We start from the raw sequence: 52690 nt of genomic DNA, 5'->3' as shown, positions 1-52690 counted from the left end.
TTGCCTTCGGCTATATCCTTCCCACTACCGGGCGGATTCGGGACTTTAACCCGTTAGAAACGTGCGCCGCTAGGCGCACTCACAAAAAGACCGTTTCCAAATGGAATCCATTTGGAAACGGTCTTTTAAGCTTTCGCATATAAAATCTTATTGATCGATTTAAAAAAATTATCTTCTTCTCAGGAAATCCGGAATCTGAATGTCTCTTTCCTGTACATTACTGGAAGGTGTGCGCAGTTTTCCGTTTGACGGAGCTGTGCCCGCCTGTCTGCCGGCCTGTGTAGCACTTCCGATCGTTCTCTGGAAAAGACTGGACTGTGGCTGTTCATTGCGGCTGTCCTGTGATACTTTTCTGCTGTTTACTGTCGGCTGTGTTGCGGTAGAAGAATCCAGACCGGTAGCAATCACGGTGATGCTTGCTTCGTCTGTGTAAGTATCATCATACATAGCACCAAAGATAATGTTTGCATCATCACCGGCAAGCTCCTGTACATAGCTTGCTGCATCGTTTGCATCCATAAGAGAAATATCTCCTGAAATATTGATGATAACGTGGGATGCACCTTCGATCGTAGTCTCCAGAAGCGGGCTGGCCACTGCCTGTTTGACTGCTTCGAGTGCTTTGTCGTCTCCTTTTGCATGTCCGATACCGATATGTGCGATACCCTTGTCTGTCATAACCGTCTGTACATCGGCAAAATCCAGATTAATCAGTGCCGGAAGGTTGATCAGGTCGGTAATACCCTGTACTGCCTGCTGCAGAACCTCGTCTGCTTTCTTGAGAGCTTCCGGCATCGTGGTACGGCGGTCTACGATTTCAAGCAGCTTGTCATTTGGAATTACGATCAGTGTATCTACATTTTTCTTGAGGTTTTCAATACCTGCAAGTGCGTTATTCATGCGGGTTCTTGCTTCAAAACGGAAAGGTTTTGTCACAACGCCGACAGTCAGGATGCCCATCTCTTTTGCAATACCTGCAACTACCGGGGAAGCACCTGTTCCGGTACCGCCGCCCATACCACAGGTAACGAATACCATGTCTGCACCCTGCATAGCCTGTCTGAGCTCTTCGGAGCTTTCTTCGGCTGCCTGACGGCCAACCTCCGGCTGTGCACCTGCACCAAGTCCTTTTGTTACTTTTTCACCGATCTGAATTGTGTTCGGTGCTTTGCAAAGCTGCAGTGCCTGCTTATCGGTATTGACACCAATAAATTCTACACCTGCGATCGCTTCATCAACCATTCTATTCACAGCGTTATTGCCTGCACCGCCCACACCGATTACGATGATCTTAGCCGCAGACTCAGCTTCGTTTGTCATAATTTCTAACAAGGGTATTTCCTCCTTCGCATATGCATCTCTATTCTTCTATAATATAGTTATTTGCCCAAATAATCAAGACAATTTTAAAATTTCTTATTAAAAAGCTAGTTTCGCCCATCGAACCACGGCCGGAACTGTGCAATATTCCCATCATCCGTGTCACTAATTGATGTAAGAACCTGTATATGGATCAATATAGCCGTATCCATCGGTAATAATATTGCCATTTTCATCGGTATAATTATACTCATCACACTGCGTCGTCGTTACTCCGGCAGCATCGGTATAGGTCTTGTTTCCATCGGCATCGGTCGAAAAAGTACCGTCTGTTTTTGAGTACATTCTGCCTCCGCCTTCCTGTGTTTCCTGCGTGGAAGTTTCAGACTCGCTGCTTCCGTCAGTCGAGGCCAGATCTTCCGTACCGCCGCTCTCGTTTTTAAAGGTCACCTGTCCGCTGTTTTCACTGTAGGATTCCATGTACAGTGTTCCATGTCTGCCGTCAAGCTGTGCGTATATGGAGTTGAGTGCCGACATCTTGTCCTCCAGATCCGTATCATCTCCAAGGTTGACCTTGATATCCTCGAACACCAGTGTGATCGTATCTCTTGTATTAAAACGGATCTCATTTGGTACCAGACCGTCTTTGTTCAGTGTCTTGGTCAGAGTTACGATCGTATTGTACATTCCTTCATCCTTCACCGGAAGTTTTTCATATAGTTCTGCTTTTTCAACATCCAGCCCGGTGATCAGTGGAACATCTTCGCTTGGCTGATCCGAGATCTCCACGATCATGCCGTCTTTATCGAAATAAATATAGCTTCCCTGATTCAGGAGATATCCGATCTGCTGTTTTTCTTTTACGGTCACCTGCACTTCAAATGGTGTTCTCAGCTTTGCCTCTGCTCCGTTCAGGAACGGAATGGACTCCTTTACTTTTGCCTGATCGCTGAATTTCCAGAGCAGATAAAGTGAATTCTTGCAGAGACCATCCTGCATGATGGCCTCCTGTATCTCCTCCGCTTTATATTGCTTATTTCCTGAAATTACCAGTTTCCGCACCCGAAACAGCCCAAAAATCACCACCAGACCAAGCACCAGCACGGCCAGCAGAATCAAGATCACTTTTCTTCTTTGCTTTCTTCTGTTCTTCTTTTTGTTCTTCACAGTTTCACCTTTCTGCTTTTTTCTTCGAAATAACCGCTCCAAGCTTTCTTAAATCTCCTGCCAGATCTTCATATCCGCGTTCGATAAAAGCACTTCCGTATACGCGGGTGATCCCCTGTGCCATCAGAGCAGCGATCACAAGTGCCGCACCGCCTCGCAGCTCTTGGGCTTTCACCATCTGTCCGGACAGATGTGCCTTTCCTTCGATCACAGCTTCCCTGCCGTCTGTGGTCACATCCGCCCCCATCCGGTTCAGCCACGGTGCAATTCGGAAGCGTTCTTCAAAAATACACTCCCGAATCACGCTTCTGCCCCTGGCCACGCAGAGCGTTGCAAGCAGCTGGGACTGCAGATCCGTCGGAAAACCGGGATACGTCTCTGTACAGACCACAGGAAGCGGATTTATCGCTTTTCTTCCATCCAGGTAAAATCCATCTTCCCTGTTCTCATACACTGCACCCATCCTGCCAAGCACATCCAGGACGGACTCCATATCGGATGGACGCATCCCTTCCAGACAAATCTCGCCTCTGGTCGCTGCCGCTGCAAACAGATAGGTGCCTGCCACGATCCGATCCGGCATCAGCGTGTAGGTGCTGTCCCTCAGATGGCTGACTCCTTCTACCAGGATACAGGAAGTTCCCTCTCCTTCGATCTTTGCACCTTTTTCACGCAGAAATCTGCAAAGTTCTGCAATTTCCGGTTCTTTTGCACAGTTTTCAATCCGGGTACGCCCTCTGGCATAAACAGCCGCAAGAATGACATTTTCCGTGGCACCGACACTTGGAAAACGAAGATGAATCCTGGTCCCGCAAAGGCCGTCTGTCTCTGCACAGAGCATGCCGTCTGTCTCTTCAAAGACAGCTCCCATCTTTCCAAGGGAGGTGATATGGATGTCGATCGGCCGCATCCCGATGATACAGCCTCCCGGAAACGGCATTTTCGCCCTCCCGGCTCTTCCAAGCATCGATCCGAGCAGAATGATCGTGGAACGCATCCGCTCGCCGAGCGATGCTGCGACCTCAAAATGTTCTGCTTTTGCAGCATCTATGATCAGCGTCCCTTTGTCTTTCTGTACCGTACAGCCGATATTCTCCAGTATTTCAATCATCACATCAACATCACGAATCGCCGGAACATGATGCAGCGTCGTCCTGCCCGGATGCAGAATGGATGCCGCCATCAAAGGCAGGGCCGCATTTTTGGAACCCTGAAGTGTGATACTTCCGTGCAGAGGTGTTCCACCTGTTATTTCAAAGTATTCCACCCAAACCCCTCCGCTTACTCAATCTGGAAATTGCTTCTATAAAATTATCATATGCACTTTTTCTCGCTTTGCCACCGGCTGACTGCCAAAACCAGCCCCATCTCCGAGAGCAGAAACAAAACGGAAGTACCTCCATAACTGATAAACGGAAGTGTGATCCCGGTATTCGGAATCGTGTTTGTCACAACGGCTACATTTAAAATCACCTGGATCGCGATGTGCCCCATGGCTCCCGCCGCGATCAGTGACCCGAAAAGATCCGGTGCATGTACAGCAATCACCATAAACCTCCAGATCAGCACCAGAAAAACAAGCATCAGGATCGTGGCACCGACAAATCCAAGTTCTTCGCAGATGATTGAAAAGATCATATCATTCTGTGCCTCCGGCACGAATCCGAGCTTCTGGATGCTCTCGCCGAATCCTCTGCCGAACAGTCCGCCGGAACCGATCGCATAAAGTCCCTGGATTGTCTGATAGCCCTTTTCGTAAGCCTCCGGATTCTTCCAGATGGCGATCCTCTCCAGGCGGTAAGACTCCATCCCAAGGAACAACGCCATCATACCTGCTCCGGCCGCCGCGATCCACACAAACTGCATATATCTTTTGTCCGATACAAACACTACGATCACTGCGATGCCGAGAATGATGATCGCCGTACTTAAGTTGTTCGTCCCTACCAGTGCCACGATCGGCAGTACCAGAGCAATCACAAACACCAGGTTCAGAAAACTGTTCCTTTTTTTCTTCTGTCTTCCGACCATTCTTGCCAGAAACAGAATCACGGCAAGTTTGGCAAACTCGGACGGCTGAAAGGAAAGAGGACCAAGTGAGAGCCATCTTCTGGAACCGTTGTAAGCATTGCCCGCAAATAATACCAGGGTGGATAATGCAAGGGAGATCAGATAGGCTGCGATGGCATATTTTTCAAAAATATGGTAATCCATACAGCTGATCAGGTACATGGCAAGCATCCCGAGTGCCGCTGCAAAAAACTGCTTTTTCATATAATAAAAAGCATCTCCGAAGCGGACACTCCCATTGTAGGAACCGGTGCTGTATAACACTGCCAGCCCAAAAACAACAAGAAACAGCACCATGCATACCAGCAGTACATCTCCTCTGCCGGATTTTGTTCTCATTGCATCACTCCCTGCATTCCCGTATTATAAATTTCTTACTAATTCTTTGAATCTTCTCCCGCGGACTTCATAGCTTGGGAACATATCCCAGCTCGCACATGCCGGTGAAAGAAGTACGGCATCGCCGCTTTCTGCATTTTCTGCACAAACTTTGACGGCTTCTTCTAGGTTTTCTGTCATGATGATGTTATCAAATCCACACTTACGTGCTGTTTCTGCAATTTTTTCTTTTGTAACACCGAGCAGTACCAGATATTTTACTTTGCCGTCAAAAGACTGAATCCATTCCGTGTAATCGGAGCCTTTGTCATATCCGCCTCCGATCAGCAGAGTCGGGCGTGACATCGCCTGGATGCCTTTGATCGCCGCATCCGGATTGGTTCCTTTGGAATCGTTGTAATAAACAACACCGTTTTTCTCTGTCACAAACTCAATGCGGTGTTCTACTGCCTGGAATGCTTTTACTGCTTCCTGGATCTTTTCAAGCGGAACGCCGTAAGATAATGCCATGCCGGCTGCTGCCATTACGTTTTCGTAGTTATGTTTGCCGACGATATTTAAATCCTGTGTTTTGCAGATTGCAAGTTTCTGACTCTCATCTGCATACCAGATCGTCTCATCTTCCAGATAAAGTCCCTGTTTCAGTTTACGCTCACTGCTGAAAAATAATACCCTGATCTGAAGATTTTCTCCAAATGCACGCAGGATTGGATCTTCGTAGTTGAGGACACAGGTATCTTCGGATGTCTGATTTTTGGTGATGAGCTCTTTGACTCTTATGTACTCTTCCATGGTATGATGGCGGTTCAGATGATCCGGTGTGATATTTAAGATCGCACTTACCTTGGGATGGAACTGATCGATCGTCTCCAGCTGAAAACTGCTGATCTCCGCAACGGTCACACTTTCTTCTGTCATCTTCGGAGCTGCCTGCGTATAAGGATTTCCAATGTTTCCAACGACATAAACGCTCTCTTTCCAGCATTTCATGATCTCACCTAAAAGGCTGGTTGTTGTCGTCTTTCCGTTCGTGCCGGTGATCGCCAGAACATCGCCTTTTGCGTTTTCATATGCCAGCTCTACTTCACCCCAGATGCGGATGCCGGCTGCTTTCATTTTTTCTACCACCGGCAGATCTGTCGGTACACCAGGACTTAATACCACAAGATCCAGCTCTTTTAACTGCTCATCACTGATCTGCCCGATCAGGATCTGTGCCTTGCTTGCGGAAGGCAGTTTCATGCGGATTGCTTCCTCGTGAAGCTTTTCATTGCCATCAAACAAAATCACAGTTGCACCGCTTTTTTCCAGAAGCTCACAGGCTCCGATGCCGCTGATGCCGCTTCCGAATACCAGGACCTTTTTATCTTTAAAATCCATCTTCTATTCTCCTCCTCGATGTTCGTATCTTATACTATGCTGTCAGAATTAAAAACCTGAAGCTATGATGTCTTGCTATGGCTTAATACTCCACCTTGATATCTGTTTATGATACCAGAACGAGTCCCAGCAAGCACAACAGTGCTGTCACAACGGTAAAGACTGCCACAACTCTGGTCTCAGACCAGCCACAAAGCTCAAAATGATGATGAATCGGGGCCATCTTAAAGAATCGTTTTCCGCCGGTCTTCTTAAAGTAGGTGACCTGGATCATAACAGAGAGTACCTCCACCAGATAGATCAGTCCGACAACCAGGATGATCCACGGCATTTTCAGCACATAGGCTGCACCTGCCACAAATCCTCCAAGTGCCAGAGATCCGGTATCTCCCATAAATACCTGTGCCGGATAGACGTTAAATAACAGAAATCCGAGCAGTGCACCGGTAACCGCTGCCGTGATTGGCTCAATGCCGCCGCCAAGCCCGATGGATACAGCAGTAAAGAATACAGCGACCATTGTCGTAACGCCTGTTGCCAGTCCGTCAAGTCCATCGGTAAAGTTGACTCCGTTGACTGTTCCGATCACTGCCAGATAAACCAGCGGAACCGTGATCCATTTGCAGTCAAAATACTGATCGCTGAACGGGATCCTCATCGTCAGGAAACTTTTGTCCACGATCAGGATATACGCCAGAAAAATGGTCGTAACAATGATCTGTCCGAGCATTTTCTGCTTCGGAAGCAGACCGTCGGATCTTCGAAGCACAACTTTCAGATAATCATCCAGAAATCCGATGATACCAAAACCCAGTGTCAGAAACAGAACCGGGATGATGTTCGGATATCTGCGGACAAAGAAAAGAGAGGTGACCAGCACACTGATCAGAATGATCAGTCCTCCCATAGTCGGCGTGCCTGCTTTTTCAAGATGGGACTGTACACCTTCGGTTCGTTCCGTCTGACCGATCTTCAGTCTTTTCAGGAATGGGATAATGATCGGACTCAAGACGACACTGATTGCAAAGGATGCCAGCAATGCAATGATTACTTCTGTACTTATTTTCATATTTACCTCCTGCTGCCGCATAACGGCGGCCTCGTTTTCTGGTTGTCAGGCCGCTTGTCTGCGACGCATAACTCTATGCTAGTATAAAACTTTTCCTCTTTTTTCGCAACTGTTTTATCTTAGTCGGAAAAGACTCCCCTTCTGTTTTATTCAGCAGACAGCAAATATTCGACTTGATCCATTGTTCTGACCGCATCCGTTTCCTGTGCAGCTTCTTTTTCGATTCCGAGATAAGGCAGAATATTTTCAAAAACCGTCCGCATGACCGGGGCACAGATCGTTCCTCCATAATATACGCCCTGCGGATTGTTTATAATACAGATTCCAAGGATCCTGGGATCTTCTGCCGGAACAAATCCAAGAAAAGAGGAAATGTATTTATTTGCACTTCGCGGCAGTGTCTCGGAAGTCGCTGTCTTTCCTCCTATATGATATCCTTCGATATAGGCCTTTTTGCCGCCTCCTTCGGAAACGACTTTTTCGAGAATCGTCCTCATTGTCTTGGAAACCTGCTCCGATACGATCTGTTTTCCTTCCTTATAAGAAAGTGTTTCCAGCAAAGTACCGTCATCTTCCCGCACTTCCACCCCAAAATGCGGCGTGATCTGATGGCCGCCATTGATCAGGGAACACACCGTTGCCGCCAGACGGATCGGCGTGATCTGAAAGGACTGTCCGAACGAGATCGTTGCCAGTTCCACCGGCCCGATATCCTTTTTCTGATGCATGATCGTCCCTGCCTCTCCCGGAAGATCAATCCCAGTCTTTTCGAGCAGACCGAACTGCTGAAAATACCTGTAAAAAGCATCTGTCCCCAGCCGCTGTCCCACTTCAATAAAAACCGGATTGCAGGAATTCATGACCCCCTGCACAAACGTCTCACTTCCATGACCGGTCGTTTTATGGCAGCGTATCCTCCTGTCATCGACAATCCGAAATCCGGGACAGCTGAAAGTATCTTCCGGTGTTACAACGCCCTCTTCCAGAGCTGCCGATGCCGTTATGATCTTAAATGTCGAACCCGGCTCATACGTGTCGTTGATGCAGCCATTTCGCCACATTTTGTTTCTTTCATCCTGAATTTCCTGCTGTGACATGCCATTCGTACTTTTTTTCAGGTTAAACGGATCATTCAGATCGTATTCCGGTACATTTACCATCGCCAGGATCTCCCCGTTCCCGGGCCGCATCAGAATAATGGAGACGCTGTCTGCCTGTTTCTGTTCCAGTGCCTGGTAAGCCGCCTGCTGTGCATACTCCTGCAGGTTTGCATCCAGGCTTAAGATTAGATTTTTCCCGGAAACCGGCTCTTTTCTTCCTTCTCCGGTGTCGGATAATTCCACACCTCTAGCATCCGTCATGGTCAGAATCTGCCCGTCTGTTCCTTTTAAGATGCTCTCATATTTGACTTCCAGTCCCACGATCCCCTGATTGTCACTTCCGGTAAATCCAAGCACTTTGGAAGCCAGATTTCCATATGGATAATTTCTCTTATAGTCTTCATCCACTTTCACGCCAGTTAGATCGTATTCTCTTATTTTATCCCCGGTCTGTTTATCCACATTCGTTTTGATCCGCTCAATGGAACTGTTCTTTTCCACGCGTTTCTTGACCTGGTCACGCTCCAGCCCCAGTTCTTCTGTCAGCACATCGATCACTTTTTCCGGCTCTTTGATCTGACTGTGGATCACAGAAATCGTACATACCGTCTTATTATCTGCCAGCACTTTTCCGTTGCAGTCCAGAATTTTTCCGCGGGCCGCTTTGATACTTCGCTCCCTCTCATGGAGATCCTGTGCTTTTTCGCTGTAATAATCTGCCCGAAGCAGCATCAGATACCCCAGCCGCCCAATCAGAAAAAGCATCGCCGCCATGCACAGTGCAAAAACAGCCACGATCTTTTTGCGGTGAAATGTTTTGATCTTTACAAACAATACAAAAAACCTCACAAAAGCTTTCTATTATTATATCGCTGCTTCTGTGAGGTTAAAACTGCAAATTCTTTATATGATGCCAGGGTCAAAAGGTCTAAATCCACATGAGCTTGCTCATAAGTGGATGAAAGACCTTGGGACCCGCCCAGATATGAGCATAAAAGTGGGATGATAATCCCACGATATGCGAATACTGGAGAGGATTGTGGGAGTGCAACGCACGGAACAATCCGTAGGCATCATAGTTGAGGACTTTTGACACCCACATCTTTATATCTTAACCAAATCAAGGAAGTCCCCTGCTTCAATTGCGAATATCCATTTGACTAATAACTGTTATTATTTTCATCAATACCAAGCTTTTCGTTGGTGATCCAGTCCTGCGTACTCACGCCGTCACCACTGTCCTGTGACTGGAGCGGAGCCGGTATATTTGAATTAAACGCCGATCCCTCATCGTCCGTCGTACCCTGCGTCGTGGAATCGCTGCCACTGATCACATTTCCATAAGCATCCGTCTGTGATGTCTGAGCATCGGTTGTGCCTGTCGCAGAGGATGTACTGCCGGATGTCGTTCCAGAGGAAATGACATTTCCGTACTCGTCCGTTTCAGCGGTCGTACCGGAAGAGATGACATTTCCGTACTCGTCCGTCTCAGCGGTCGTTCCGGAAGAGATGACATTTCCGTATTCATCTGTCTCCGTTGTCTCTGATTTTTCTTTGATCAGAGCTGCGTTTCTTCCGTTTTCCACATCTTCTCTGGTCAGTTCCAGCTCCTGAAGCAACTCATCTGTGATCTCTTCCGTCTGTGGAATGTTCAGATACGGAAGCACTTCCATCATGATCTTTCTGGAAATGATCATAGAGTAACCACCAGTTTCCTGATTTTCAACGTTTGGCTCATCGACAACAACATACACTGTAAGCTGCGGATCATCCACCGGTGCACATCCGATGAAAGATACCAGATATTTTCCTTCCCAACGTGTTCCGGTCTCCGGATTGATCTTCTCTGCAGTACCTGTTTTACCTGCCACACGGTAGCCCGGCACTCTTGCTTTTTTTCCGGTACCATCCAGAACAGTCTGCTCCATGGCACTTAACACAAAATCTGCATTTTTCGTGGATACCGGCTGACGCAGAAGGACCGGATTGATATTCTTTACCACTCCGCTGTTATCATCCAGGATCTGCTTTACCATATGCGGCTCATAATAATATCCGCCGTTTACCACTGCATTAAATGCCGCATATTCCTGGATCATCGTGCTGGTAAAAGTCTGACCGAAGGTATTGGTCGCCAGCTCTACCTCGTGCATGCTGTCCCTGTCATACAGTACACCGGTACTTTCGTTCGGAAGGTCGATCCCTGTCCGGCTTCCGAAATTAAACAGTCTCTGGTATTTCAGGAATGGTGTGATCTGCATTTTCATTCCGATCTGCATCATCGCATCGTTACAGGAATTTTTGATAACATCACTTAACGTCTCATCTCCATGACCGTAAATATTATCACATTTGATTTCTGTATCGGTGACAAATTCTCCACCGTCACAGACGTAGGTAGCATCTGTCGTGATCGCACCCATCTCCAGTGCCGATGCTACCACGATCGGTTTAAACGTAGAGCCAGGCTCAAAACTTTCGGATACGCAGTAATTGTACCATTTCTCATTCAGAGCATCTGATTTTTCTTCCTCTGTCATGGATTTCAGCTCTGCGTCCGTATACTTGTCGCTTAAATCGTCCGGATCCGTGAGGTCAAATCCGTGGTTGCTCGCCATCGCATAAATCTCGCCGTTCTGCGGATTTCCGACGATGACACCGATGTTTTTCGCACCTTTGCCGTCCTCGGCATCTTTGCCGTACTCTGCATCAAATTCAGCGATGTACTTTTCCACAACCTGCTGGATGTTGATATCCAGGGTGGAAACGATTGTATTTCCATTGGTCGGTTCAACGATCGTCCTCTGCAGGTCGGAGTTCTCATCCAGATAACCGAACTCTCTGCCGTCTGTCCCGCTCAAGACATCTGTGTAGTAAGATTCCAGCCCGCTTGCACCGCCGGAATTGCTTCCGACTCCGATCACATTGCTCGCAAGTGTTTTCAGCGGATAATCCCGGACGTAATCTTCTTCAAACCAGACACCCTGAACACACCGCCGCCTTGCAAGGTCTGTCTTGGTGTACTCCTTTTCAGAATCGATCTCCGTATAGTCCTCAAATGTCTGCTTTTCTTCCAGAGAAATGCCCTTTTTCAGAACCTGATAACGACTACCGGATGTTGCCGGATCAGTGATCAGTGAACGAAGCTCTGCTTCATCCAGACCTAATGTTTTCACAAGTGCATCGATCGTCGGTTCAATGTAATCAATTTCCTGCTCTTTCAGCTTTGCCTGTTCTTCTTCATCACCACCGTTTACCGCTACACAGTCGAGAATGACATTATAGACCTTTTCACTTTTTGCAAACACATTTCCATTGCGATCCTGGATCTCTCCGCGTTTGTATGGGATCGTTCTGCTGTCATACTGTTTCTGTGACAGCACCTGTTTTGCATAGTTATCGCCGTTTTTGGCTGTAATATATACAATTCTTAAATTTAATCCCAGTAACACAAACAAAACTAATGCAAAACTTCCCACCAGTTTTTTCTGCATTAGTTTTGAAAAGTGCTTTCTTTTTTTTCTTTTCTTTTCTGCCACTTTATACCACCTGTCTGATTACTCACTCTGTCGGAACATCACTGTACTGTCTTACATAGTCGCTGCTCTTGTCATCGTAAGTTTTCACCTGTTCTTCTCCGGCATAAACCATACCCAGTTTGTTGATGGCAATATTGCGGATCGTCTCCAGATCTACGGACTTCAGTGCACTTTCATAGGCAGCATCATTGCGTTCTTTGAGATCTGCAAGCTTGGCCTCCTGTGTCGCCACCTGATTACGATAGGATGTATTCAATGCCTGTTTCTGAAGAAAGTTGATGCATGAAACAACCACGATCATTCCTGCAATTCCAAGAAAGATAACGTCACGCAGATGCATCTGCAGTGCACGTGCACGGTTGCGTCTTGTTTTGGCACTCGTCCGTTTTCTGCGTCGCGGCTGTTCCTGTCTTCTCTCGGTTTCTCTCTTTTCCGGTACAGGGCGAGTCTGTAATTTGCGAACGGTACTGCCATCAATATAAGCATATCGACCTGTCTGTCTTATGTTATCATCTCTGCGATAATTTCTCTCTGCCATATCGACCCTCCTGTCTCTTACATTTGTCTCTGTTTACCTGTTTCATGACTCCTCTTCCTCCCGTCTTCTTTCGAAAACACGAAGTTTGGAGCTTTTTGCTCGTTTATTATATGTCAGTTCTTCCTCACCCGGTATAATCGGCTTTCTGGTGACCACAAAGCCCTTGGATTTCCTGCCGCATACGCAGACAGGAAACTCCCTTGGACATATACACGGATTTTCATTTTTTCTGAAGTTGTTTTTTACGATTCGATCTTCCAGCGAATGGAATGTGATCACACAGATCCTTCCTCCGTCATTCAAAAAATCGATCATGCTGTCCAGCGAATCCCTTAAAACTTCCAGTTCTCTGTTCAGTTCGATTCGAATTGCCTGAAAGGTCTTTTTGGCCGGGTGTCCGCCTACTGCTCGGACTTTCATAGGTATGGCTGCTTTTATGATTTGAATTAACTCCCCAGTTGTTTCAATTTCTTTCTGCTGCCTTGCATTTACAATGTGCTTCGCGATGTTTTTTGCGAACTTCTCTTCGCCGTAATCGCGGATGATACGGTACAGCTCCATCTCGCTGTATCCATTCACAATATCTTTTGCGGTCATATCCTGACGCTGATCCATCCTCATGTCAAGCGGTGCGTCTTCGCGGTATGTAAATCCCCGCTCAGCCGTATCCAACTGGTAGGAGGATACCCCGAGATCCAAAATAATCCCATCTGCCGATGAAATGCCAATGCTTTTCAGTTCCTTTACCATATTGCAGTAATTGCTGCGAATAATAGTAACTTTATCTCCAAACTCCCCTAATCGCTCCTTTGCCGCTTCGATCGCAGCTGCATCCTGATCAATGCCGATCAGCCTTCCTTTATCCGAAAGATGTCTGCATATTTCATAAGAATGCCCTCCGCCACCTAACGTGCCGTCCACGTATATGCCGTCCGGTTTGATCTGCAAAGCTTCAATGCTTTCCTTCAGTAGTACAGATTTGTGTTTAAATTCCATATTGTCCTCCCCAGGCTATATGCAAAGTCCCAAATCCGACATCTGCTCTGCAATATCGTCCATGTTATCGCAGGAATTATTTTCCATCCATTTGGTTTTGCTCCATATTTCAATCCTGTTTAACATACCGGCAAGCACTACATCTTTCTCAAGACCTGCAAATTCTCTCAGCGGTAACGGTAAGAGAATTCTCCCCTGCCTGTCCAGTTCACATGGTGTAGCTCCCGCCACAAAAAACCGGGAGAACTGCCGTGCATTTTTGTTTGTAAGCGGTAATGCTTTTAATTTTTCTTCAAAGATCTGCCATTCATTTCCCGGAAATACAAATAAACATCCATCCAAACCTTTCGTAACGATAAACTCATTTTTCAGTTCTTCTCTGAATCTGGAAGGGATGATCAGTCTGCCTTTGGCATCAACTGTATGATTGTATTCGCCCATGAACATACGGCACACCCTCTTTCGTGCTGTGGCTGTGGTTTTCACTCCATTTTTTACCACTATGCACCATTCTTTACCACTTATGTGTTAATAATATCCCAAAGCACATAAAAAGGCAAGTGTTTCTTGGCGTTATTTTTTATTTTTTTCTGTACATTTCCGCTTTTTTTCACCGTTGTTTGTCACAGATATGTCACCAATCGTAAAAGAATACCGCCGTATTCTTTTGCGAATTACGACGGTATTCTTTTTCGGCTTTCGGAAAAGCAGTCGTCATTTTCTTTCTGCCGTTCTGAAAATATTTCTCAGTTTATTATTTTATCTTTGCTGCTTTTATTTTTACTGCTTTTGTTGTCTTTGCAGGACTGTAGGTTTTCTTTTTCACTGTCACGATACGGTAATAATATTTCATTCCTTTTTTCAGTCCTTTTTTGTCGGTGTATGTGCATTTCGTTCCTTTTTTCAGCACTGCGATCCTCTGATAGCTGCCATTTTTCTTTGTGGAACGATATACCAGATAACCGGTTGCACCCTTCACTTTCTTCCAGCTCAGAACTACGGTTTTGTCCGTTTTGGCTTTTGCCGTCACTTTTGTGGTCGCTTTTGGAAGTGTAATCTTCTTTGCACTGCCCTCTTTGCCGGTCAGACTGCCTTTGATGGCTTTTGCATAGTAGGAAGACGTTCCGCTTACCGGATTCTGATCCAGGAATACGGTTCCGGATGTCTGACCGATCATCGTCACTTTGCTTCCCTTTTTGCGGTAGATCTGATAGCCGGTTGCACCCTGTACTGCCTCAACGGTGATCTGCACTGCCGTCATCTTTTTCTTGGCAATGCTTTTAACGCTTACGATCTGCGGAGCATGAATGGTTTCTGAAGGTGTCGGCTTCGAATCCGGGGTCGGATCTGGCTTTGGCTCCGGCTTTGGTTCTGGCTTTGGATCAATGTCCGGAAGTGGATCCGGGGTTGGTGTTTCGTTCTTCTCCCATTTTGCACAGAGTGTAATATCTGTGCTAACCGGTGTTTCAAAATCATATTTCTGATCTTCCAGATACCATCCAAGGAAGGTATAGCCTTCTTTCTGCGGTGCTTCTTTTTCGCTTGCTTTCTCTCCTTCTTTTACGGAAACGCTCTCTTTTTCTCCGTCCACATCAAAGGTAACGGTATAATATTTTTCCGGTTTTGGTGTCTCACCGCTGCCCCATGCTCCGTCTGCCAGGCTTCTCGGATATTTCTCCGTTGCAGCAGTGGCATCGTCTTTGTAGCTGACTACCTCAAAGTCTGCGGTATTGTTGTTCGTATCTGCAAATCCGATACGGCGGATCGCTTTCTGCTTGCTGATCGTACCGTCCGAAAGTGCACTTCCTTCTACATTTCCTTCGTTTACGGAAACGGCATCTTCGACTTTATTCCCTTTATAAAGCGTTATCTGATATCTCTTATTGTCAATCGTCTGCGTCCATTCCTGATCAAATTTGCTTACCGTAAACTTGATCAAATCCGGTGTGGATGTATCCTGCTGTTCACATCGGATCAGATAGGACGTATGGGACGGTACGCTTCCGAAAAGTGCAAGTTTTACTTCCTGCGGTGTATTACTCTTGCCGTTTGAAAGATATCCGATGCTGTAACCTTCCAGTGAGATTGCATTGTCCGTCGGATTGTAAAGTTCGATAAAGCTGTGGCTTACCGGTGTGCTGTCATTGGCACCGCCGCCGTATACCTGATTGATGATCAGATGATCGTTTTTCAGTTCTTCTTTGATCACGGCATCGGTCGGTGCACTGACAAGGCTTCCTGTTTCTATGGAGCTTGTCACTGCAACGGTGATCACTTTTCCGATTTCCGCCTCTGTCAGTGTATAGTTCTCTCCGTTTGCACCCTCGATTGCTTTTCCGTCTGCCATCCACTGGTAAGACAGTGTTCCGCTGTTATTGGAATCCTGTACGCCAGCACTTAAAACGGCACCGACCTTTGCTTCTCCGCTGACCGTAACCTTTCCGGTCAGTTTTTCTGCGGCGATCGCCTTTGTGAAATCAACATAATTGCTCAAAGATCCGCCGGAAAGCAGATTGCCGGAGGCATCCATGCCTCGTACCTGTACGGTGTTCAGTCCGCCCTCTGTCCTGGTCAGAAGATCATCGGATACTTCAAAAACAGCTTTGCCATTTTCTACGGTCACGGTTGCACCAAGCACACCATTTACATAGAAGCCGACTTTTTTGATGCTGTTATTGTTTTTAACCTCTGCCGTCAGAAGTACTTTTCCTGCTGCTGAAGTTGTCTCTGTCACAGAGATTGCAGAAGATGCCCTGTACTTTCCAAGAGAAGCAAGCAGCGTATCTACACTGGTGAACTGCTGATCCATCCAGTCCAGACGGTTCTTCAGGAAGGTGCGAAGCCGTTCCACTTCACTCTCAAATGTAGAGCGATGCATCAGATAGCCCGCCTGATAATTGGCATTTCCGGATTCCAGCAGATATTCTTTCTGCTGATCCAGGATACCGCCTGTCTTTACAATGTCCTTAAAATTCTGACGGTTTTCTTTGTAACATTCGTAAAGTTTCGTTACAAAATACGGATCTCCGATCAGCGTCTTATACCAGGAATTTGCCTGTGCTTCTGCCGACCTTGTCACGACCATCCATGCCCGGTAATTGCTGGTCTCTCCGGCACTGATCTGGCTGTTGGAGGTCCAGTCCATATCCCATACTGGTCCGATAAAGAGCTTTCCGCCGAGGTCTTTGTACATGTAGGTACTCTTTTTCATGGTTTCCGTGTTCCAGTAAAATTCATTTAACATCAGATAACGGACCAGAGAATCCAGATCCACCAGATCGGTGTAGTGCTTCTTCTCTCCATTGTAGGTCGTATAATAATCCTCGGAATTGATACTGTCCTCGACAGCCTGTACATAGTTCTGCGCCGCTGTAAACAGCTCGGTGTTCGTATTGGCAAACTCCGGATTTTTGAACATGATCGGCTGATTTTTCTTTGTATGGAATTTTGAGACTTCGTCATAATATGCATCCAGCTCAAACAGATATCCGCCGGATACGTCTGTCTTTCCGCTGGAATCTTTCGGAAGATCTGTGTAGTAATCTTCAATCTGATAAGTTTTTCCATTATAACTGAGGCTTCCGCTGGTGATCCATTCCAGATGTTCAGTCATATAATCTTCCAGTGCATCCTTTGCGTCACCCTTGATGCCTTCTTTTTTGGCGATCGCCTTTGCCGCATCACTTGCCACATCTTCCCAGTTGTGGATATTCACTCTGGATTTATCAATCCTTACGTTTCCTACCAGCTGATAATTTCCGGCGTAGACACCGTTCAGGATCACTTCTACATTGGTGGATTTCAGATAGACCATACCCATCTTTCCGGACAGGTCGTAGGATGTCTTGTTACGCAGCAGAGACTCATCCATATAGTTTGCCAGAAGTGCCCAGTGTTTGCTGTTGCCAAATCCGAGCAGATTGGTTTTGGAATCCAGTTTGATCTTATATGGAAGTTTGGAATATCCCATATTCCAGGTACTGTTTCCACGACCGCGGATGGAAATACCGCCGTCATAAAGCGTGGTGTTCGTGCTGTTAAAGCTGTCATTGCCCTGGATCTTCATGGTTGCCTGTTTGTAGGTCTCTTTGCTTGTAATGCCATATCCATCTTCCGTATTGATATAGACAACCGGAAGTTTGCTGCAGTAGATCTTTTTCTCTGCCACGGTCGCTCCGGTACTTTTCAGGCTCGCACGCACTGTGATAAAGGTATTGAGATCCACACTTGTCGGCGTATAACTATCACTGTCTGATAAAGTACTCTTATCTTTCTGCCATACATAAGTAAACTCGGTATCTGCCGGTGCATTTTTTACAGAAGCTTTCATCAGCTGTCCCGGCTTTGCATACTCCCGGTCAAATTCAATCTCCAGATCGGATTTGACGGTTACTTTGACCGTCTTTGTCTTTTGTGTCTTCGATGTGGTCGCAGTCAGCGTCACTTCGGTATCTGCCAGCACGCCTTTTACCTCTGCCCTGCTTCCGTTTATTGTGATCACATCCGGATTGCTGCTGCTCCAGCTGATCGTCTCTTCTCCGTCTTCTCCTGCGTAAGTCAGCGGCAGGGTGAAATCTTTGGTGACAGAAGATGCTTTGTCACCGTTCGCAAACGTCGGTGACGGGATCGGCACCACTACTTTTCCGTCCGTAACTTTTGGCATAACCTGACCGGATTTGGAAATATACCAGTAATCCGCGCCAAGTTTTTCTGCCAGTGCTTCACTTTTCAGGTCACTTTCACTGACGGAACCGCCCTCCGTATAGGCAATTCCGCTGCCTTCCAGATAATAACAGCCTGTAATATTTGCTGTGTTGGAGGACGCTGCTGTATTCTGGCTGTAGCCATTGATCGCATAACCGCCGGAACCTTTGTATGTCACAGTTCCGATATTCAGACAGGAAGTAAGGCTTCCGATCTCACCACCCTGATAAATCCTTCCGATGATGCCGCCACACCGCACCGGTGGTGTGGAAACTGCAGATGTCACATTGACAGAAGCTGCATTGTAAAGGTTGCTCATATGTACACCTGCCGTGTTATTGCGTGACTGACCAATGATACCGCCTACGCCGATCAGGTCACCGCCGTTGTTTGCCGTCACTTCGATGCTGCCGCCCAGCACAGCAACGTTGTCGATCTTTACAAATCCGTCGGCATCTGCTGCCAGCGTGCCGATCGTATCTCCGCCGCCAAGATTATGGCTGATGGATACATCTGTAAATACAATATTTTTCACTTCCGCATAATCCGATGCATCATCGCTTCCGAGCATTGCAAACAGTCCGGACTGACTGATGCGGTAACCGCTGTTGTTTGATCCGTCACACTGGATCGTAAGCCCGGAGATCACATGACCGGCTCCGTCAAACGTACCGTTAAAAACACGTTCACCGGAAACGAGGGCATACTGACTGCCGCCGCTTCCTCCGATCGGTGTCCAGTCACTGCCGGAAAGATCGATATCATCGGTGAGCACATAGTCCCCGTCCATCGGATAGTCCTTGTCTTTGCCTATTTTTTTCAGCTCGTCTGCATTTGAAATCCCTATCTGCCCCGATGCTTCTGCCGCATGGACCTGCCACGATCCCGGAACGATCGTCATACTGGAAACGGTCATCACCAATGCCAGCCCGGTCGCAAGACTCCTCCTTAACAATTTTTGTACTTTTTTCATTTCTACCTCCTGATTTTTCACTCTCTCTTTGTTGTTTTTTACTAATATTTTCATTCTACCACAGGTATTTTTGTTTGTCATGTGAATTTTAGCTGAAAATATCCTGAAATACTTCGCCTGGCATTTTATATGATGTTGGGGTCACAGAAAATTTTTCTTACATTTCCGTACACCAAACAAAAAAAGCCGGAATATCTTTTATATATTCCAGCCTTTCTTATCTTTTTCATTTCAGCTATCCTTACACCTGAGCCAGGTCAATATACTGCTCGATCAGCTGATCGACTTTGATATTCTGACGATAGATCTCTTCGGCGTTTCCGGACAGAATGATCTCATCCAGTTTTCTTCGCTCACACTCAATACTTTCTTTGATTTTTTCCACTTCGCTGCGTATTTCGTTCATTTTACTCATCGTACATCCCTCAATCTTTCTGTGCTTTTACACGGTTTTTTTTGCCGTGCATCTTTTTCGTTGAATCAATATTACTGCGATGGAGACAATGGCTACCACTGCGGAAAGCACCTGCGATACCGGAAGTTTGATCCCCGGAAGCAGAAGCTGATCCGTACGGAGTCCCTCAATCCAGAATCTTCCGATTCCGTAGCCTGCAAGATAAAGTAAAAATATCTCGCCGTCAAACTTCTTATGCTTCGTAAAAAGCAACAGCAGCAGCAGAACGCCAATATTCCAAAGGTTTTCGTATAAAAAAGTCGGGTGCACCTGAATATACTGTACGCCGTCGATCGTCTGCAGGTGCTCCATCATCTCCTGCGTGACATCGGAACTGCGTACGGCATTCAGTGGCAGCTGCATCGCAAACAGACCATTTGTATAGCCGCCGAAAGCCTCTCTGTTGAAAAAGTTGCCCCAGCGACCGATGATCTGTCCCAAAACCAGCCCGACACATGCGGTGTCTGCCATCAGCCAGAAATTTTGTTTTTTTATTTTTACATATACATAAAATGTAATCACTGCCGCGATCACACCGCCGAATATCGCCAGTCCGCCTTCCCGGAAATACAGAATGTGGATCAGATTGTCTTTGTACTGATCCCAGGAAAAGATAACATAATACGCTCTCGCCCCGATCAGTGCGATCGGGATCGCATAGAGTGCCACATCAAAATACTGATCCGGATTCTGGTTTGTTTTCTTCGCCACCCACATGGCGATGCACAGACCCAGAATCATTCCGCATGCGATGATCATACCGTAATAGGCAATCTCAAAGCCACCGATGCTGATCGACTTTCCGACATTTGATAAATGAATCCCAAGATTTGGAAAATTTATGGATGTATTCATAACATCACCTCTTTATTTTTCCAATTATACATTGAAGCGGAACAAAACAACATCTCCGTCTTTGACTACGTAATCTTTGCCTTCCAATCCTACCAGTCCTTTTTCTTTTGCTGCAGAATAGCTTCCGCAATCCAGAAGATCCTGATAATTGACTACCTCGGCACGGATGAATCCACGTTCAAAATCGGAATGGATCTTGCCTGCCGCCTGCGGTGCCTTTGTTCCTTTTTTGATCGTCCAGGCTCTTGTCTCAGTCTCACCTGCAGTCAGGTAACTGATCAGGCCTAACAGACTGTAGCTTGCTTTGATCAGTTTCTCCAGTCCGGACTCTTTTAATCCCAGATCTTCGAGGAACATTTTTCTTTCATCCTCATCCAGTTCAGAAATCTCCTGCTCGATCTGTGCACAGATCACAAATACTTCACTGCCGTTCTTAGCTGCAAAATCCCGGACTGCCTGCACATAAGCGTTGGATGCTCCATCATCTGCCAGATCATCTTCAGATACGTTTGCCGCATAGATCACCGGTTTTGCAGTCAGAAGATTGTACTCTGCAAACCATGCTTCCTCATCCTCATCCTGAAGTTCAAATCCGATCGCCAGATTCCCTTCTTCCAGATATGCTTTTAATCTCTGCAGGAAATCCACTTCTTTTGCAAGCTTCTTATCATTTCTTGCACCTCTGCTGCTCTTTGCGATCCTTCTCTCCAGGATCTCGATATCAGAAAAGATCAGCTCCAGGTTGATCGTATCAATATCTCTTGTCGGATCTACGCTTCCGTCTACATGGATCACATTGGTATCCTCAAAGCAGCGGACAACATGCACGATCGCATCAACCTCACGGATATTTGCCAGGAACTGATTTCCAAGTCCCTCTCCTTTGGATGCTCCTTTTACCAGACCTGCGATATCTACAAACTCGATCACAGCCGGTGTCACTTTTGCTGAGTGATACAGATCTGCTAAAAGATTCAGCCTTTCATCCGGAACGGTTACGATACCGACATTCGGGTCGATCGTACAGAACGGATAGTTTGCGGACTCTGCTCCCGCCTTTGTTAAAGAATTAAACAGTGTACTTTTTCCTACGTTTGGCAATCCTACAATACCAAGTTTCATTTGTAATTTCCTCTCTTTATGTAAATGACATTTTGCTCTTTATCAGCACCAACAGTGTAACACAGTAAACCTCCTGATTGCAAGTCCCCAGAAAAAGAACTCATCGACAAAATTTTACTGTTTTTCTTCGTTATTCGACCTTTTTCGACAGGAATATCAGTCTTTCGACTCGATCACCAACAGAACCCCTTCCGAAAAGTTGATCCGACATGCCTCTTCTGTGATCTCATTGCTTACGCAGAGCGGATCCATTCCCTCCAGAAGATAATGATCAAGCGGATAAAAAACACCCTGCAGCGTCAGATCTTTCACTGCACCTCCCATGGCAAACAAAGAAAGATATTTGCCGAACTGTTCCTCTTTTTTTATGGATACTGCATGATCCGTCAGCCACATTTTGTTGTGTTCATCCAGAAGATATGCCCGCACACCTTTTTGCAGAGCAAGAAACAGGATCCGTACATTTGCAGCGGTATGGTCGATGCGTGCCCCGGTTCCGCCAAGGATCGTAATTTCTTCTGCCCCAAGTTCCAGTGCCAGACGAAGAGCCACATCGGTGTCTGTATAATCTTTGACCGGATTGAGCCTTTTGATCGGAACGTCGGTATTTTTCTGAAAATACTCGTATTCCGTCTCGCCAGCCGAATCAAAGTCTCCGACAATGTGTGTGGGCATGATTTGATTTTTGTGACAGAAGATCACTCCCTTATCTGCCCCGATCACGTAATCCCAGGTCTGTGTCCTCAAAAAAGCAAGGGCAAAATCGGTCTGAATTTTGCCCCCGCTTATGATCACTGCTCGCTTCATTTGTGATTCTCCTGATAATCTGCCAGCAGTTTCCGGTATTTTTCTGCATTTTTTGCCGTTTCTTTGCCAAAAACAGCCGATCCGGCTACCAGGATGTTGGCTCCTGCCTCTAAAACAGCATCGATCGTCGCAGCGTTGATGCCGCCGTCAACTTCAATATCGGTCTGAAGTCCCCGCTCTTCGATCATGGTACGCAGCTCTTTCACCTTTCCGGTGCAGTACGGAATGTATTTCTGGTTTCCAAATCCAGGATTTACGGTCATCAGAAGTACCATGTCCACTTTCTCCAGAAGGTAATCCAGCTCATGCAGAGAAGTAGAAGGGTTCAGTGCAATACCAGCTTTCTTTCCCAGCTGATGGATCTGCTCGATTGCACGATCCGGATGTTTGCAGGCCTCTGCATGGATCGTGATGATATCCGCCCCGCTTGCCGCTGTCTCTTCGATATAACGCTCCGGCTGTTCTACCATCAGATGGACGTCAAATACCATATTGCTCATTTTCCGGATGGATTTGATGATCGGGAATCCAAATGAAATGCTCGGTACAAACATACCGTCCATCACATCAATATGAAGATAGTTTACGCCCGTCTGCTCAACTGCCTTTATTTCCTCTCCCAGTCTTGCAAAATCTGCGGAAAGAATAGACGGTGATAATTCGTACTTCATAAAAATTAGTACCTCCTTTTTTGTTTCAGTTCTTCATACAGTTCTTTATAGCTTTCGTAGCGTATAGAACTGATCTTTCCTTCTGCCAGTGCTTCTTTTACACCACAGTCAGGTTCACTCAAATGCATACAGCCCTGAAAACGACAGTATGGCTCATATTTTCGAAACTCTGCGAAATATTCTTTTAAATCTTCTTTTTCAAAATCGGTAAGATACAACGAACTGAATCCGGGCGTATCCATCAGATACGTGTTGTCACCGATGGAGAACAGTTCAGAATGACGCGTTGTATGCTTGCCGCGGTCGATCTTCTGACTGATCTCACCGACCATCATCTCTGCCTTCGGATAGAGAAAGTTGATCATCGATGACTTGCCGACACCGGACGGGCCGGCAACAACGGTCGTTTTATCTTTCAAAAGCTCTCGTATCTGTTCTGTCCCTGCCTGCTCTTTTACACTGGTAAAAAGAACCTGACAGCCACAGTTTTCATAAATCTCCTGAAGTCTTGCCGCCTCTTGCGGCTCTGCAATATCACTTTTGTTAAAACAGACAACGACTGGTACATTCTGACGCTCCATTGAGATCAGGAAACGATCCAGAAGACTCAGATTCGGAGCCGGCCTGCTGATTGCAAAAATGACCATCGCCTGATCTACATTTGCAACGGCCGGACGGATCAGTGCATTTTTCCTGGCAAGGATATCCCGGATATTTCCTTCTCTTTTTTCTTCGTCCAGGATATCGATCACCACATCATCTCCGACCAGCGGTTTTATTTTATTTTTTCGAAAAATACCCTTTGCTTTACACTCATACACGCCTTTTCCGGCGATATGGACATAATAAAACCCGGCAATTCCTTTTATAATCTTTCCCTGCATGAAAACTCCGTATTCTGCACACCGCTATTTGCTGAACGGTACGCCTTCATATTCTACTTTTTTCAATATATTTCCATCGTCATCCAGCACATAAACATACGCAGTTGCACTGCTGCCGGAATCGGATGTCATTTTCAGGCTGTACGGGAACTCAACCACTTCTCCGTCCACCAGAGTCGTTGTCTTGCCGTCCTGCACCAGCTCAATGCGGACTTTCTCATCGTTGTAGTCCTGCGGTGCATAAAGCTTTACATCGGTAGAATATTCTGCCTTTGCACTGGTTTCTTTGGATTCCGTTTCCTTTTTCGTCTCTTTGACGGTCTCCTGTGTTTCCGTATCCGTTTCCGTGTCCGATGCAGGATCGGAACTGTCGACACTTCCGTCTCCGCCATTGCTGATGTAAAGTGTAACGGTAGAATTCGGGGCAACTTCCTGTCCTGCTCCCGGACTTGTATAACTGACATGTCCCTGGGCGATGGAAATATCATACACTTCCTGCTGGTCACATTTCAGCCCCAGCTTTTCCAGTGCTGCTTTCGCATCGTCTGCTGACTCATTCTCCAGATCCGGCAGGGTGATCTTGTCGCTTCCGGTACTTACCGTGTAAGAAATGGTCGTATTTTTATCAACCATCTCGCCCTTTGCCGGCTGCTGAGCCATGATCTGACCCTTGTCATAATCGGTGGACGGTTCTTCTCCGGCATACTCAAGCCCAAGACCAGTATCTGCCAGCATTTCTTTTGCCTCTGCTTCTGTTTTGCCAAGGATGCTCGGCACTTCGACCTGACCGGAGATCTGTGTCGTCTCAGTTGCGGTCGTTGTCTCTGTCTGCTTCTTGTTGCTTCCGCCTGCCAAAAATCCAAGGTCAAACAATCCGGTCGCACTTCCGACCAGTGCCAGAAAGATTGCCAGGATCAGAACGCCTACGACAATGCTGCCGATCGTCATGAATTTCTCCAGTTTCGGATTGACTTCCGGCTCCTGCGGCTCTTCCGGCTGATAATATCCGCCGGCATAATTCTGTGGATTCTGATATCCATTGTTTGCATACTGCTGTCCTCTGCCCTGCATATTCTGCGGATTTCCCATATTCTGCGGGTTCTGAGGATTTGGCATGCCGGTATTGACCGGTTCTTGATTTGCAGGATAAGGCTCTTCTGCCTGCTGCATCTCATTGCGTCCTTCTTTGATCTTGTTCAGCTCATCCTGAGAGACGATCACGGTATGTGCACGGCTGTCAAGCGGTGCAATCTTTACAAAGTCACCTTCCGGGTTGACCAGAGACTCCTTTAAGTCACTGATCAGCTCTTCCATGTCACTGTATCGTCGATCCGGGCTTTTCTGCGTACATTTATAGATGATCTGTACCGTACTTTTCGGCAGTTCCGGCACATATTTACGCGGTGACTGGATCTCCTCCTGCAGATGTTTCAGTGCAATGGCGACCGTCGTGTCACCGTCGAACGGTACATGACCGGTCAGCATCTCATACATCGTGATACCAAGCGAATAGATGTCACTCTTGTAGTCACTGTAACCGCCTCTTGCCTGCTCCGGTGAACTGTAGTGTACCGAGCCCATAACATTGGAACTGATCGTATTGGATGTCGCCACTCTTGCGATACCAAAATCCGTGACTTTTACTTTTCCATCTGTGGAGATGATGATATTCTGCGGTTTGACATCACGATGGACGATGCCGTTGTTGTGTGCCGCCTGCAGCCCCATCGATACCTGGATCGCAATGCTGGTCGCTTCCCGCACTGCGAGTCTTCCCTTTTTCTCGATATATTCTTTTAAGGTGATCCCTTCTACCAGCTCCATGACAATGAAACTGATGCCGTTGTCCTCACCTACATCATAGACATTTACAATATTCGGATGTGCCAGTCCTGCCGCAGACTGTGCCTCCACACGGAATTTCGTGATAAATCCCTTATCTTTTCGGAATTCAGGTTTCAATACTTTCACTGCAACAAAGCGGTTCAGTGTATGGTCTTTTGCCTTATATACATCTGCCATACCGCCGGAACCGATCTTGCTGATGATCTCGTATCGATCCTGGATAAACATGCCTTCTTTTAACATTGCTCCACCTCACCTGTCAGCGGCTGTGCCAGTACAACCGCGATATTGTCCTTGCCGCCATTGCGATTTGCCCGTTCAATCAGGTCCATGGCGATCTTCGGCAGCTCTCTGCCGCTTTTGATTATTTTTTCAATTTCTTCATCTTCTACCATGTTGCTCAGTCCGTCGGAACATAAGAGCAGGATATCTCCTTTTCTTAAGTCCTCGTCAAAAAAGTCAATCTCCAGTTTTTGTCCTGCACCGACTGCTCTGGTGATGATATTCTTGTTCGGGTGATTTCTCGCCTGCTCCGGGCTTAACTCGCCCGCCCGCACCATCTCTCCTACCAGAGAATGGTCTCTGGTGATCTGTCTGATGTGATCCCGTATCAGATACAGTCTGCTGTCTCCTACATTTGCAACATAAAGGTAATTTTCAACCACGGTTGCGGCTACGACGGTCGTACCCATACCGCTCAGTTCTTCGTTTTCTGCCGCCTTTTCCAGCACTCTTTCGTTTGCTGTTTCAATTGCACTTCGAAGTACACGGATCGGATTTCGTTCTCTGCTTCTTTTAATATGACTGACGATCACTTCGGCCGCATAGCGGGATGCCATATCGCCTGCCTGATGTCCTCCCATACCGTCCGCAACGATCAGAAGGTTCGGCAATGGTCCTACCGGAGTGTCAGAAGCAAACACAAAATCCTGGTTCGTGGTTCTTTTCTGCCCTACATCTGTAACACAGCATGATCTCATGCCTTTACTCCTTTTTTTCTTTATCCATATAACTTTTCCTAAGTTGTCCACAAGCACCGCCAATATCACGTCCCATTTCTCTTCTAATAGTAACATTTATTCCGCAATTTTCAAGTTTATTTTTGAACTCCACAATCACTTTTCGTTCCGACTGCACATAAGAACGTTCTTTTACCGGATTGACCGGAATCAGATTCACATGGCAGTTGATGCCATGGATCAGTTCGTAAAGCTGCTTTGCATCTTCTTTTGAATCATTCTGTCCGCCAACAAGGCTGTACTCAAACGTGATGCGACGTCCGGTCTTTTCATAATAATACCGGCAGGCATCCACCGCCTCATGGATCTCATATTTTCCGGCGATCGGAAGCAGTGCTTTTCGTTTTTCCTGATTCGGTGCGTGGAGCGAAAGTGCCAGTGTGATCTGAAATCCTTCATCTGCAAGCTGACGCATCCGCGGCACGATCCCGCAGGTTGATAAGGTAATGTTTCGCTGGCTGATATTCAGTCCGTGTTCATCACTCAGCATCCGGATGAATTTTACCGCATTGTCGTAATTATCCAGTGGCTCTCCGGTACCCATCATCACCAGGTTGGATACCCGCTCCCCGATGTCTTTCTGGATACGGTAGATCTGATCGAGCATCTCCCCCGCCGTCAGATCTCTTGTCTTTCCTCCGATCGTGGAGGCACAGAAACGGCATCCCATGCGGCAGCCGACCTGCGTGGAAATGCACACCGAATTGCCGTGCTGGTAACGCATCAGCACACTCTCGACCACATAGCCGTCCGAAAGGCGGAACAGATATTTTCTCGTTCCGTCCAGTTCGGAAACCAGCGTCTGTACGTTCTCAAGGCAGGTATATTCACAGGTTTCTGCCAGTTTTTCCCGCAGATTTTTTGAGAGATTGGTCATCTCTTCAAAACCATCCGCCTGTTTTTCATGCATCCACTGGTAGACCTGCTTTGCCCGGAACGGCTTTTCGCCGATGCTGACAAAAAAATCTTTCAGTTCGTCATAATCCAATGATTTGATATCTGTTTTTTCCATGCCACACTCCTACTTTACGCGTTTCAGGCGTGCAATGAAAAATCCGTCTGATTTATGTATGCCGGGCAGAAGCTGAAGATATCCGGCACTGGTTGTCTTACCCTTCAGCTCGTCGCAGATGTACGGATCAATGCTTTCCAGCACAAACGGATAATTTTCCAGAAACCATTTGACGTTGTACTGATTTTCTTCTGCCCCGATCGTACAGGTACTGTAAATCAATGTTCCGCCCACTTTGACATACTTCCAGACCGTATCGAGGATCTTACGCTGCAGTTTGATGATCTCCGTCTGTTTTGCCGGTGTCATCTTGTAGCGGATGTCCGCCTTTTTGCCGATCACGCCAAGTCCGGAGCAAGGCACATCTGCCAGCAGAATATCCGCACGCTCCACGGATTCCGGATCAAAAACGGTCGCATCCTGCAGGGTCGCAGACATATTGATCACGCCGATACGCTCAATATTTTCCTGCATCAGCTGGACTTTGTAGTCGGTGATATCTCTTGCCTCCACATGACCGCTTCCGTGCAGCATATCTGCAAGGTGAAGGCTTTTGCCTCCCGGTGCGGCACAGACATCAATGCAGTAGTCGCCCCATTTCGGTGCTGCAATCTCAGAAACCAGCATGGAGCTGACATCCTGCACTTGGAACCAGCCGCGTTTAAAGGCAAGCACCGCTTTCATGTAATTATAGCCGCGGATGCCGAGTGCATAGTCCAGATACGGACTCTGCTCTACCTGGATCCCCTGCTCTTTGAGGCTCTCGATAATCTGCTCTTTTTCTGTTTTATCCAGATTGCAGCGGATCGAAGTCGGTTTTTCTTCATGCATATCCTGGCAGATCTTCTCCACTGCATCAAAGCCGTAGAGTTCACACCAGCTCTTTACGATCCATTCCGGCATGGAATAGGTGACTGAAAGATAAAGCAACGGCTGTTTTTCTTTTGAAGGATATTCCACTTTGTCCAGATTTCTTGCAACACTTCGAAGAACACCGTTCACAAAACCTTTGAGCTGATAAAAGCCCCGTTTCTGTGCCAGACGCACGCCTTCGTTACAGACGGCAGAATCCGGTACACTGTCCATATATTTTAACTGATAAACCGACATACGCAGGATGTTGCGGATCACCGGTTTCATATTTTCCACTTTTACTTTTGAAAAACGCTCAATGATATAATCCATCTGGAGCATATTTTCCAGCGTGCCCTCGGTCACACGCGTAATAAATGCCCGGTCACGTTTGTCCAGGTACTGATATTTTTCCAGCACATCCTTGAGCACGATATGGCTGTACTGTTCTTCTTCCACGATATCCATCAGTGCACCGAGGATAATTTCTCTAAGATTAATCATCTCTTCTGTTTCCTCCTGCTAAAATGACAAGACGCAGCAGCTGCAGTATGGATGATGCAAGACTTGCTACATAAGTCATAGCTGCCGCTCTGAGCACTTTTTTTGCTCCTGTGATCTCACTCTCTCCAAGCATTCCGTTTCCCTCAAGGATCCTGATCGCACGGCTGGATGCGTTGAACTCAACCGGCAGTGTCACAAGCTGAAAGATCACAGCCAGTCCAAACAGAAGAATACCGAGCATCAGAAGCGGACGCATGCTGAAAATCAGCCCTGCAACAAAAATCGGCCAGGAAAGACTGGAACCGATGTTGGCTGCCGGAACCAGTGTGCTTCGAAGTACCAGAGGTCCATATCCTTTCTGATGCTGGATTGCATGACCACACTCATGTGCTGCCACGCATACTGCCGCAACGGAATTGGAGCCATAGGTGCTGTCTGAAAGACGCAGCACTTTTGCCCTCGGATCATAATGATCAGTCAGCTCTCCTGCCACACGCTCAATGCGGACATCATAGATACCGCTGATGCGGAGCACTTCCTGTGCCGCCTGTGCACCGGTATAGCCTGCCATACAGCGAACGCGTGAATACCTTGAAAAGGTGCTTTTCACGCCAGCCGATGCGATCAGCGTCAGGATCAGCCCCGCAAAAACAAGTATAAAAGTCGGATCATAATACCATCCATACATTATAAAATCATCCCTTTCTCAAGATGACAGCCGCGAAGGAAGGCTGCCGTGTCCATACGTTTCTTACCTTCTAACTGAAGTTCTTTCACGGACAGGATCTTTTCTCCTGTCTGGATCAGGAACTCGTCTTTTTCTGCTTTCAGCACCGTTCCGGGCTGTGCTTTTTCACCGGTCTGCCCACATACATCTGCTGCCCAGATTTTCAGGGTCTTACCGTTTAGTTTCGTATAGGCACTCGGCCACGGATTCAGTCCGCGGATCAGACGTTCCAGCTCTTTCGCCGGGCGGTTCCAGTCGATCGCTCCCATATCTTTGGTCAGCATTTTTGCATAAGCGGTCGGCGACTCACCTTGTTTCTGCGGGGTAACCGTGCCATTTTCCAGTGCATCAAGCGTCTCAAGAAGCAGATCTGCCCCTGCTTTGCTCAGTTTGTCAAACAGACTTCCTCCCGTTTCTTTTTCATCGAGCGGCACGACGGTTTTCAGCAGCATATCACCGGTATCCAGTCCGGCATCCATCTGCATGGTTGTCACGCCGGATTCCTTTTCACCGTCGATCACCGCCCACTGGATCGGAGCAGCTCCGCGATATTTCGGTAAAAGTGAACCATGCACATTGATGCAGCCATACGGTGCGATGTCCAGGATCTCCTGTGGTATGATCTGTCCAAACGCCACAACAACCAGTACATCCGGTGCAAGTTCCCGGATCTTTTGGATCACTTCCGGATCTCTTACCTTTTTCGGCTGATAGACCGGAATATTCTCCCGGAGTGCCACTTCTTTGACCGGCGTAAACTGCATCGCTTTTCCGCGTCCCTTTGGCTTATCCGGCTGTGTAAAGACCGCGGTCACTTCATGTCTGGATGAAGCCAGGGCTTCCAGTGCCTCAACCGCAAAATCCGGTGTTCCCATATATATGATCTTCATCTTATCGCCTCCTGTTTCTTTTTTACTATATTTTCATCACTCTTCTTCATCATAAGGAGCGACATCTTCTAATTCGCCCTCTACTTTTTCTACATACATATGCCCATCCAGATGTTCGCATTCGTGACAGATGGCACGGGCCAGAAGTCCTTCGCCCTCCAGAATAAATTCATTCATATCTTCATCATATGCTTTTACTTTCGCATAATCAGGCCTTGTAACGACCCCCGTTTTTCCCGGAACACTTAAGCATCCCTCATAACCTCTCTGCTCTCCGGCTGTCTCGATGATCACCGGATTGATCAATACGTGTGGATCATCCCCGCAGTCGATAACTACGATTCTTTTCAGCATGCCGACCTGGTTTGCTGCAAGTCCGACGCCCATGGCATCGTACATCGTCTCAAACATATCATCAATCAGTTCTTTTGTTTTTGGCGTTACTTCTTTTACTTCTTTACATACTTTCGTCAGTACATCGTCTCCGATTGTCCTTATTGTTCTGGTTGCCATCTCTTTTATCCTCCGCTTTCTCTAATCTCTGTCATACTGAATGGTAATTTTATCAAAACCTCTGTTTATTTCAATATATTGTTCTGTCCGCTCTTTGATCTGATCCAGCACTTCTTTTCGCCCATGCCTTACATAGATCACTTTTCTGTAAATATCCGCAACTTTCGAAACGCTTTCATCTGCCGGTCCGATCACTCTTGCCTGTGTTTTCTTCGCCAGTACATCCAGGTATTTTTTCAGATATTCCATCGCCATCTGAAGGTAACTTTCATCCTCCCCCTGCCCGTGCAGAGCAAGCATACCGCCGACCGGCGGATAATCCATCAGGCTGCGGTACAGGATCTCTTCTTCATAAAAAGCCTGATAATCCTGAGCTGCCGCCGCTTTTATACTGTAATGATCCGGCTCATAAGTCTGGATCACGACACTTCCCGTTTTTTCACCTCTGCCGGCACGTCCGGCCGCCTGCGTCAGCAGCTGAAAGGTCCGCTCGGCTGCCCGGTAATCACTCATGTGAAGCGACAGATCCGCTGCCAGTGCCCCGACCAGCGTGACATCTGCAAAATCATGCCCTTTGACAATCATCTGCGTCCCGATCAGAATATCGGCTCCGCCTTTTGCAAAGGTCTCTAAAATTTTATGATGTCCGTCTTTCCCTCTGGTCGTATCGGCATCCATACGCAAAATACGTGCCTTCGGAAACATACGCTGCACCTGGCTTACTACCTGCTGTGTCCCCACCTGAAAACTTCCGATAAAAGGAGAACCGCAGGACGGACAGAGGCGAGGATTTGGCTGTGTATAGCCGCAGTAATGACACACCAGCTTTTCGCCTGCCGTACCTTTTTTGTGAAGTGACAGGGACACGTTGCAGTGCGGACACCCGATCACCGTACCGCAGGAACGGCATGCCACAAAACCGGCATAACCGCGTCGGTTTAAAAACAGCATCGCCTGATCGCCCCTCTCGAGACACATCCCAAGCTGCTCTTGCAGATATCGGCTTAAAATACTGCGGTTGCCCTCCCGCATCTCGTTTCGCATATCTCCAATCCAGACATACGGAAGCTTTTGTCTGTTCGCCCGCCTCTTCATCTCCAGCAAGCAATATTCTCCCTTTTCTGCCCGGTAATACGACTCCACCGACGGGGTTGCCGATCCCAGAATGAGCTTCGCACCTTCCATTTCGGCCCGTCTCTGTGCTGTTTCTCTTGCATGATAACGAGGGACCGTCTCACTTTTGTAGGACTCTTCGTGTTCCTCATCGATAATAATAATGCCAAGATTTGAAAATGGTGTGAACAGTGCCGACCTTGGCCCGATCATAATGTCAATTTCACCATTTTTTGCTTTTTCGTACTGATCATAGCGTTCTCCGGCTGACATCCGTGAATGCAGAATGGATACACGACTTCCAAACCGCTGGTAAAACCGCAACACCATCTGATACGTCAGAGCGATCTCCGGAATTAAAAAGATCGCCTGTTTGCCCTGTTTTCGCACAAAATCGATCAGTTCCATGTAGACTTCTGTTTTTCCGCTCCCAGTCACACCATGCAGCAGATAAACAGACTTATCTTTCTGATCCCACTCTTTTAAAATCGTTTGGACTGCCAGCTGCTGTTCTTCGTTCAGAAAAAAGTCTCTGCCTGTCTGCATTTTTACCTCTTCCTGCTTTTGATTGGACCGGGAGATCATCAGATCCAGCGGATCGCGATAGATCCGCATGCTTTCCAGCTTTACGATACCCTTTTCTTCCATTGCCCGTACAACTGGCATGGTAACGCCATACTGCTCCTTTGCCCGCTCCCAGGAAAGAACTGCCATGCCTTTTTCGTTTTGCTTCGCAATCACCAGCAAAGCATCTAAAAGTCTTGCCCTGGCTTTCTGATTTTTCTTTTCCAGAACCTGCAGCATTTCCCGTGCTTCTTTTTCCGGCAGCAGCAGACGAATCTGTTTCTGTTCTTTCTGTGCCACTTTCTGTTTGACCGGAAGCACTGCTTTTAATGCCTGGATCATCGTGGAACCATAATAATCCCGCATCCACGCAGCCAGTGCGATCAGCTTTCCTTCTACGCCTGTCTGACCTGCACAGACTCCCTGTATTTCTTTGATCTTTTCCGGCGGATAATCGGTCCGGTCCGTCAGTTTGACCACATAGCCCTGTATCCTGCGGTTGCCGTTTCCAAATGGAACCGTAACGGCTGTTCCCGGATGAATCTGCATCCGCAGAACATCCGGCACGCGGTACTGAAAAATCTTATCCAGCTTTTCGTGGCTGATATCTACGATCACATTTGCGTAAAGTACTTGTTCTGTTCCTGACACTTACTTTCCTTTCGCTGCATCTTCCGCAAGAATCTCCCGGATCAGCACACGCTCATCCATCGGATATTTTTTGCCTTCGATCTCCTGGTAATCTTCATGTCCTTTTCCGGCAAGAACGATGACATCCCCCTTCTGACCGTGGTGGATTGCCCAGGCGATCGCCTCTTTCCGATCCGGTATCTCGATGTATTTACCATCCGTTTTTTCGATGCCGGTCCGGATGTCCGCAATAATGTCCAGTGGTTTCTCGAAACGTGGGTTATCGGATGTGATGATCGTCAGATCCGCAAGTCTTCCGGAGACTTCTCCCATCTCAAATCTTCTGGATCTTGCACGGTTTCCGCCGCACCCGAACAGACATACCAGTCTCTTTGGATGATATTCTTTTAATGTCGTCAAAAGGCTCTCAAGGCTCATGGCATTATGGGCGTAGTCGATCATCAGCGTAAAATCATCGGAAACTTTGATCATCTCGATACGGCCTTTTACTTTCGCCTGTGCCAGTGCCTTTAAGATGTCCTCTTTTGAGACACCGAAATGACGGCAGACTGCGATCGCTGTCAGAGAGTTGTAGACGCTGAATTTACCCGGGATATCAATCTCGACATCCAGATGGAAATCCTTTGCTTCCGCCGTGTAATCAATACCAAGATAACCCGGTCTTGATACCAGTTTTGTGTTTTCGGCACGAAGATCTGCTTTTTCTGAGAATCCAAATGTCTCAATCCTGCAAGTATGACCTTTTAACACCTGCTCCAGATGTTTGTCATCCATATTGACAATGCCAAGCTTACACTGCTGGAACAGCAGCCCTTTGCAGTGCATATAGTCTTCAAAACTTGCGTGTTCTGCCGGTCCGATGTGATCCGGTTCAATGTTCGTGAAAATACCAATCTCAAACGGAATGCCTGCCGTCCTGTGCAGCATCAGTCCCTGAGAAGATACTTCCATCACAACACAGTCGCATCCTGCTTTTACCATCCGGTCAAAATAAGACTGCACGGTGTAGGACTCCGGGGTCGTATTGGCCGCTGGGATATGCTCCTCTCCGATGATCGCCTCGATCGTTCCGATCAGTCCGACTTTGTGTCCCGCACTTTCCAGGATGGATCTGATCATATACGTGGTCGTGGTCTTGCCTTTTGTTCCGGTGATACCGATCACTTTCATTTTTTCCGCCGGATAATCAAAATATGCTGCTGAGATCATTGCCATCGCATAGCGGCTGTCCGCCACTTTGATCACCGTCACATCCTTCGGAGCTTCTACTTCATCCTGCACGACCAGAACTTTTGCTCCTTTGGCGATCACATCTGCTGCGTATTTGTGTCCGTCAGAAACGGCTCCTTTGATGCAGAAAAACAGAGAACCTTCTTTTGCTTTTCTGGAGTCATTGACAAGATCTGCCACCTCGACATCTACAGAGCCATTTATACATTCATATTCTACTCTTTCCAGTAATTTTGTTAATTTCATGGCTTTCACCTCCATAGACAGTAGGATAGCACATCTACCGTGCTATTTCAAACATTTTCCGTTCCTTTCCTCTTACCAGGTTTTCAGGATTTCGATGATCTCCTGTTCGTAGTTCCCCATGATGTCTTCCTGTCTTCCCACGGTACGCACATTTGTCTCCGCACCGTATCCACCATCCTCAAATTCCCAGATGTGATAGCTCAGTCCACGGTGCTCAAAATCAATGCTTCCAAGCCCGTCCTCCTCCGTGTATTCGTAGTTCCACTGTTTCTCTTTTAAATAAGCCTGTATTTTTTCAAGACGCATCTGCCTGCTCCCCTTTCTTCTGCTATCTGATGTTTACATAAAGATGCCTTACGAATTGCTCCGTACTTCGTACTCCCACAATCCTCCCCTGGCATCATCTTATTATTCTAACACAGGAAACAGCGATATCGCAACTGTGGGAACTTCCGCCAAAGTTCTTTGTTTTGCCTCCATAACAAAAACCTCCAAAGCATCCGTTTTTTCATCTGCCCTGAAGGTTTTCATTCTTTTCTTATTGCGGTTTTATGAATTTCAGTTTCTGCTTATGCCAGTGCTTTTCCGAGGTTGACGCAGTTTGCTTCTGCCTCATCATCCGGTGTTTCGTTGCAGATCACGCTGTCACATGCAAGGGACGCACCGTCGTTTTTGCAGGTTTCTTCCCAGTTCTGCATCCATTCTCCATCGCCCCATCCATAAGAACCAAACAGTGCAATCTTCTTGCCCTGGAGTTTGGATTCGCAGGAAGCAAACATCGGCTCAAAAATGGTATCTTCCAGTTCTTCGCATCCCATGGACGGGCATCCGAATGCTACTGCATCAAACTCATCCATTTTATCAGCGGAGAAACCTTCTGCTTCAAATACTTCTACTTCTGCTCCGCCTGCTTTTGCACCTTCTGCTACTTTATTTGCCATGATCTCTGTGTTTCCTGTTCCACTCCAATATACAACTGCTACTTTGCTCATGTTTTATTCCTCTTCTTTCTTCTTTATATTTTTCATGCTGTCGGACTTTTGCCCTCCGACATTTTTTAACAATATCTGCGGAGCATCTGCTGCAAAATTATGTTTGCAGTCTTATGACGCGACAGTAAGTGTACGGATGTCCCGCCCTTGCTTCCACAGTCTTCGATAGACTTCTCTGCATTTTTTGTATTTTGCAAAAAGTTTTCTTGTTTCACATTCATTGCAGTATACTTTCCAGCAGCCGGAGCATTTGTAATTCTGCCCTGCGTTCTCAATAAAACCAACCACATCTTCCAGCGGATAGTCAAGGAACACACCAATCTCATGTGGGAATCCTTCTGCTTTTGCAAGACGCTCTTTCAGTCTCTGCAATGCATAATCGGCATCTTTCTGTACATAGCCGTATTTTCCAAGGAAGTTCTGCACTTCTTGATCATCGAGCCGCTCCTGCAGTCTCTGTTTGCGACATACATACATCAGTGCCTTCTGATTCTGTACTCTCAGGACAACAAGTGAAATCCCCCTCGCCTGTAATTCCTGATTCCAGTACCGTACCTGCTGCTCTGGCATTTCCTCCGGTGCAAAAGACCAGGTAAACAAATTTGCCGTCTTCACCGATGCCAGAGTCGGCGAACAGTGTTCGATCAGATATCGTTCCAGCATGAGAAACCTCCTTTTTACATTGCCACGCAGTGTTCTTCCAGTACTGAGTGCAGTGCACTTGCACTGCTGCTGTGGATCCTTGCAACCGGAATGTTGTTCCGTTTTGCTTCCTGGATCGCAGTGTTTACCATTTTGTGTGATACCGTGTTGGTAAACAGGATCAGAAGATCCGGGCAACCGATTTTTTTTCTTACTGAACCATGCTCTTTTGCAAAGACTTTTGCTTTGCAGCCATGGCATTTGCAGATGTCAGCGTACTGACAGACCATTCTTTCGTTTCCTCCAATAATCACTACACTCATGTTCTTATCCTCTCCATCTTTCTTAAAATTATAAGATGCCAGGGTCAAAAGCCTGAAGCCACGACGTGCTTGCACAGGAGTGGTTTTATGGCTTAATGATCCGCCCAAATACGCACATAAAAGTGGAGCGTAAGCTTCACGATATGCGAATGTCTGAAAGGATTGTGCGAGTACGAAGTACATAACAATCCGTATGGCATCTTTTACCTCAGCATCATTTTATACGGCTATCTTAAATTAGTTTTAACTAACTCATATTTTTAGAAAAACGGACTGTCAAGACTATCCTGAAACAGTCCGTTTTCCGCCTTTATCTGGCACAACACATGTCAGAATTCCAGGCTATTTTTTTTATTTCCTGATCTTCAATATATCCGCACGCTTTTAGACCTGCCTGAAATACTGCGTCCAGTTTCTCTGCCGAGAGACAGTACGTTGTGCGGTCACTCAGTTCCACGATGCAGCTGTTTGCAGCTTTTTTCTTTTCTGCTTCACAGCTGCCATTTTCGCACAGTTCTTCACATGCCACTTTGTACATGTTCTTTCTGCTGATGGCACCGATTTCTTCCAACATATTCACCATACGGTAAACCGTTGCAAATCCAATCTTTGTATCTTGTCCGGAAGCTTTGTAATAAATTTCCTTGCAGCAGGAGCAGTCCTCCTGCAGGATGATATCCAGGATGATCAGTCTCTGTCTTGTAATCCTGCAGCCACGCTCCTTTAGCTTGCGGATGATATATTCTCTCTGTGGCACAAGCGTCCCTCCCTTAATGACAGTGACCGCCACAATTCTTACAGTCTCCGCCGCACTGAATGGATTTTCCGTTTTTCTTATCGCGTACCATACTGCGGACAGCAAGTGCTACAACTCCTGCCACAATAATACCAACTACAACTGTTCCCATAAAAAATCCTCCTTTCAGGCTTTCGGCAAAATCTCTATTTTGCCCTGGATGTCTTTACGGATACGTTCAGAGTCTGACTCTCTTTGTAAGGACGAGCCAGCAGGTAAATGAATGCTACAATAACTGCGATCGCCACAATCGTCCAGATACTGAATCCGGCTCCTGTGAACAGTCCGCCGATCTGATTTACAACCAGAGATACCAGATATGCAAAACCGCACTGATATCCGACTGCTGTCCAGAACCATTTTGTATTGTTCATTTCACGTTTGATCGCACCCATAGCTGCGAAGCACGGTGCACACAGCAGGTTGAATGCCAGGAAGGAATATCCGCTTACTGCTGTGAAAGCTGCTCCCATGGTTGCGTAAACGCTTGCGTCTCCGCCTCCGTAAAGGATACCCAGTGTACCAACAATGTTCTCTTTTGCAACCAGACCTGTAACAGATGCAACGGTTGCCTGCCAGTTGCCCCATCCCTGTGGAATGAAGATCCAGCAGATTGCTTTACCGATCGTAGCCAGAATACTGTAATCGATCTGGTCTTCGGAAAGCATCTGGAATTTGCCGTCCATGACACCGAAGTAAGTTGTGAACCATACAGCGATGGTAGATACCAGAATAATCGTACCAGCTTTTTTAATAAATGACCAGCCACGTTCCCACATACTTCTTAAAACGCTTCCGATCGTCGGCATATGGTATGCCGGAAGTTCCATTACAAATGGTGCCGGATCACCTGCAAACATTTTTGTTTTCTTCAGGATAATACCAGAGCAGATGATCGCTGCGATACCAAGGAAGTATGCAGATGGTGCTACCCAGGATGCTCCACCGAAGATTGCTCCTGCAACCATGGCGATAAACGGAAGTTTTGCACCACATGGGATAAAGGTTGTTGTCATGATCGTCATACGACGGTCTCTTTCATTTTCAATCGTACGGGAAGCCATGATACCCGGAACGCCACAGCCGGAGCCGATCAGCATTGGGATAAAAGACTTACCGGAAAGACCAAATTTGCGGAACACTCGGTCCATGATGAATGCAACTCGTGCCATGTATCCGCATCCTTCCAGGAATGCCAGGAAGATAAACAGGATCAGGATCTGCGGAACGAATCCGAGAACCGCACCAAGACCTGCTACGATACCATCCAGGATCAGACCTCTCAGCCATTCTGCACAGCCGACTTTGTCAAGTACATTCTCAACCAGAACCGGAATACCTGGAATCCATACGCCGTAGTCTGCCGGATCCGGAGCTGTGTAATCATATTTATCCATGGTTGCTACTGCTTCCTGGAAATCTGCACCGGTAGAAGTTACTTCTTCGTCTGCCATTGTCTCTTCATCTACTACAGAATAGGTTGCTGTATCTGCATCAGAAATGGTTGTTGCAAACTCTGTCAAAGCTGCTTTTGCTGCTGCCGGATCATAATCATCTGCTTCTGAATCCAGAGCTGTCTGAACGCTTTCTACGTCTACGCCCTGCTCGCTTTCATAATCCAGGAAACCATTTACTATCGTTTCTGCATCTGTGTATTCATCTGCAACTTCTGTGTAGGACGCTGTTCCGATACCGAACAGATGCCATCCATCACCGAATACACCATCGTTTGCCCAGCCTGTTGCGATGTCACCAACGGTTGTTACCGATACAAAATATACCAGCCACATGACTGCAGCAAAGATTGGCAGTGCCAGCCAGCGGTTTGTTACAATCTTATCAATCTTATCGGAAGTAGTCAGTTTTTCTTTTCTGTCTTTCTTTAAGCATTCTCCGATAATAGAAGATATGTAAGTATATCTCTCGTTTGTGATAATACTTTCGGTATCATCATCAAATTTTTCTTCCATCTCAGCGATCTCTTTGGATACATCCACGCTGGTGTTCATCTGATCCTGGATCTTATCATCTTTTTCCAGAAGTTTGATCGCAAAGAATCTTCTCTGTGCATCCGGTACAACACCGACCAGTTTGTCTTCTACTCTCTCAATGATGTCCTCTGCATCTTTTGTAAATTCATGAACCGGAATGGAAGTTTTGTTCTTTTGTGCCAGAGCGACAGCTTTTTCTGCTGCTTTCTGGATTCCGATACCTTTCAGTGCGGAAATCTCAACTACCTCACAGCCGATCTTTTTGCTCAGTTTGTCAACATAGATCTTATCGCCGGATTTTTCAACGATATCCATCATGTTAACCGCCATGATCACCGGAATACCGAGTTCCAGAACCTGTGTGGACAGATACAGGTTACGTTCAATGTTGGTTCCGTCTACGATATTAATGATCGCATCCGGTTTTTCGTTGATCAGATAATTTCTGGCAACCACTTCCTCCAGTGTATATGGAGACAGAGAATAAATACCAGGTAAGTCCATAATGGTTACATCTTTATGGCCTTTGAGCTTACCTTCCTTTTTCTCAACGGTTACACCAGGCCAGTTTCCCACGAACTGGTTAGACCCTGTCAGTGCGTTAAACAGTGTAGTCTTACCACAGTTCGGATTTCCTGCCAATGCAATTTTAATTGACATACTTTCCTCCTCTTTCTCAAAAAAACAATCACCCTTCGGGCTCATTTTTCCAGGAGCTGATTTACACAGCTTATTTTTATTTGTGTTTGCTTATTTATATTTTGCATCTCTTATTTATGTTAGCATTATCTAATCCATGAGTAAAAAAAAATTATTCTACTTCAATCATTTCCGCATCTGCTTTTCTAAGAGATAATTCATAGCCGCGAACGGTTACTTCGATCGGATCACCAAGTGGTGCAACTTTTCTTACATAAATGCTGACGCCTTTTGTGATTCCCATGTCCATGATCCTTCTTTTGACCGGACCAGCACCGCTCAGTTTTTTCACTGTGACAGTCTGTCCACAGGCAACTTCTCTTAATGTTTTCATCTTTGCCTACCCTTTCTGTTTTCTGATTTTTCCGGAGATAGCATTTTTCATCAGACCATAATCTTGTTGGCCATATCTTTGCCAATGGCAACTCTGGAATCTTTTACGTTCACGATCAGGTTTCCTTCTATTTCAGAAACAACTGTCACAGTTCCGCCTGGCACAAATCCAAGTTTCTCCAGAAATCTTCTGGTTTCTTCTTTGCCACCGACCTTTTTGATCACACTCGGTTCTCCTGTGTTCACCATCGTTAAAGGCATCATTTGCAACCTCCCTTTTTATAAAAGTAAGCTCAAAACAGGCTCCTTTTCTTTTTCTTCATGGTTAGTATATGCTAATGTTCATTAGCTGTCAACAACTTTTTTTAGTTTTTATTGATACATTTTCTCATTAAACACTTTTTATTAATATTTATTTCTCAAAAATAACGAATACTACGAGATTTTTCGACTAAAAAAACAGAACACGGTGGCCGTTATATCTTTTGATATAGAAAATGTAACTGCCATGTATTCTGTTTCTTGTTTTCAGCTGTTGTTTCTTTTATTCCGATTCATCCAGCAGATTCTTCATGCTCTGCAGTCCGATCACCAGCGTAGATGTATTGTGTAGCAGTGCGGATGTCGTAGGCGGAAGTACGCCTGTCACGCCGCATACGATCAGTCCGGTATTAAATCCGACGATAATCCGGTAGTTCCTGCGGATACGCTGCATCAGTGCATCACTCAGTCTCTTGAGTTTGACGATCTCTTTGAGGTCGTCTGCACCGACAGTGATATCTGCCACTTCCCTTGCGATCTCTGCTCCTTCGCTGATCGCAATGCCGACATCTGCCGCAGACAGTGCCGGTGAATCGTTGATGCCATCACCGATCATAATGACTTTGCGTCCTGCCTGTTTTTCCCTTTCAACAAAGTTTGCTTTATCTTCCGGAAGTACTTCGGAATAATATTCATCGACACCGACACGTTTTGCGATTGCTTTTGCGGTACGGTCACTGTCTCCGGTCATCATAACGATCTTGGAAAGTCCTGCTTCACGCAGCTGTTCAACCACCTGGGCTGCTTCTTTTCGGAGCGGATCTTCAATGCAGATCACGGCTGCAAGCTCGTTCTGGATTGCCAGATACAGGTGGGAATATTCTTCCGGCAGGTTTTCAAACCTGTCTTCCATTCCTTCCGGTATCGTGCACTTTTCATCCTCGAAAATGAAGTGATGGCTTCCGATCACAGCTTTTTTGCCTTCGATCGTAGTAGAAATACCGTGTGCCACGATATACTCTACCTTTGTATGCATCTCTTCGTGATCCAGATGCCGCTCTTTGGCTGCATTTACCACTGCTTTTGCCATAGAATGAGGGAAATGCTCCTCCAGGCAGGCTGCGATGCGAAGCAGCTCGTCTTCACTGTATCCGTTAAAGGAGATCACTTTTGCAACGATCGGTTTCGCCTCGGTAAGCGTTCCGGTCTTGTCAAATACGATTGTGTCTGCTTCTGCCACTGCTTCCAGGAATTTACCTCCCTTGACCGTGATCTTGAAGCTTCCGGCTTCGCGGATCGCAGAAAGAACGGATACCGGCATTGCCAGTTTCAGTGCACAGGAGAAATCTACCATCAGCACTGAGAGAGCCTTGGTCACATTTCTGGTAAAGAGCCAAGTAAGGGCGGTTCCTGCAAGTGTATACGGAACCAGCTTGTCTGCCAGATGCTCTGCCTTGCTCTCCAGTCCGGATTTCAGTTTTTCAGACTCTTCGATCATGGCTGCGATCTTCTCATACCGGCTTGATCCGCCTGCTTTGCGGACAAGAACCGTGATCTCGCCTTCTTCTACGACGGTTCCTGCAAATACCGTATTCCCGGCTGTTTTGCGTACCGGTGCAGACTCTCCTGTCAAAGAAGCCTGATTAAGCATCGCCTCTCCGTCCGATACAGTTCCGTCAAACGGAACCACATTGCCCATATGTACCACGATCTGATCATTTTCTCTGATCCTGGATGCGGATACGAGTACTTCCTGGCCGGATGCCTCTTTTATCCATACTTTATCTACATTCAGTGACATCGTCCTTGCCAGATCATCAACGGATTTCTTGTGCGTCCACTCTTCTAACAGTTCTCCGATGCCAAGCAGGAACATGATCGAACCTGCGGTCGCCGTGTCACCACGCAGTACAGAAACTCCGATGGCTGTTCCATCCAGTACCGGAACTTCAATCTTGCCTTTTGCAAGTGTCTGAATTCCCTTCCAGATGTATTTGATTGAGCAGAAACCGGTGTAAGCTGCGGCGATCGGTGCCGGCAGAAATACTTTTCTTCCGTAATGGAACAGAACTTTATTAACCAGTTTTTCCTGATACTGGGAATTCAGCTCCCTTCCGGAATGTTCCAGTATGCCATCCGGAACTTTTACATCTTTGCAGCGATAGGCAGCTACCTTCTTTAATAAAGTACTGCGTTCTCCCTGATAACAGATCACTGCATCTGCGGTACGTTCATATACAACTGCTTTTGTTACCTGAGGCAGCTCTTCCAGATAATACTGGAAAAGATCTGCCTCTTTATAAGACAGGCGTTTCGCCTCCATATGGATACGGATCCTGCCTCTTATCTCGTGTTTAATTCTGAATTTCAATCTTCCTCAAACCTCTATTCTGCAGTTTCCTCTGTTGTCTCTTCTGCCGCTGTTTCTTCTGTTTCAGCTTCTGCTTCTTCAGCCTCTGCTTCCACTTCATCCTCTACTTCTTTTAAATCTTCATCATCATAAACCGCTTCTTTTGCTGCACGCTCTTCGTTGATCTGTTTTGCTTCTTCGTAGATGTCACCTGCATTTTCCTGAACTTTCGTTACCGTCTGCATAACGCACTCTTTTGCACGAAGTACTGCTGCAGTAACATTTGTGTAAAATTTCTTTGCATCGTTGCTGGACAGTGCTTTAATACCGGCTGTACCAAAAGCAACACCTGCTGCAAAAATTCCTGTTTTTTTCCAATCTGCATTTTTTAAACATTTTAACATTCTTTTGTACCTCCTAGTTTTGTTTTATTTTTGAATTTCCTTGCATTATATCACTCTGATTTGTGTTTTTCTATTATTTTTTTCTTTTATTATTGATAATTTTTATCAATAGATTTGTCTATGGATAAACTTTATAAGGATTCGATCTTTTTGCAGGTTCCCGGATCATAACCGCTGCGTCTGACGATACCCTGGATCTCCTGTGTGCTGATCTGCTCTTTTGCGTAAACTTGTGCTTTTTTCTGTTTCAGATTTACTTTCGCATAAAAGCCTTTCTTTTCGTTAAAAGCATTCTCCACTCTCTTTTTGCACTGACTGCAGGTCATACCCTCCACTTCCACTTCAAAATGATATGGATAATGAGAGACATCGGTATCCTCTGCTTTTACTTTTTTCACATCATCACCGGTTCCGCAGCAGCCGTTTGAAACACGTTTCATGGAACTGCGGATTCCGAAGAAACAGATCACAACTAAAATGGCACAGATAATAATGGTTGACATATAGATTCCTCCTGACGTAACGCTGAAAAAATTGATAATCTTTTTCACTTCTTTTTGCGTCTGTTTTCTTCGCCAAGTGCGATGTCATTTACGATCTCACCTGCCATGATCAGTCCCATGACAGACGGTGTAAAGGCCGTACTTCCCGGGATTGCTCTGCGGTCTGTACACTTTCTTTGTACACCCGGCGGGCAGACGCAGTGTGCCTTGCAGCTGATCGACATATCTTCGATCGGCGTGCGTGCCTTCTCTTTGGAATACACCACTTTCAGACTGTCCACTTTACGTTTCTTTAATTCCCGCCGCATGACTTTTGCCAGCGGGCAGACGGATGTCTCGTAAATATCTGCCACTTCAAACAGTTCCGGATGAATCTTGTTTCCGGCTCCCATTGCGGAGATAACAGGTACTCCTGCTTCTTTTGCCGCCATGACAATATCGATTTTTGCCGTCACGGTGTCAACGGCATCTACCACGTAAGTGCATGACGCAAAATCAATCAGATCACGCTGATCCGGCAGATAAAAGCAGTTATGCAGATGGATCCTGGCATGCGGATTGATCTCTAGAATACGGTCACGCATAACTTCTACTTTTTGTTTTCCGACCGTTTTTCTGGTCGCAATGATCTGACGGTTCAGATTTGTCAGGCAGACTTTATCGTCATCGATCAGATCAAAAGTACCGACTCCGCTTCGTGCCAGTGCTTCTGCTGTATAACCGCCGACTCCGCCCAGTCCGAAAATTGCAACTCTCGCATTTGCCAGGCGTTCCATTGCCTCTTTTCCATAAAGAAGCTCTGTTCTCGAAAACTGATTTAACATGATTCATAATCCTCCAAAAATGAATGTCTGACTCCGTTTTTCTTATATGCCACAACGGTGTCCAGATTTACGTTCTCAATACTGCGGAAAATATTGGTCTCTACATAAGGATTGACCTTTTTCATTTCCGCGATCATATGCTTGATCTCCATACGCTTCGATGCACTTTCCCCATTTGGCCTGCAGGTCGTACAAGTGTCTGTAAATCTGCATGCACACTGAATAAAGTGCAGGCTGTTATAGTCTCTCCAGTGTTTGATATCCTCTTCCCGGATCAGATAAAGCGGGCGGATCAGTTCCATGCCCTCAAAATGAATGCTGTGAAGCTTCGGCATCATGGTCTGCACCTGGCCGCCGTAGAGCATTCCCATCAGGATCGTCTCAATCACATCGTCAAAATGATGTCCCAGTGCAATCTTGTTGCATCCAAGCTCTTTTGCTTTGCTGTAAAGATAACCGCGCCGCATTCTTGCACAGAGATAGCACGGTGATTTTTCAATATTATAAACTGCTTCAAAAATGTTCGTTTCAAAAATTGTCAGCGGAATGTTTAAGATTTTTGCATTCTGCTCGATGATCTGACGGTTGCGTTCGTTATAGCCCGGGTCCATCACAAGATAGACCACTTCAAATGGAAATTTGTGATGACGCTGAAGTTCCTGGAACAGTTTTGCCATCAACATGGAATCCTTTCCGCCGGAAATACAGACAGCAATTTTATCTCCTTCCCGGACAAGCTGATATTCATTGATTGCTTTTGTAAATTTGCTGAAAATAGATTTATGGAATTTTTTGCGGATGCTCTTTTCAATATCCGCATTTCTGGCTGTCTCCTGAAAATGGTTCAGCAGCCATTTATCATAACCGCCTTCCAGACTGCAGGCATCAAATCCAAACCCGGAAAGCAGTTCTGCCTGATCGGTACTGATCACACCGCTTTGGCAGTATACAATGATCTTTTTTTCTGTCTGAAGTTCGTCTTTTCGCTCAATCAGCTCATTTGCCGGAATATTGAGGGCATCTTTTAAATGCCCATGATCAAAAGCTTCCATGCTTCGGATATCCAGCAGCTGATATGTTTCCTGTTCCATATTTTCAAGCTCCGCAAGGGAGCAGCTTTTTACGTTTTCCAAAATTTTTCTCCTGTCTTTTAAAATTCCCGGTAATCACCGCGGTCTGTGACGATCTCATAGCCGATGCTGCGGATTCTCGCATCAAGACATTTCCGACATTCTGCCGCCTCATCCCCGGTACACAGTTTATTGTCATAGAGCATATAATTTTTCCGCACAGATACCGGTGAAAGATTCGGCATCACGACATTTGCCCCGGAAAGGATTGCCTTTTCACGCCCTCTCGGATCGATCGTGCCAACCGCTGTTGTCGCCGGAATCATAGCGTTTGGATTCATCAGCCGCAACATGGCAACCAGATTCAAAGTCAGATCCAGACTGCCTCCTGTTTCTTTTGCAAATACCGTGTCTTTGTGTGGGATAAACGGTCCGATGCCGATCATATGCGGCCTCAGTTTTTTGATATAACACAGTTCCCGTGCCAGATATTCTAATTGCCAGCCCGGTGAACCCACCATAAATCCACATCCGGTCTGATAACCGGTTTTTTTTAATATTTCAAGGCAGTGCAGTCGGTTTTCCAGGCTCATCTGCTTTGGATGCAGCATCGCATAATGCTCCGGAACGGATGTCTCTTCCCGCAGAAGATAGCGGTCTGCCCCGGCTTTGTGCATCGCACGGTAAGACTCTTCTGAACGTTCGCCAAGCGAGAGCGTCACTGCACAGTCCGGATATTCTTTCTTGATCGAGCGAATGATCTCACACATCCGTTCATCATTGAAATAAGCATCCTCGCCGCCCTGCAGCACAAAAGTCCGATAGCCCAGTTCATAGCCCATCTTACAGCACTCCATGATCTGTGAAAGTGTCAGACGGTAACGCACTGCATTCTGATTGCCCCTGCGGATACCGCAGTAGAGACAGTCATTTTTGCAGTAGTTGGTAAACTCGATCAGCCCTCGCAGATAAATCTTTCTGCCAAAGTGCCTGACCGCTTCTTCTGCTGCTGCCGCCCGCAGATACGCACTGGATTCTTCATCCAGATGCTCCAGAAGATACCGAAGCTCCTCCATCTGTGCATCCTGTTCTTTTCTCAGTTTTTCTATGATCGGTCTGCAATCCATGCCATTCCCCCAACCCTTTTTCTGCCGTTGTTTTTATTATCGCTGTTATTCTACATGGAAAACGCAAAAAAGTAAAGCCGACTTTTTATGTCAGCTTTACCGCTGTTTTGTTCTTTTAAAAATAAGGATGCCTGCAGATTGCTCCGTTTCGTTTCAGGCTTTTAACCCGGGCATCATCATATATAATACATATATTCTTCTTCGTTATGCTTTAAATATTCTTCCTCCATATCTTCGAGTGTGACACCCTGAAGTACTTTCTTCGTCTGCCGGTTCAGCGGATCGATGATCAGCTCCTGGATGACATCGGATATTTCTTCATCTTTACAGGGATCGGCTGTCTTTTCGTCTGTTATATAATAATCACCGTCGATCGCATAGACAATATCACTGACGGTTATCTCAGAAGCCGGACGTGCAAGATAATACCCTCCCTGCGGTCCTTTGATGCTTCTGACAATTCCGGCTCTACGAAGGCTTGCGAAAACCTGCTCCAGAAACTGCGGCGATATCCCATTTCGCTGTGCAAGGACATTCAGAGGCACATGTGCTGATTTGGAATGGATCGACAGATCTGCCAATGCCCGAAATGCATATCTGCTTTTCATTGATAATTTCATAGCTACTCCTTATCTTTATATTTCACATATGTTTACTAGGTTTTAATTATGGTATCATAAAACAGAAAACTTGTCAATACCTTCAAAACATAGCGATATGGTATGTTATCTTTCGTCAAAAAAAAGACAACTGCCGCTGTGCAATTGTCTTTTTTTCTTTCGACTTGAATTTAGCCTGCCAAATGCAGTATATTGATCAGAAGAATCCAGCTCAGTCCGTAATAAGACACAACTGCGACAAGGTCGTTGATCGTTGTGATCAGCGGGCCGGACGCAACGGCCGGGTCTACATGGATCTTCTTGAAAAACAGCGGGATACAGGTACCAACTGCTCCGGAAACGACCATCGCCAGTACCAGAGAGAGGCCGATGCATCCGGACACCGCATAGGCAAACAGGAATGTCTTGCCTTTAAACAGTGCGATATATAATCCCACCAGAGCAAACGATATCGTTCCCAGGATCATACCATTCGAGAATCCGATCTTCATTTCTTTCAAAACAAGCTGGAACTTCTGTTTGCCGGTCAGAGATTCATCCATCAGGACACGGATCGTTACAGCCAGTGACTGCGTACCGACGTTACCTGCCATATCCAGAATCAGTGACTGGAATGCCATGATGATCGTCAGCTGGCTTACTACCGTCTCAAATATACCTACAACAGAAGAAACAACCATACCAAGACCTAACAGAACGAGCAGCCATGGCAGACGTTTTTTGATACTCTCACGCAGAGGCTCTTTTAAATCTTCCTCCGCAGTCAGACCGGCGAACATCGCATAATCCTCGCCCATCTCGTCATCGACCAGTGATACGATGCTCTGCGATGTGATAACACCGAGTAGTTTATTGTTATTATTTAATACCGGGATAGAATCCTCGGAATAATCTTTCAGTTTTTCAATACAGTCATCGATCAGCTCATGACCATATACATATGGATAAGAAGTTACAACCAGATCCTCAAGCGGAGAATCCTGTCTTGCAATGATCAAATCCTTTAAATCCATGGCTCCGTAAAACGTCTGATCCTCCGTCACCATGAAAATGGTAGAAATATTATCGTTCTTTGCTGCCTGTTCTACCAGGCTGCTCATCGCCTGCTTTACCGTAAGATTCTCGCGGATCATGATAAAGTTGGTCGTCATCCTGCTTCCGATCTCTTCATCGTCAAAAGAAGCGATCACAGCGATATCTTCTCTTGTATCTGCATCGGTCAGCTCGATCAGCAGTGCTCTTTTCTCCTTCGGGATCATCTTCAGGACATCGATCACCGCATCGGTCTCCATACTGGAGAGGATCTTTGCTGCCTTTCTGACATCCATCTCATCCAGATACTCCGCTGCCGGTTTCTCATCGATATGTTCAAAAATATCGGAAAGCATCTCCGTATCCAGGATACGACAGATCTTTCTTCTTTCTACAATGGTAAGATCCGGGAACACCTCTGCCAGGTCATTCTCATGGTAATCTTCGAGCTGATTCCGCATAACGCCCGGTGAAGCATTGCTTCTGATGATACCCAGGATCTCTGATGTATAATCTTTGTTTTCCAATGTCTCATCCTCCTTATTCTGTTTTCGTAACCGTTCAGCCACACAAAAATACAGAAAAACAAAACTGTAAATGATTTTCTGCACATGACTGAACTTTCATAACGGTCCAGGGGAGTCGGAAAATAGGATAAGAAATCAGAAAACCAGACAGAACGGACTGCTGCTCACTTCCCATCCTATGCTTCTACTTCGCCCATGACTGTCACAACTGTCCATTCTGTTCACCTGCCTTTGTACTGAAATTTAAGAAAAAAGTTGAGGGCTTTACAGACCCTCAACCATTATAATTCCTTTTTCTTTAATTGTAAAGCAAACTTTTATATGGTTTTTGTAAAGTTTGCAGCCGTTCAGCCATGCGGCAAATATTGCAGACAGATGCGTTATGCCTTATTTTACAGACACTACCTGATAGTCTTTATCCTCTACGGTCTTTTTCAGTGTCTCATCTGCGATCTCTGCATTCAGTTTTACAACTGCAGTTCCTTTTTCGTGGCTGACGATCGCTTCCTCTACCTGTGGCAGTGCCTCCAGTGCCTTCTTTACGGTTGCCTCGCAGTGTCCACACATCATTCCTTTGATTTCCATTGTTTTTTCCATAGTATGATTCTCCTTTTCCTTTGATTTATTTTGCATCTGTGATTTTGCATTCACAGTCTGTAACGTAACCTGATTTTTTATTTTTTTATCTTTTTTTGCATCGTACATTCCGAAGAAATTCAGACGCAGTGCATTTGTTACCACGCAGAAGCTTGAAAGGCTCATGGCTGCTGCCCCGAACATCGGGTTTAACTGCCATCCAAAGACCGGGATCCAGATTCCGGCTGCCAGAGGAATGCCGATGATGTTGTAAATAAAAGCCCAGAACAGATTTTCATGGATATTTCTCAGTGTCGCACGGCTCAAACGGATCGCTGCCGGTACATCATCCAGCTTACTCTTCATCAGCACAACATCGGCCGCATCGATTGCGATATCCGTTCCGGCTCCGATCGCAATTCCCATATCTGCCCTTGTCAGGGCCGGAGCATCGTTGATGCCGTCACCTACCATGGCAACCTTTCCTTTTTCTTTCAGAGAGCGGATGACACTTTCCTTTCCTTCCGGAAGGACTCCGGCAATGACCTCATCAACGCCTGCCTGCCGTCCGATCGCCCTTGCTGTCCGCTCATTGTCCCCGGTCAGCATGACTACCCGGATTCCCATGTTCTGCAGTTCTTTTACGGCTCTTGCACTCTCTTCTTTGATCACATCCGCTACTGCGATCACACCGAGCAAACGGTCTTCTTTTACAAAAAACAGCGGCGTCTTTCCATCTTCTGCCAGTGCTTCCACCTGGCGTTTCTGTTTCTCTGAGATTTTGCAGATTTCGGAGATAAATTTCATATTTCCACCAAAGAGGCGGCTTCCATGAAGACTGGCTGTCAGACCATTTCCCGGAAGTGCCTGAAAATCCGATACTTCCTCTGCTCTGACTTTTTGCCGCTCTGCCTCCAGCAGGATCGCTTTTGCCAGCGGATGCTCACTTTTCTTTTCCAGAGCAAATGCCATCTGAAGCAGCTCCTCTTCGCTTACGCCTTCCGCCGGAATGATATCGGTTACTTTCGGCTCTCCGCTTGTGATCGTACCGGTCTTATCGAGTGCTACGATCTGCATTTTTCCGGTCTCTTCCAGCGAAACAGCTGTTTTAAACATGATTCCATGCTTTGCACCCATACCATTTCCGACCATGATCGCAACCGGGGTCGCAAGTCCGAGGGCACACGGGCAGCTGATAACCAGAACGGAAATGGCTCTTGCCAGCGCATATCCAAAGGTCTGGCCTGCCAGCATCCATACGATGAAGGTGATCACTGCGATCGTGATGACTGCCGGTACAAACACACCGGAAACCTTATCTGCGATCTTGGCGATCGGTGCCTTTGTGGCTGCCGCATCACTGACCATCTGAATGATCTGTGAAAGCGTGGTATCTTCTCCGACTCTAGTCGCACGGCACTTGATAAATCCGGACTGATTGACTGTTGCCGCAGAAACTTTATCTCCTTCTGCTTTGTCAACCGGAATACTCTCACCGGTCAGTGCCGCTTCATTTACTGCACTGTTTCCTTCCAGAACGATACCATCCACCGGTATATTTTCTCCAGGACGCACTACAAAAATGTCACCCGCCTGTACTTCTTCGATGGAAACGGTCACTTCCTGACCGTCCTGCAGCAGAACTGCTGTCTTTGGTGCCAGTTTCATCAGACTCTTCAGTGCATCCGTTGTCTTTCCTTTCGAACGTGCCTCCAGCATTTTGCCGACCGTGATCAGTGTCAGGATCATCGCCGCAGATTCGAAATAAAATTCATGCATATACGCCATGACAGCTGCCATATCACCCTTTACCTGGGCATCCGTCATCGCAAACAGTGCATAGACACTGTAAAGAAACGATGCTCCGGATCCAAGAGCTACCAGCGTATCCATGTTCGGGGATTTATTCAGCAGTCCTTTAAAACCACTGATAAAGAATTTCTGGTTGATGACCATGATAATGACCGTCAAAAGCAGCTGAAGCAGTCCCATCGCCACATGGTTTCCCGCAAAGAAAGATGGCAGAGGCCAGTTCCACATCATATGCCCCATCGAGAAATACATCAGTACCAGTAAAAAACCAACCGAAGCAAACAGCCTTTTTTTCAGTTTTGGTGTTTCCGTATCTTTCAGCAGTACATCATCCTTTGCCGCACTGCCCTGATTTCCCTTTGTGCCCGTTCCCTTCTTTTCTGCATGATATCCTGCAGCTTCCACCGCCGAGATGATCGCATCGCAAGTTGCCGTCCCTTCCACGCCCATCGAATTTGTCAGCAGACTCACCGAGCAGGAAGTCACACCCGGAACTTTACTGACTGCTTTTTCTACTCTGCTGCTGCAGGCGGCACAGCTCATCCCGGTTACCGAATATTGTTCCATCGCAATTCCGTTACTGAAAACTTATAAAAAGTTATAAACCTTTATGTTTCATTCCTACTTCAATGAGTATGCTTTTGTACTGTCGAA

Annotated in this window: 45 protein-coding genes; all 45 read right to left on the bottom strand. The window is 46.5% G+C overall.

The features are described 5' to 3' along the window. Positions 1-168: 168 nt before the first annotated feature. The 45 genes from ftsZ to GPK60_RS05570 all read right to left on the bottom strand — a co-directional run bounded on the left by ftsZ (position 169) and on the right by GPK60_RS05570 (position 52603). On the bottom strand, positions 169-1332 hold the full coding sequence (gene ftsZ / locus GPK60_RS05790) for a cell division protein FtsZ (RefSeq protein WP_022118339.1): 1164 nt from the start codon (positions 1330-1332) through the stop codon (positions 169-171). Between the two features lie 153 nt (positions 1333-1485). Further along, positions 1486-2487 carry a cell division protein FtsQ/DivIB gene (locus GPK60_RS05785; RefSeq protein ID WP_215659055.1) on the bottom strand — a complete coding sequence of 334 codons (1002 nt, stop codon included), beginning with the start codon at positions 2485-2487 and terminating at the stop codon, positions 1486-1488. 4 nt (positions 2488-2491) lie between these two features. Next, the gene (murA, locus tag GPK60_RS05780; protein WP_215659054.1) at positions 2492-3754 is read right to left on the bottom strand and encodes a UDP-N-acetylglucosamine 1-carboxyvinyltransferase; all 1263 of its coding nucleotides are present in this window, start codon (positions 3752-3754) and stop codon (positions 2492-2494) included. Positions 3755-3801: 47 nt separating this feature from the next. Continuing rightward, on the bottom strand, positions 3802-4896 hold the full coding sequence (locus tag GPK60_RS05775; RefSeq protein WP_022118343.1) for a putative peptidoglycan glycosyltransferase FtsW: 1095 nt from the start codon (positions 4894-4896) through the stop codon (positions 3802-3804). Between the two features lie 24 nt (positions 4897-4920). Next, on the bottom strand, positions 4921-6276 hold the full coding sequence (gene murD, locus GPK60_RS05770; protein WP_215659053.1) for a UDP-N-acetylmuramoyl-L-alanine--D-glutamate ligase: 1356 nt from the start codon (positions 6274-6276) through the stop codon (positions 4921-4923). Positions 6277-6382: 106 nt separating this feature from the next. Beyond that, positions 6383-7339 carry a phospho-N-acetylmuramoyl-pentapeptide-transferase gene (mraY, locus tag GPK60_RS05765; protein WP_147631319.1) on the bottom strand — a complete coding sequence of 319 codons (957 nt, stop codon included), beginning with the start codon at positions 7337-7339 and terminating at the stop codon, positions 6383-6385. Between the two features lie 152 nt (positions 7340-7491). Beyond that, positions 7492-9210 (bottom strand): penicillin-binding transpeptidase domain-containing protein, encoded by a 1719-nt coding sequence (locus GPK60_RS05760; RefSeq protein WP_346727726.1) that lies wholly within the window; start codon positions 9208-9210, stop codon positions 7492-7494. A gap of 395 nt (positions 9211-9605) precedes the next feature. Beyond that, positions 9606-11939 carry a penicillin-binding transpeptidase domain-containing protein gene (locus GPK60_RS05755; protein WP_215659052.1) on the bottom strand — a complete coding sequence of 778 codons (2334 nt, stop codon included), beginning with the start codon at positions 11937-11939 and terminating at the stop codon, positions 9606-9608. 67 nt (positions 11940-12006) lie between these two features. Next, positions 12007-12522, bottom strand: coding sequence for a septum formation initiator family protein (locus GPK60_RS05750; RefSeq protein WP_022120049.1), 516 nt, complete (start codon positions 12520-12522; stop codon positions 12007-12009). Between the two features lie 42 nt (positions 12523-12564). Further along, complete coding sequence (gene rsmH, locus GPK60_RS05745; protein WP_147631159.1) at positions 12565-13518, bottom strand: 16S rRNA (cytosine(1402)-N(4))-methyltransferase RsmH; 954 nt, start codon at positions 13516-13518, stop codon at positions 12565-12567. 15 nt (positions 13519-13533) lie between these two features. Next, positions 13534-13965 carry a division/cell wall cluster transcriptional repressor MraZ gene (mraZ, locus tag GPK60_RS05740; RefSeq protein WP_022120047.1) on the bottom strand — a complete coding sequence of 144 codons (432 nt, stop codon included), beginning with the start codon at positions 13963-13965 and terminating at the stop codon, positions 13534-13536. Positions 13966-14272: 307 nt separating this feature from the next. After that, the gene (locus GPK60_RS05735) at positions 14273-19195 is read right to left on the bottom strand and encodes a CotH kinase family protein (protein WP_215659051.1); all 4923 of its coding nucleotides are present in this window, start codon (positions 19193-19195) and stop codon (positions 14273-14275) included. A 241-nt stretch (positions 19196-19436) separates the two neighbouring features. Then, complete coding sequence (locus GPK60_RS05730) at positions 19437-19610, bottom strand: hypothetical protein (RefSeq protein ID WP_022120045.1); 174 nt, start codon at positions 19608-19610, stop codon at positions 19437-19439. A gap of 27 nt (positions 19611-19637) precedes the next feature. Beyond that, on the bottom strand, positions 19638-20504 hold the full coding sequence (gene lgt / locus GPK60_RS05725) for a prolipoprotein diacylglyceryl transferase (RefSeq protein WP_022120044.1): 867 nt from the start codon (positions 20502-20504) through the stop codon (positions 19638-19640). Between the two features lie 24 nt (positions 20505-20528). Further along, entirely contained in the window at positions 20529-21626 is a 1098-nt protein-coding gene (gene ychF, locus GPK60_RS05720) for a redox-regulated ATPase YchF (protein ID WP_022120043.1), read from the bottom strand. A gap of 156 nt (positions 21627-21782) precedes the next feature. After that, complete coding sequence (locus tag GPK60_RS05715) at positions 21783-22433, bottom strand: thiamine diphosphokinase (protein WP_022120042.1); 651 nt, start codon at positions 22431-22433, stop codon at positions 21783-21785. Beyond that, positions 22430-23104 carry a ribulose-phosphate 3-epimerase gene (gene rpe, locus GPK60_RS05710; protein ID WP_022120041.1) on the bottom strand — a complete coding sequence of 225 codons (675 nt, stop codon included), beginning with the start codon at positions 23102-23104 and terminating at the stop codon, positions 22430-22432. Before rpe ends, GPK60_RS05715 begins: the two co-directional genes overlap by 4 nt. Before the next feature lie 5 nt (positions 23105-23109). Further along, entirely contained in the window at positions 23110-23988 is an 879-nt protein-coding gene (gene rsgA, locus GPK60_RS05705) for a ribosome small subunit-dependent GTPase A (protein ID WP_022120040.1), read from the bottom strand. 24 nt (positions 23989-24012) lie between these two features. Beyond that, the gene (pknB, locus tag GPK60_RS05700; protein ID WP_022120039.1) at positions 24013-26076 is read right to left on the bottom strand and encodes a Stk1 family PASTA domain-containing Ser/Thr kinase; all 2064 of its coding nucleotides are present in this window, start codon (positions 26074-26076) and stop codon (positions 24013-24015) included. Then, positions 26070-26813: a Stp1/IreP family PP2C-type Ser/Thr phosphatase gene (locus tag GPK60_RS05695; protein ID WP_173897692.1), complete on the bottom strand. Its 744-nt coding sequence runs from the start codon at positions 26811-26813 to the stop codon at positions 26070-26072. The genes pknB and GPK60_RS05695 overlap by 7 nt, the downstream gene beginning before the upstream one ends. 4 nt (positions 26814-26817) lie before the next feature. Beyond that, positions 26818-27864 (bottom strand): 23S rRNA (adenine(2503)-C(2))-methyltransferase RlmN, encoded by a 1047-nt coding sequence (rlmN, locus tag GPK60_RS05690; RefSeq protein ID WP_022120037.1) that lies wholly within the window; start codon positions 27862-27864, stop codon positions 26818-26820. A 9-nt stretch (positions 27865-27873) separates the two neighbouring features. Next, positions 27874-29220 carry a 16S rRNA (cytosine(967)-C(5))-methyltransferase RsmB gene (rsmB, locus tag GPK60_RS05685; protein ID WP_022120036.1) on the bottom strand — a complete coding sequence of 449 codons (1347 nt, stop codon included), beginning with the start codon at positions 29218-29220 and terminating at the stop codon, positions 27874-27876. Then, positions 29213-29908, bottom strand: coding sequence for a zinc metallopeptidase (locus GPK60_RS05680; protein WP_173866525.1), 696 nt, complete (start codon positions 29906-29908; stop codon positions 29213-29215). The genes rsmB and GPK60_RS05680 overlap by 8 nt, the downstream gene beginning before the upstream one ends. Continuing rightward, positions 29908-30837, bottom strand: a complete 930-nt coding sequence (gene fmt / locus GPK60_RS05675; RefSeq protein WP_022120033.1) for a methionyl-tRNA formyltransferase — start codon at positions 30835-30837, stop codon at positions 29908-29910. The genes GPK60_RS05680 and fmt overlap by 1 nt, the downstream gene beginning before the upstream one ends. A gap of 36 nt (positions 30838-30873) precedes the next feature. Continuing rightward, positions 30874-31350: a peptide deformylase gene (gene def / locus GPK60_RS05670; protein ID WP_022120032.1), complete on the bottom strand. Its 477-nt coding sequence runs from the start codon at positions 31348-31350 to the stop codon at positions 30874-30876. Positions 31351-31371: 21 nt separating this feature from the next. Beyond that, complete coding sequence (gene priA, locus GPK60_RS05665) at positions 31372-33678, bottom strand: primosomal protein N' (RefSeq protein ID WP_346727725.1); 2307 nt, start codon at positions 33676-33678, stop codon at positions 31372-31374. Further along, a complete protein-coding gene (locus tag GPK60_RS05660) occupies positions 33679-35154 on the bottom strand; it encodes a UDP-N-acetylmuramoyl-L-alanyl-D-glutamate--2,6-diaminopimelate ligase (protein ID WP_147631149.1) in 1476 nt (491 codons plus the stop codon). Positions 35155-35226: 72 nt separating this feature from the next. Then, positions 35227-35460: a hypothetical protein gene (locus GPK60_RS05655; protein WP_022120029.1), complete on the bottom strand. Its 234-nt coding sequence runs from the start codon at positions 35458-35460 to the stop codon at positions 35227-35229. Between the two features lie 263 nt (positions 35461-35723). Then, positions 35724-36146 (bottom strand): flavodoxin, encoded by a 423-nt coding sequence (locus GPK60_RS05650; protein ID WP_022120028.1) that lies wholly within the window; start codon positions 36144-36146, stop codon positions 35724-35726. 111 nt (positions 36147-36257) lie between these two features. Beyond that, on the bottom strand, positions 36258-36809 hold the full coding sequence (locus GPK60_RS05645) for a DUF3793 family protein (protein WP_022120027.1): 552 nt from the start codon (positions 36807-36809) through the stop codon (positions 36258-36260). Positions 36810-36823: 14 nt separating this feature from the next. Then, complete coding sequence (locus GPK60_RS05640; RefSeq protein ID WP_022120026.1) at positions 36824-37111, bottom strand: DUF2325 domain-containing protein; 288 nt, start codon at positions 37109-37111, stop codon at positions 36824-36826. Positions 37112-37421: 310 nt separating this feature from the next. Beyond that, positions 37422-37868 carry a transcriptional repressor gene (locus GPK60_RS05635; RefSeq protein ID WP_215659050.1) on the bottom strand — a complete coding sequence of 149 codons (447 nt, stop codon included), beginning with the start codon at positions 37866-37868 and terminating at the stop codon, positions 37422-37424. 13 nt (positions 37869-37881) lie between these two features. Further along, on the bottom strand, positions 37882-38019 hold the full coding sequence (locus tag GPK60_RS05630) for a FeoB-associated Cys-rich membrane protein (protein WP_022120024.1): 138 nt from the start codon (positions 38017-38019) through the stop codon (positions 37882-37884). Between the two features lie 34 nt (positions 38020-38053). Then, the gene (feoB, locus tag GPK60_RS05625) at positions 38054-40558 is read right to left on the bottom strand and encodes a ferrous iron transport protein B (RefSeq protein ID WP_173896296.1); all 2505 of its coding nucleotides are present in this window, start codon (positions 40556-40558) and stop codon (positions 38054-38056) included. Positions 40559-40709: 151 nt separating this feature from the next. After that, positions 40710-40931, bottom strand: coding sequence for a ferrous iron transport protein A (locus tag GPK60_RS05620; RefSeq protein ID WP_022120022.1), 222 nt, complete (start codon positions 40929-40931; stop codon positions 40710-40712). Positions 40932-40981: 50 nt separating this feature from the next. Beyond that, the gene (locus tag GPK60_RS05615) at positions 40982-41194 is read right to left on the bottom strand and encodes a FeoA family protein (RefSeq protein ID WP_022120021.1); all 213 of its coding nucleotides are present in this window, start codon (positions 41192-41194) and stop codon (positions 40982-40984) included. Between the two features lie 280 nt (positions 41195-41474). Continuing rightward, positions 41475-43562 (bottom strand): heavy metal translocating P-type ATPase, encoded by a 2088-nt coding sequence (locus tag GPK60_RS05610; protein ID WP_215659049.1) that lies wholly within the window; start codon positions 43560-43562, stop codon positions 41475-41477. 14 nt (positions 43563-43576) lie between these two features. After that, positions 43577-43945: a DUF6110 family protein gene (locus tag GPK60_RS05605; protein ID WP_147631144.1), complete on the bottom strand. Its 369-nt coding sequence runs from the start codon at positions 43943-43945 to the stop codon at positions 43577-43579. A gap of 131 nt (positions 43946-44076) precedes the next feature. Beyond that, positions 44077-44448 (bottom strand): heavy metal-associated domain-containing protein, encoded by a 372-nt coding sequence (locus GPK60_RS05600; RefSeq protein ID WP_215659048.1) that lies wholly within the window; start codon positions 44446-44448, stop codon positions 44077-44079. Between the two features lie 44 nt (positions 44449-44492). Then, a complete protein-coding gene (locus tag GPK60_RS05595) occupies positions 44493-45272 on the bottom strand; it encodes a tRNA threonylcarbamoyladenosine dehydratase (RefSeq protein WP_022119017.1) in 780 nt (259 codons plus the stop codon). After that, positions 45266-46363 (bottom strand): ATP-binding protein, encoded by a 1098-nt coding sequence (locus GPK60_RS05590; RefSeq protein ID WP_215659056.1) that lies wholly within the window; start codon positions 46361-46363, stop codon positions 45266-45268. The genes GPK60_RS05595 and GPK60_RS05590 overlap by 7 nt, the downstream gene beginning before the upstream one ends. Before the next feature lie 59 nt (positions 46364-46422). After that, on the bottom strand, positions 46423-47469 hold the full coding sequence (gene hydE / locus GPK60_RS05585; RefSeq protein WP_215659047.1) for a [FeFe] hydrogenase H-cluster radical SAM maturase HydE: 1047 nt from the start codon (positions 47467-47469) through the stop codon (positions 46423-46425). A 176-nt stretch (positions 47470-47645) separates the two neighbouring features. Further along, positions 47646-48089, bottom strand: coding sequence for an Rrf2 family transcriptional regulator (locus GPK60_RS05580; RefSeq protein ID WP_022119013.1), 444 nt, complete (start codon positions 48087-48089; stop codon positions 47646-47648). A gap of 170 nt (positions 48090-48259) precedes the next feature. Then, positions 48260-49648 carry a magnesium transporter gene (gene mgtE / locus GPK60_RS05575; protein WP_022119012.1) on the bottom strand — a complete coding sequence of 463 codons (1389 nt, stop codon included), beginning with the start codon at positions 49646-49648 and terminating at the stop codon, positions 48260-48262. Positions 49649-50035: 387 nt separating this feature from the next. Then, on the bottom strand, positions 50036-52603 hold the full coding sequence (locus GPK60_RS05570) for a heavy metal translocating P-type ATPase (RefSeq protein ID WP_215659046.1): 2568 nt from the start codon (positions 52601-52603) through the stop codon (positions 50036-50038). Positions 52604-52690 lie beyond the last annotated feature (87 nt).

Source organism: Ruminococcus sp. MCC718, assembly GCF_018783905.1.
Classification (GTDB): Bacteria; Bacillota; Clostridia; order Lachnospirales; family Lachnospiraceae; genus Hominisplanchenecus; species Hominisplanchenecus faecis.
Note: the sequence above shows the minus strand (reverse complement) of the source record. Positions and strands in the feature narration are given on the sequence as shown.

Bases quoted from the DNA above. Each gene is read 5' to 3' on its own strand.
- GPK60_RS05570 (WP_215659046.1), bottom strand. From the start codon at position 52,603: ATGGAACAATATTCGGTAACCGGGATGAGCTGTGCCGCCTGCAGCAGC.
- GPK60_RS05755 (WP_215659052.1), bottom strand. From the start codon at position 11,939: ATGCAGAAAAAACTGGTGGGAAGTTTTGCATTAGTTTTGTTTGTGTTA.
- GPK60_RS05715 (WP_022120042.1), bottom strand. From the start codon at position 22,433: ATGAAGCGAGCAGTGATCATAAGCGGGGGCAAAATTCAGACCGATTTT.
- GPK60_RS05645 (WP_022120027.1), bottom strand. From the start codon at position 36,809: ATGCTGGAACGATATCTGATCGAACACTGTTCGCCGACTCTGGCATCG.
- rsgA (WP_022120040.1), bottom strand. From the start codon at position 23,988: ATGCAGGGAAAGATTATAAAAGGAATTGCCGGGTTTTATTATGTCCAT.
- GPK60_RS05650 (WP_022120028.1), bottom strand. From the start codon at position 36,146: ATGAGCAAAGTAGCAGTTGTATATTGGAGTGGAACAGGAAACACAGAG.
- ychF (WP_022120043.1), bottom strand. From the start codon at position 21,626: ATGAAACTTGGTATTGTAGGATTGCCAAACGTAGGAAAAAGTACACTG.
- GPK60_RS05580 (WP_022119013.1), bottom strand. From the start codon at position 48,089: ATGAAATTATCAATGAAAAGCAGATATGCATTTCGGGCATTGGCAGAT.
- GPK60_RS05730 (WP_022120045.1), bottom strand. From the start codon at position 19,610: ATGAGTAAAATGAACGAAATACGCAGCGAAGTGGAAAAAATCAAAGAA.
- GPK60_RS05640 (WP_022120026.1), bottom strand. From the start codon at position 37,111: ATGAGTGTAGTGATTATTGGAGGAAACGAAAGAATGGTCTGTCAGTAC.
- GPK60_RS05735 (WP_215659051.1), bottom strand. From the start codon at position 19,195: ATGAAAAAAGTACAAAAATTGTTAAGGAGGAGTCTTGCGACCGGGCTG.
- feoB (WP_173896296.1), bottom strand. From the start codon at position 40,558: ATGTCAATTAAAATTGCATTGGCAGGAAATCCGAACTGTGGTAAGACT.
- rsmH (WP_147631159.1), bottom strand. From the start codon at position 13,518: ATGGAATTTAAACACAAATCTGTACTACTGAAGGAAAGCATTGAAGCT.
- GPK60_RS05615 (WP_022120021.1), bottom strand. From the start codon at position 41,194: ATGATGCCTTTAACGATGGTGAACACAGGAGAACCGAGTGTGATCAAA.
- GPK60_RS05750 (WP_022120049.1), bottom strand. From the start codon at position 12,522: ATGGCAGAGAGAAATTATCGCAGAGATGATAACATAAGACAGACAGGT.
- lgt (WP_022120044.1), bottom strand. From the start codon at position 20,504: ATGAATACATCCATAAATTTTCCAAATCTTGGGATTCATTTATCAAAT.
- GPK60_RS05695 (WP_173897692.1), bottom strand. From the start codon at position 26,813: ATGAGATCATGCTGTGTTACAGATGTAGGGCAGAAAAGAACCACGAAC.
- GPK60_RS05760 (WP_346727726.1), bottom strand. From the start codon at position 9,210: ATGCTTTTTCTGATTGGGCGGCTGGGGTATCTGATGCTGCTTCGGGCA.
- GPK60_RS05590 (WP_215659056.1), bottom strand. From the start codon at position 46,363: ATGGAACAGGAAACATATCAGCTGCTGGATATCCGAAGCATGGAAGCT.
- GPK60_RS05595 (WP_022119017.1), bottom strand. From the start codon at position 45,272: ATGTTAAATCAGTTTTCGAGAACAGAGCTTCTTTATGGAAAAGAGGCA.
- GPK60_RS05600 (WP_215659048.1), bottom strand. From the start codon at position 44,448: ATGTCAACCATTATTATCTGTGCCATTTTAGTTGTGATCTGTTTCTTC.
- def (WP_022120032.1), bottom strand. From the start codon at position 31,350: ATGGCAACCAGAACAATAAGGACAATCGGAGACGATGTACTGACGAAA.
- GPK60_RS05680 (WP_173866525.1), bottom strand. From the start codon at position 29,908: ATGTATGGATGGTATTATGATCCGACTTTTATACTTGTTTTTGCGGGG.
- rlmN (WP_022120037.1), bottom strand. From the start codon at position 27,864: ATGGAAAAAACAGATATCAAATCATTGGATTATGACGAACTGAAAGAT.
- GPK60_RS05605 (WP_147631144.1), bottom strand. From the start codon at position 43,945: ATGTTAAAATGTTTAAAAAATGCAGATTGGAAAAAAACAGGAATTTTT.
- pknB (WP_022120039.1), bottom strand. From the start codon at position 26,076: ATGTTAAAAGAAGGCATGTTTATCCAGGATCGATACGAGATCATCAGC.
- GPK60_RS05655 (WP_022120029.1), bottom strand. From the start codon at position 35,460: ATGCGTCTTGAAAAAATACAGGCTTATTTAAAAGAGAAACAGTGGAAC.
- GPK60_RS05660 (WP_147631149.1), bottom strand. From the start codon at position 35,154: ATGAAATTAACAAAATTACTGGAAAGAGTAGAATATGAATGTATAAAT.
- rsmB (WP_022120036.1), bottom strand. From the start codon at position 29,220: ATGATTAATCTTAGAGAAATTATCCTCGGTGCACTGATGGATATCGTG.
- GPK60_RS05775 (WP_022118343.1), bottom strand. From the start codon at position 4,896: ATGAGAACAAAATCCGGCAGAGGAGATGTACTGCTGGTATGCATGGTG.
- mraZ (WP_022120047.1), bottom strand. From the start codon at position 13,965: ATGTTCATGGGCGAATACAATCATACAGTTGATGCCAAAGGCAGACTG.
- hydE (WP_215659047.1), bottom strand. From the start codon at position 47,469: ATGGATTGCAGACCGATCATAGAAAAACTGAGAAAAGAACAGGATGCA.
- GPK60_RS05630 (WP_022120024.1), bottom strand. From the start codon at position 38,019: ATGGGAACAGTTGTAGTTGGTATTATTGTGGCAGGAGTTGTAGCACTT.
- murD (WP_215659053.1), bottom strand. From the start codon at position 6,276: ATGGATTTTAAAGATAAAAAGGTCCTGGTATTCGGAAGCGGCATCAGC.
- GPK60_RS05620 (WP_022120022.1), bottom strand. From the start codon at position 40,931: ATGAAAACATTAAGAGAAGTTGCCTGTGGACAGACTGTCACAGTGAAA.
- rpe (WP_022120041.1), bottom strand. From the start codon at position 23,104: ATGAAGTACGAATTATCACCGTCTATTCTTTCCGCAGATTTTGCAAGA.
- fmt (WP_022120033.1), bottom strand. From the start codon at position 30,837: ATGAAGATCATATATATGGGAACACCGGATTTTGCGGTTGAGGCACTG.